Source organism: Actinomadura violacea (assembly GCF_017573465.1).
Lineage (GTDB): Bacteria > Actinomycetota > Actinomycetes > Streptosporangiales > Streptosporangiaceae > Spirillospora > Spirillospora violacea.
Window position 1 is genome coordinate 1 of record NZ_JAGEPF010000036.1, and the last position, 56,563, is coordinate 56,563.

At 73.2% G+C, this 56,563-nt stretch carries 55 protein-coding genes and 1 pseudogene (1 of these 56 cut by a window edge); 33 read left to right on the forward strand and 23 right to left on the reverse strand.

Features of this window, described 5'->3' with window-relative positions:
- Positions 1–360: 360 nt before the first annotated feature.
- Together J4709_RS43730 and J4709_RS43735 are read right to left on the reverse strand one after the other, a co-directional pair.
- Entirely contained in the window at positions 361–1,245 is an 885-nt protein-coding gene (locus J4709_RS43730) for a hypothetical protein (protein ID WP_232384953.1), read from the reverse strand.
- Positions 1,246–1,334: 89 nt separating this feature from the next.
- Positions 1,335–3,848: a SpoIIE family protein phosphatase gene (locus tag J4709_RS43735; RefSeq protein ID WP_208251066.1), complete on the reverse strand. Its 2,514-nt coding sequence runs from the start codon at positions 3,846–3,848 to the stop codon at positions 1,335–1,337.
- Positions 3,849–4,042: 194 nt separating this feature from the next.
- Between J4709_RS43735 and J4709_RS43740 the strand changes: the two genes are divergently transcribed.
- The 7 genes from J4709_RS43740 (at position 4,043) to J4709_RS43780 (ending at position 10,783) form a co-directional block, all read left to right on the forward strand.
- Positions 4,043–4,828 (forward strand): TetR/AcrR family transcriptional regulator, encoded by a 786-nt coding sequence (locus J4709_RS43740; RefSeq protein ID WP_208251068.1) that lies wholly within the window; start codon positions 4,043–4,045, stop codon positions 4,826–4,828.
- 457 nt (positions 4,829–5,285) lie between these two features.
- Positions 5,286–5,966: a sigma-70 family RNA polymerase sigma factor gene (locus tag J4709_RS43745; RefSeq protein WP_232384954.1), complete on the forward strand. Its 681-nt coding sequence runs from the start codon at positions 5,286–5,288 to the stop codon at positions 5,964–5,966.
- A 134-nt stretch (positions 5,967–6,100) separates the two neighbouring features.
- Positions 6,101–6,484, forward strand: coding sequence for an SSI family serine proteinase inhibitor (locus J4709_RS43750; protein WP_208251070.1), 384 nt, complete (start codon positions 6,101–6,103; stop codon positions 6,482–6,484).
- A gap of 108 nt (positions 6,485–6,592) precedes the next feature.
- A complete protein-coding gene (locus J4709_RS43755; protein WP_208251072.1) occupies positions 6,593–7,015 on the forward strand; it encodes a CBS domain-containing protein in 423 nt (140 codons plus the stop codon).
- Positions 7,016–7,088: 73 nt separating this feature from the next.
- Positions 7,089–8,000: an ANTAR domain-containing protein gene (locus J4709_RS43765; RefSeq protein ID WP_307802056.1), complete on the forward strand. Its 912-nt coding sequence runs from the start codon at positions 7,089–7,091 to the stop codon at positions 7,998–8,000.
- Between the two features lie 130 nt (positions 8,001–8,130).
- Positions 8,131–10,203: a SpoIIE family protein phosphatase gene (locus J4709_RS43775; protein WP_307802057.1), complete on the forward strand. Its 2,073-nt coding sequence runs from the start codon at positions 8,131–8,133 to the stop codon at positions 10,201–10,203.
- A gap of 76 nt (positions 10,204–10,279) precedes the next feature.
- A complete protein-coding gene (locus J4709_RS43780; RefSeq protein ID WP_173096584.1) occupies positions 10,280–10,783 on the forward strand; it encodes a DUF6328 family protein in 504 nt (167 codons plus the stop codon).
- Positions 10,784–10,804: 21 nt separating this feature from the next.
- Here J4709_RS43780 and proS read toward each other — a convergent pair whose 3' ends face one another.
- Complete coding sequence (proS, locus tag J4709_RS43785; protein WP_307802058.1) at positions 10,805–12,253, reverse strand: proline--tRNA ligase; 1,449 nt, start codon at positions 12,251–12,253, stop codon at positions 10,805–10,807.
- A 58-nt stretch (positions 12,254–12,311) separates the two neighbouring features.
- Between proS and J4709_RS43790 the strand changes: the two genes are divergently transcribed.
- The 3 genes from J4709_RS43790 (at position 12,312) to J4709_RS43800 (ending at position 16,315) form a co-directional block, all read left to right on the forward strand.
- Positions 12,312–14,096 carry a proline--tRNA ligase gene (locus J4709_RS43790; protein ID WP_208251076.1) on the forward strand — a complete coding sequence of 595 codons (1,785 nt, stop codon included), beginning with the start codon at positions 12,312–12,314 and terminating at the stop codon, positions 14,094–14,096.
- A gap of 64 nt (positions 14,097–14,160) precedes the next feature.
- A complete protein-coding gene (locus J4709_RS43795) occupies positions 14,161–14,586 on the forward strand; it encodes a VOC family protein (protein ID WP_208251246.1) in 426 nt (141 codons plus the stop codon).
- 85 nt (positions 14,587–14,671) lie between these two features.
- On the forward strand, positions 14,672–16,315 hold the full coding sequence (locus J4709_RS43800) for an ABC-F family ATP-binding cassette domain-containing protein (protein ID WP_208251077.1): 1,644 nt from the start codon (positions 14,672–14,674) through the stop codon (positions 16,313–16,315).
- A 30-nt stretch (positions 16,316–16,345) separates the two neighbouring features.
- Here J4709_RS43800 and J4709_RS43805 read toward each other — a convergent pair whose 3' ends face one another.
- Together J4709_RS43805 and J4709_RS43810 are read right to left on the reverse strand one after the other, a co-directional pair.
- A complete protein-coding gene (locus J4709_RS43805) occupies positions 16,346–17,308 on the reverse strand; it encodes a CU044_5270 family protein (RefSeq protein ID WP_208251078.1) in 963 nt (320 codons plus the stop codon).
- On the reverse strand, positions 17,305–17,865 hold the full coding sequence (locus J4709_RS43810; RefSeq protein WP_208251079.1) for an RNA polymerase sigma factor: 561 nt from the start codon (positions 17,863–17,865) through the stop codon (positions 17,305–17,307). The genes J4709_RS43805 and J4709_RS43810 overlap by 4 nt, the downstream gene beginning before the upstream one ends.
- Before the next feature lie 139 nt (positions 17,866–18,004).
- On the opposite strand from J4709_RS43810, the gene J4709_RS43815 reads away from it, so the two are divergent.
- The 6 genes from J4709_RS43815 to J4709_RS43840 are packed head-to-tail and all read left to right on the forward strand — an operon-like array spanning position 18,005 to position 23,146.
- A complete protein-coding gene (locus tag J4709_RS43815) occupies positions 18,005–18,970 on the forward strand; it encodes an NAD-dependent epimerase/dehydratase family protein (RefSeq protein WP_307802059.1) in 966 nt (321 codons plus the stop codon).
- Positions 18,967–20,130 (forward strand): glycosyltransferase family 4 protein, encoded by a 1,164-nt coding sequence (locus J4709_RS43820; protein ID WP_208251081.1) that lies wholly within the window; start codon positions 18,967–18,969, stop codon positions 20,128–20,130. The genes J4709_RS43815 and J4709_RS43820 overlap by 4 nt, the downstream gene beginning before the upstream one ends.
- A 13-nt stretch (positions 20,131–20,143) precedes the next feature.
- The gene (locus J4709_RS43825) at positions 20,144–20,884 is read left to right on the forward strand and encodes a hypothetical protein (protein ID WP_208251082.1); all 741 of its coding nucleotides are present in this window, start codon (positions 20,144–20,146) and stop codon (positions 20,882–20,884) included.
- On the forward strand, positions 20,881–21,234 hold the full coding sequence (locus tag J4709_RS43830; RefSeq protein ID WP_208251083.1) for a hypothetical protein: 354 nt from the start codon (positions 20,881–20,883) through the stop codon (positions 21,232–21,234). The genes J4709_RS43825 and J4709_RS43830 overlap by 4 nt, the downstream gene beginning before the upstream one ends.
- Before the next feature lie 11 nt (positions 21,235–21,245).
- On the forward strand, positions 21,246–22,370 hold the full coding sequence (locus J4709_RS43835) for a glycosyltransferase family 4 protein (protein WP_208251084.1): 1,125 nt from the start codon (positions 21,246–21,248) through the stop codon (positions 22,368–22,370).
- A complete protein-coding gene (locus tag J4709_RS43840) occupies positions 22,367–23,146 on the forward strand; it encodes a hypothetical protein (protein ID WP_208251085.1) in 780 nt (259 codons plus the stop codon). The genes J4709_RS43835 and J4709_RS43840 overlap by 4 nt, the downstream gene beginning before the upstream one ends.
- On the opposite strand, the gene J4709_RS43845 is transcribed toward J4709_RS43840, so the two are convergent.
- The 4 genes from J4709_RS43845 to J4709_RS43860 form a co-directional block, all read right to left on the reverse strand.
- Positions 23,127–24,422 (reverse strand): serine hydrolase domain-containing protein, encoded by a 1,296-nt coding sequence (locus J4709_RS43845; protein ID WP_208251088.1) that lies wholly within the window; start codon positions 24,420–24,422, stop codon positions 23,127–23,129. The genes J4709_RS43840 and J4709_RS43845 overlap by 20 nt on opposite strands.
- Positions 24,423–24,555: 133 nt before the next feature.
- Positions 24,556–25,098, reverse strand: coding sequence for a YceI family protein (locus J4709_RS43850; RefSeq protein ID WP_208251090.1), 543 nt, complete (start codon positions 25,096–25,098; stop codon positions 24,556–24,558).
- A 22-nt stretch (positions 25,099–25,120) separates the two neighbouring features.
- On the reverse strand, positions 25,121–25,921 hold the full coding sequence (locus tag J4709_RS43855; protein WP_208251092.1) for a VanW family protein: 801 nt from the start codon (positions 25,919–25,921) through the stop codon (positions 25,121–25,123).
- 286 nt (positions 25,922–26,207) lie between these two features.
- Complete coding sequence (locus J4709_RS43860) at positions 26,208–26,429, reverse strand: DUF6158 family protein (protein ID WP_173096599.1); 222 nt, start codon at positions 26,427–26,429, stop codon at positions 26,208–26,210.
- Between the two features lie 106 nt (positions 26,430–26,535).
- Here J4709_RS43860 and J4709_RS43865 point away from each other — a divergent pair, with 106 nt between their 5' ends.
- Together J4709_RS43865 and J4709_RS55965 are read left to right on the forward strand one after the other, a co-directional pair.
- Entirely contained in the window at positions 26,536–26,979 is a 444-nt protein-coding gene (locus J4709_RS43865) for a 2,4'-dihydroxyacetophenone dioxygenase family protein (protein ID WP_208251094.1), read from the forward strand.
- On the forward strand, positions 26,976–28,145 hold the full coding sequence (locus tag J4709_RS55965; protein WP_208251096.1) for a cytochrome P450: 1,170 nt from the start codon (positions 26,976–26,978) through the stop codon (positions 28,143–28,145). The genes J4709_RS43865 and J4709_RS55965 overlap by 4 nt, the downstream gene beginning before the upstream one ends.
- Positions 28,146–28,211: 66 nt before the next feature.
- Here the strand turns inward: J4709_RS55965 and J4709_RS43875 are convergent, their stop codons facing one another.
- Positions 28,212–29,840 carry a bifunctional phosphatase PAP2/diacylglycerol kinase family protein gene (locus J4709_RS43875; RefSeq protein ID WP_307802060.1) on the reverse strand — a complete coding sequence of 543 codons (1,629 nt, stop codon included), beginning with the start codon at positions 29,838–29,840 and terminating at the stop codon, positions 28,212–28,214.
- 209 nt (positions 29,841–30,049) lie between these two features.
- Here J4709_RS43875 and J4709_RS43880 point away from each other — a divergent pair, with 209 nt between their 5' ends.
- The 7 genes from J4709_RS43880 (at position 30,050) to J4709_RS43910 (ending at position 36,810) form a co-directional block, all read left to right on the forward strand.
- Positions 30,050–30,949 (forward strand): ABC transporter permease, encoded by a 900-nt coding sequence (locus J4709_RS43880; RefSeq protein WP_307802061.1) that lies wholly within the window; start codon positions 30,050–30,052, stop codon positions 30,947–30,949.
- Positions 30,942–31,739 (forward strand): ABC transporter ATP-binding protein, encoded by a 798-nt coding sequence (locus J4709_RS43885; protein WP_307802062.1) that lies wholly within the window; start codon positions 30,942–30,944, stop codon positions 31,737–31,739. The genes J4709_RS43880 and J4709_RS43885 overlap by 8 nt, the downstream gene beginning before the upstream one ends.
- Positions 31,740–31,870: 131 nt before the next feature.
- Positions 31,871–33,331 (forward strand): ABC transporter substrate-binding protein, encoded by a 1,461-nt coding sequence (locus J4709_RS43890; RefSeq protein WP_208251107.1) that lies wholly within the window; start codon positions 31,871–31,873, stop codon positions 33,329–33,331.
- Between the two features lie 7 nt (positions 33,332–33,338).
- Complete coding sequence (locus tag J4709_RS43895; RefSeq protein WP_208251109.1) at positions 33,339–34,415, forward strand: ABC transporter ATP-binding protein; 1,077 nt, start codon at positions 33,339–33,341, stop codon at positions 34,413–34,415.
- A complete protein-coding gene (locus J4709_RS43900; RefSeq protein WP_208251110.1) occupies positions 34,412–35,335 on the forward strand; it encodes a carbohydrate ABC transporter permease in 924 nt (307 codons plus the stop codon). Before J4709_RS43895 ends, J4709_RS43900 begins: the two co-directional genes overlap by 4 nt.
- On the forward strand, positions 35,332–36,237 hold the full coding sequence (locus tag J4709_RS55970) for a carbohydrate ABC transporter permease (RefSeq protein ID WP_208251112.1): 906 nt from the start codon (positions 35,332–35,334) through the stop codon (positions 36,235–36,237). Before J4709_RS43900 ends, J4709_RS55970 begins: the two co-directional genes overlap by 4 nt.
- Before the next feature lie 51 nt (positions 36,238–36,288).
- A complete protein-coding gene (locus J4709_RS43910) occupies positions 36,289–36,810 on the forward strand; it encodes a YbhB/YbcL family Raf kinase inhibitor-like protein (protein WP_208251121.1) in 522 nt (173 codons plus the stop codon).
- 54 nt (positions 36,811–36,864) lie between these two features.
- Here J4709_RS43910 and J4709_RS43915 read toward each other — a convergent pair whose 3' ends face one another.
- Positions 36,865–37,839 (reverse strand): ArsR/SmtB family transcription factor, encoded by a 975-nt coding sequence (locus J4709_RS43915; protein WP_208251123.1) that lies wholly within the window; start codon positions 37,837–37,839, stop codon positions 36,865–36,867.
- A 59-nt stretch (positions 37,840–37,898) separates the two neighbouring features.
- On the opposite strand from J4709_RS43915, the gene J4709_RS43920 reads away from it, so the two are divergent.
- Complete coding sequence (locus tag J4709_RS43920; protein WP_208251125.1) at positions 37,899–39,104, forward strand: MFS transporter; 1,206 nt, start codon at positions 37,899–37,901, stop codon at positions 39,102–39,104.
- A gap of 9 nt (positions 39,105–39,113) precedes the next feature.
- Here the strand turns inward: J4709_RS43920 and J4709_RS43925 are convergent, their stop codons facing one another.
- Together J4709_RS43925 and J4709_RS43930 are read right to left on the reverse strand one after the other, a co-directional pair.
- Positions 39,114–39,476 carry an SCO4225 family membrane protein gene (locus tag J4709_RS43925; RefSeq protein ID WP_208251127.1) on the reverse strand — a complete coding sequence of 121 codons (363 nt, stop codon included), beginning with the start codon at positions 39,474–39,476 and terminating at the stop codon, positions 39,114–39,116.
- A gap of 70 nt (positions 39,477–39,546) precedes the next feature.
- Positions 39,547–40,863 carry a KamA family radical SAM protein gene (locus J4709_RS43930; protein ID WP_208251130.1) on the reverse strand — a complete coding sequence of 439 codons (1,317 nt, stop codon included), beginning with the start codon at positions 40,861–40,863 and terminating at the stop codon, positions 39,547–39,549.
- A gap of 510 nt (positions 40,864–41,373) precedes the next feature.
- Here J4709_RS43930 and J4709_RS54145 point away from each other — a divergent pair.
- Genes J4709_RS54145 through J4709_RS43945 form a run of 3 tightly spaced genes read left to right on the forward strand, consistent with a single transcriptional unit; the run spans position 41,374 to position 43,309 of the window.
- Positions 41,374–42,054 carry a DUF998 domain-containing protein gene (locus J4709_RS54145; protein ID WP_307802063.1) on the forward strand — a complete coding sequence of 227 codons (681 nt, stop codon included), beginning with the start codon at positions 41,374–41,376 and terminating at the stop codon, positions 42,052–42,054.
- The gene (locus J4709_RS43940; protein WP_232384957.1) at positions 42,051–42,959 is read left to right on the forward strand and encodes an alpha/beta fold hydrolase; all 909 of its coding nucleotides are present in this window, start codon (positions 42,051–42,053) and stop codon (positions 42,957–42,959) included. The genes J4709_RS54145 and J4709_RS43940 overlap by 4 nt, the downstream gene beginning before the upstream one ends.
- Positions 42,956–43,309 carry a hypothetical protein gene (locus tag J4709_RS43945; RefSeq protein ID WP_208251134.1) on the forward strand — a complete coding sequence of 118 codons (354 nt, stop codon included), beginning with the start codon at positions 42,956–42,958 and terminating at the stop codon, positions 43,307–43,309. The genes J4709_RS43940 and J4709_RS43945 overlap by 4 nt, the downstream gene beginning before the upstream one ends.
- 31 nt (positions 43,310–43,340) lie before the next feature.
- On the opposite strand, the gene J4709_RS43950 is transcribed toward J4709_RS43945, so the two are convergent.
- Positions 43,341–43,739, reverse strand: coding sequence for a flagellar basal body-associated FliL family protein (locus J4709_RS43950; protein WP_232384958.1), 399 nt, complete (start codon positions 43,737–43,739; stop codon positions 43,341–43,343).
- A gap of 243 nt (positions 43,740–43,982) precedes the next feature.
- Here J4709_RS43950 and plsX point away from each other — a divergent pair.
- From plsX to argS, 4 genes and pseudogenes are all read left to right on the forward strand, one after another.
- Positions 43,983–45,068: pseudogene (plsX, locus tag J4709_RS43955) on the forward strand (phosphate acyltransferase PlsX); the annotation flags it as partial.
- A gap of 232 nt (positions 45,069–45,300) precedes the next feature.
- Positions 45,301–46,269: a P-type ATPase actuator domain-containing protein gene (locus J4709_RS55975; RefSeq protein WP_307802064.1), complete on the forward strand. Its 969-nt coding sequence runs from the start codon at positions 45,301–45,303 to the stop codon at positions 46,267–46,269.
- Entirely contained in the window at positions 46,197–46,748 is a 552-nt protein-coding gene (locus tag J4709_RS54155) for a hypothetical protein (RefSeq protein WP_232384959.1), read from the forward strand. The genes J4709_RS55975 and J4709_RS54155 overlap by 73 nt, the downstream gene beginning before the upstream one ends.
- Positions 46,749–46,812: 64 nt before the next feature.
- A complete protein-coding gene (argS, locus tag J4709_RS43965; RefSeq protein ID WP_208251148.1) occupies positions 46,813–48,558 on the forward strand; it encodes an arginine--tRNA ligase in 1,746 nt (581 codons plus the stop codon).
- A 4-nt stretch (positions 48,559–48,562) separates the two neighbouring features.
- Here the strand turns inward: argS and J4709_RS43970 are convergent, their stop codons facing one another.
- The 9 genes from J4709_RS43970 to J4709_RS44010 all read right to left on the reverse strand — a co-directional run.
- Positions 48,563–49,510, reverse strand: a complete 948-nt coding sequence (locus tag J4709_RS43970) for an LLM class flavin-dependent oxidoreductase (RefSeq protein ID WP_208251149.1) — start codon at positions 49,508–49,510, stop codon at positions 48,563–48,565.
- Positions 49,507–49,758, reverse strand: coding sequence for a DUF2630 family protein (locus J4709_RS43975; RefSeq protein ID WP_232384960.1), 252 nt, complete (start codon positions 49,756–49,758; stop codon positions 49,507–49,509). Before J4709_RS43975 ends, J4709_RS43970 begins: the two co-directional genes overlap by 4 nt.
- Before the next feature lie 147 nt (positions 49,759–49,905).
- Positions 49,906–50,820, reverse strand: a complete 915-nt coding sequence (locus J4709_RS43980; RefSeq protein WP_208251151.1) for a hypothetical protein — start codon at positions 50,818–50,820, stop codon at positions 49,906–49,908.
- A gap of 84 nt (positions 50,821–50,904) precedes the next feature.
- Positions 50,905–51,756: an aldehyde dehydrogenase family protein gene (locus J4709_RS43985; protein ID WP_208251155.1), complete on the reverse strand. Its 852-nt coding sequence runs from the start codon at positions 51,754–51,756 to the stop codon at positions 50,905–50,907.
- A gap of 16 nt (positions 51,757–51,772) precedes the next feature.
- The gene (locus J4709_RS43990) at positions 51,773–53,203 is read right to left on the reverse strand and encodes an aldehyde dehydrogenase family protein (protein ID WP_208251156.1); all 1,431 of its coding nucleotides are present in this window, start codon (positions 53,201–53,203) and stop codon (positions 51,773–51,775) included.
- Between the two features lie 2 nt (positions 53,204–53,205).
- A complete protein-coding gene (deoC, locus tag J4709_RS43995; RefSeq protein ID WP_208251157.1) occupies positions 53,206–54,162 on the reverse strand; it encodes a deoxyribose-phosphate aldolase in 957 nt (318 codons plus the stop codon).
- A 24-nt stretch (positions 54,163–54,186) separates the two neighbouring features.
- Positions 54,187–55,236: a hypothetical protein gene (locus J4709_RS44000; RefSeq protein WP_208251158.1), complete on the reverse strand. Its 1,050-nt coding sequence runs from the start codon at positions 55,234–55,236 to the stop codon at positions 54,187–54,189.
- A complete protein-coding gene (locus tag J4709_RS44005) occupies positions 55,233–55,745 on the reverse strand; it encodes a SigE family RNA polymerase sigma factor (RefSeq protein WP_208251159.1) in 513 nt (170 codons plus the stop codon). The genes J4709_RS44000 and J4709_RS44005 overlap by 4 nt, the downstream gene beginning before the upstream one ends.
- A gap of 110 nt (positions 55,746–55,855) precedes the next feature.
- Positions 55,856–56,563: the 3' portion of a WD40 repeat domain-containing serine/threonine protein kinase gene (locus J4709_RS44010; RefSeq protein WP_208251160.1), read on the reverse strand. Its footprint extends 1,227 nt past the window's final position; only the last 708 of its 1,935 coding nucleotides appear in the window; the start codon falls outside the window, past its right edge; it ends in the stop codon at positions 55,856–55,858.

A 56,563-nucleotide genomic window follows, 5' to 3' on the forward strand; every position in this document is an offset into this window, starting at 1 on the left:
GGGTGGGGCGTCCAAGCGGTCTGGCCGGGCGGGGGCGGCTCCGGTGCGGGGCCCTGTGGCGGCTTGGGGGGATCGTCCGGCGGGCGAGGCGTGCGGGCGAGGGCGCCGCGGGGGGTCCATTGGGGGTCCGGTGGTGCGGGGGGTTCCGAAGGTGGGACGGGGACCCAGTCGGCGGGCTCCTCCGGGCGGGACCTGCTGCGGCCCGCGACATGGACGTCGCCCGGGTGGGGCGGGGGCGCCGGTGTGCCGGCGTCCGGGGGGCCGGAGTCGTCGGGATCGGGGCCGGAGCGCGCGCGTGGGCCGAATCTCACGGTGTCGATCCTGCGCTCTGGACGCGGCGGACGGCAAGCCGGGCGGGGGTCAACGGCGGCCGTCCCGGGCGCCGAAGAGGGCGGCGCAGAGGGATTCGAGGCGGTCGGGGCCGTCGTCGGCGGGCAGGACGGTGAGGACGGGGTCGTCGGGGGCGTCGAGGCGGAGCCGGACGGCCGCCTCGCGGCGGACGGGCTCGTCGGTGCCCTGGGCCGCGGCGATGTCCTGGAGGCCGACGGTGACGGTCTCGGGGAGGTCGACGACGAGGGGCTGCTCGCCGGCGGGGAGGCGGTCCTGCCAGAGATCGAGGACGCGGCGGGCGAGGCCGTTGAGGACGCGGCCCCACGGGACGACGAGGGCGGGCGGGACGTTCTCGGTCTGCAGTTCGGGGAGCCCGAAGCGGGCGAGGCCCTTGGTGGTGAACCAGAAGCCGTGCGGTCCGGAGGTGTGCGGGAGGAGCATCCAGTCGGTGAGCCGGACGGCGCCGCCGGGGCCGGGCAGGGACCGGGTGAGGTGGTCGTGGGCGAGGATCTGGGGGGTGAAGACGTCGATGACGGGGGCGGTGCGGGCGGCGGCGACGGCTCCGGCGATGGCGCGGGCGGCCCATTCGTGGGCGGGCGGGTGGCCGGGGCGGTAGGCGGCGCGGACGGCGAGGATGTGGGTGGCGGCGTCGAGGGCGGTGAGGGCGGCGGGCGAGGCGCCGTAGGCGGCGAGGAGGTCGGCGGGCAGCGGCGGGAACTCGGCGGCGGGCCGCTGGTCGAGGGTGACCATGGGGCTGCCGAGCATGCCGAGGACGAGGTCGCGCAGCGGCGGTTCGGTCCGTGCGGCGAGCTCGTCGTGCGCGAGTTCGCCGGGGTCGGGGATCGGCGCGGTGAGCGCGACGGCGTAGGTGGCGTAGAGGGTCTCCGGGACCGGCAGGGTCAGGTTCTCGCCCAAATCGTCCCCCGATGGGCCGTTGATGCGCTTCGACACTATCGATCTCAGCGGACCCGGACGTTGGAAACTATCTGTCGCGGAGGGGACAGTTACCTCCCACCGGCGGGAGGCGGGCCGGTGACCTGCGGGAGCCGGTGCTCGAACCAGACGACCTTGCCTCCGTCGGTGCGGTGGGTGCCCCAGGCGGCGGCGAGGTGGCTGACGAGCTGGAGGCCGCGCCCGGATTCGGCGGTGGCGTCGGCGTGGCAGAGGTGCGGCATGTCCTGGCCGTCGTCGTAGACCTCGCAGAGCAGGGCGTCGCCGCGGATGAGCCGCAGCACGATGGATCCGGCGCCGTGCAGCAGGGCGTTGGTGATCAGCTCGCTGACCAGCAGCTGGAAGGTGTCGGCGACGGCGTCGAGGTTCCATTCGGCGAGTTTGAAGGCGACCTGGGCGCGGGTCCGCGGGACCATGCTGGGCTCGGGTTCCAGCTCCCAGACGGCGACGTCGCCGGAGGGGATGCCGTCGAGGCCGACGGCGACGATGGCGATGTCGTCGGCGGGGGCGGTGGTGGCGAGGGCGCCGAGGAGGGCGTCGCAGGTGGCGTCGAGGGGGCGGGCGGGGCCGGCGAGCAGGGCGCGCAGCTCCTCCAGGCCCTCGTCGATGTCGCGGCCGCGGCGTTCGACGAGGCCGTCGGTGCACAGGACGAGCCGGGAGCCGTCCTCGACCGGGATCTCGGTGGTCTCGAACGGTTCGCCGCCGACGCCGATCGGCAGCCCGGCGGGGACGGGCAGCACCCGGCTCTCGCCGCTCTCGGACACCAGGACGGGCGGGACGTGCCCGGCGTTGGCGAAGCTGCAGCACCGGGCGACGGGGTCGTAGACGGCGTACAGGCAGGTGGCGACGTAGCCTTCGCCGAGCCGGCGGGCGAGCGCGTCGAGCTGGCGGAGCAGCAGGTCGGGGCGCATGTCCTCGACGGCGAGGGTGCGCACGGCGGTGCGCATCTGGCCCATGATCGCGGCGGAGGTGAGGCCGTGCCCCATGACGTCGCCGACGACGATGCCGAGCCGGCGGCCGGGCAGCGGGAAGGCGTCGAACCAGTCGCCGCCGACCTGGGCGGCCTGCCCGGCGGGCCGGTAGCGGTAGTGGACGCGGGCGCCGGGGACCTCGGGCGGGTCGGCGGGCAGCATGCTGCGCTGGAGCTCCTGGGCGACCTGGACCTCGCGCCGGTAGAGCCGCCCGTTGTCGACGCAGAGCGCGGCGCGGCGGGCGAGCTCGTCGACCATGGCGAGGTCGAGGTCGTCGAAGCCGGGGCGGTCGGGCTTGCGGAGCAGCTTGAAGGTGCCGAGCACCCGGCCGCGCGCGATCAGCGGGACGACGAGCAGGTCGCGGCCGGTGAACAGGGGGCGCATGTCGCGGCCGCCGAACGAGGCGGACAGCCCGGCCGCGTACTCGGCGTCGACCCGCGGGACGTGCACCGGGCGGCCGGTCCGCATGGCCCGGACGAACGGGGTGCCGTGCGCCGGCAGCAGCACCTCGCCCTCCGGGACGATCCCGTCCCAGCGTCCGGGCTCGTCGTTGTGGGCCACGGCGACGCGCCGCATCGTGACGGTCTCGTCGAGGTCGGCGGCGGGCTGGGCGGAGTCGGCGGCGACGCCTTCGAGGAGTTCGACGGCGGCGAAGTCGGCGATGCGCGGGACGAGGACCTCGGCGAGGGTGCGGGCGGCCTGGAGGTGGTCGAGGGAGCCGCCGATCTGCTGGCCGGCCTCGCTGAGGAAGGTGAGGGTCTCGTTCTCGTCGGTGCCGGGCGCGCCGTGCTCCGGGTCGTCGCGGTCGGCCTCGGGGCGGGACGGCGCGACGGCGCGGGGGCGGATGCGCAGGGCGCGCGGCATGTCGCCGGCGTGCGGGACGACGGGGAGCCGGACGGTGATGCTGAGCGAGACGGCGGGCCGGCCGTGGGCGAGGACGCGGGACACGATCGCGTCGGTGGCGGCGGCGCCGACGGCGGGCAGGAGTTCGGCGAGGCGGCGGTCGAGGGGCCCGTCGGGGTGCCCGTCGCCGGGGGGTTCGGCGGGCGGGGCGAGGACGGGCTCGACGCGCAGCAGCCGGGCTCCGGCGGCGCGCCGGGCGTCGCCGTCGGGCGCGGCGACGAGGACGTCGTCCATGGCGAGGCCGGGGCCGTCCTCGCGGAGCCGGCGCAGGTCCGCGGCGAGCGCGAGGACGCGGACGTTGCGGGCGCCCGGGTCGCCGTCCGGTTCGACGGGGTAGACCCACCAGCCGACTTCGGCGGGGCGGCCGTCGTCGGCGCGGGGGACCATGCAGGCGCCGCACCAGACGTGCCCGAAGACCTCGGGTTCGAAGGCGCCGCGGTGCTCCTGCGGGAGCCGCAGCAGCGAGGCGGGGGAACGGCCGGCGGCCTGGAGGGGGCCGGCGCCGAACAGGTCGGTGGCGGCGTGGTTCCAGTGGTTGATGCGGCCGTGCTCGTTGAGCGTGAAGGCGGCCATGCTCACGACGCCGAGCAGGGGCTGGTCGAGGAACCGGGGCTGCCTGGCCCCGGCCCGCTGGTCGGTCTGGAGCGCGTCGGCCCCGGTGGGCGGTGCCGGCTGTCTTCCGGTGATGGTCACGCGGACCCCTCCCTGGGCGACGATGCTGCCCTGCATCCGCAACCCGCGGTGAAGGGGACGTTACCTGGTGTGAGGGACATTCGCCCGGGTTCTCGCGAACTCGGCAGGGGAGCCCTCCCACGCCGGCACGGGTGAGTGCTCACTCAGTATGCTGGGGGGTGCTACGGTCCGGCGGCGGAAGGAAGGTGGCGCAGGTGGCGGCGGGCAGAACGGCGGGCAAGGCGGCCGGCAAGGCGCAGGGCAGGGCGGCCGGCAAGGCCACTGGCAAGGCGGCCGCGGAGCCGATGCGGGAGCGGATCCTGGCGGCGGCGGTCGAGGTGATCCGGGCGCGCGGGATCACCGCCGCGACGACCAAGGAGATCGCGCGGAGCGCGGGCGTCTCCGAGGGCAGCCTCTACAACCACTTCGCCAACAAGACCGCCCTGTTCGCGGCGGCGCTGGGCGAGGTCACGGCCACCGCGCGGACGGCCATGGCGGCCCTCGCCGGGTCCGCGGGCCAGGGCACGGTGGAGGGCAACCTCACCCGGCTGGCCGCCGGCATGGTCCGCTTCTACGGCGAGCTGCTGCCGATGATCGGGCCGGTGCTGGCGGACCCGGATCTGATCGCCTGGCTGCGCGCCGACGGGCCCGTCCAGGCACAGCAGCAGGCCGCGGGAGGGGCCGCCGACCCGGCGCTTCCGCCCGGCTCCCCCGGCGGGCCGCCGGCCGGTCCGCCCGGGGGTCCGGCGGCCGGGCCGGTCCTCGGGCACGCCGCACTGATCGGGTACCTGGAGGCGGAGCAGCGGGCCGGACGGCTCGACGGCGGGGCGGCGCCGCCGTCCATCGCCGCCGCGCTGCTCGGCGGCTGCCAGCAGCACGCGTTCCTGATCCGGCTCGCGGGGCCGGAGGCGGTGGCGGCGGGCGCCCGGCTCCCGGACGCGCCGGAGGAGTTCGCGGGGCGGCTCGTCCGGACGGTCCTGGCCGGCCATCTTCCGTCCTGAGGCGGCCCACCGCCCTCGCAAACCCGCTTATAGCGCCACATAAGGCCCAGTTCGACCGACACGCCACGGTATGTGACGGACGCCACGCAACCTTCCGACCCCTTTCCGGCGTCTTACTAATCGGGAAGCCACTGAAGCGTGGATGCACCCGGCCGAGCATGACCCGCGACGTCCCGGACCCCCGGGGTCGCCCTGGCACCGCCGGCCCGCGCACCCGCCGCCCGGCCCGCGCCGCCGCGGAGCTGAGCTCCCGACCCTGCCGGACCGTCTCCCCCGGAGACGAGCACGAACCCGCGAGGACCACGTCGCTGGAGCGTGCCAAAGGCCGGCCGAACCCGTCGGGAACGGTGGCGCGTACCACCTGTACGGGGGGCGGTCATTCCGCCCGGCACGCGCGTGCCGCCGAGCACGCGCCAGCAACCGGCCCCTCACGGGGTCATGACCACGGGGAGCGATGATGACCGCTGTCACCATGCCCGTCCGCGACACCGCCGTGCGCACCACCAGCGTGCGCACCGACCGCGTGCGCGTTCCGGCCGCCGCCGCGCACATCGAGACCATCGAGATCGAGAACGCCGACGGCATCGGGAACACCCAGCGCTACGAGCGCGACGTCCTGCCGCTGGCCGACCCGCTGTACGCCAGCGCCGTGCGGATGACCCGCAACAGCGCCGACGCCGAGGACCTCGTCCAGGAGACCCTGGCCAAGGCCTACGTGAACTTCCACCAGTTCCAGGAGGGCACGAACCTCAAGGCCTGGCTGCACCGGATCCTCACCAACAACTTCATCAACACCTACCGCAAGAAGCAGCGCGAGCCGCAGCGCGCCGGCTCCGAGGAGCTGGAGGAGTGGCAGATCGCGCAGGCCGAGGCGCACTCGTCCGGCTTCCGGTCGGCCGAGTCCGAGGCGCTGGACCGCATCCCCGACTCCGAGGTGATCGACGCCCTGCGCGCGCTTCCGAAGGACTTCCGGGACGCGGTGTACCTCGCCGACGTCGAGGGCTACGCCTACAAGGAGATCGCCGAGATGATGGGCACCCCCATCGGCACGGTGATGTCCCGCCTGCACCGCGGCCGCAAGCAGCTCCGCGAGGCCCTCGCGGGCCACAAGCGCGCCGCGCACACCCTCGCCGCCTGACCCGGCGTCCCCCTCTTCACCCTCCGACTCGATCCCGCGGTTACCCCGTGACCGCGGGATCGTCGGTTTCCCTGCACACTTCGTAGCCGCATGGATACATTGAGCGACGGTCCCTCCGACCGTCGGGAGTAGCCATGTCGAACATCACCGCCGTCATCACGGGCGCCGTGATCGCCCTCTCGCCCGCCGTCCCCGCGCACCATTCCGGGAACGGGACGACGTCCCTGCAGCTCACGCTGACCCATCCCGGCCGCACGACGTCCGGGACGCACGCGGTCACGCTGACCTGCGACCCGCCGGGCGGGCGGCATCCCGATCCCGCCCGCGCCTGCTCCGAGCTCGAAGGCTCCGGCGGGAAGTTCGCGCACGCCCCCGACGGCCGGATGTGCACGCAGGTCTATGCGCCCGTCGTCGCGCAGGCCAAAGGCCGCTGGCACGGCAACCCCGTGTCGTTCCACGCCCACTACGCCAACGACTGCGCGATGCACTCCCGCACCGGCAGCGTGTTCGCGTTCTGAAGCGTCACGCCCAGGTAACCAGGACCGTCCGCATAGGCGCCCCGACCGTGGGTAAGGCGCGCACACGGGCCACGCGAGCCGCCGGTTATTCGAGAGGATGTGCGCGCGATGCCACGAAGGGTCAGCGACGTCATGACCCCGGCCCCGCAGGTGCTGCCGCTGGACGCGACGCTGTACGAGGCGGCCCGGCTGATGCGGGACGAGGGGATCGGCGACGTCCTGGTCACCTATGCGGGGCAGCTCTGCGGGATGGTCACCGACCGCGACATCGTGGTGCGGGCCGTCGCGGAGAGCCGCGACACCTCGCTGACGCCGCTCGGCGACGTCTGCACGGCAGAGCTGTGCACCCTGCACCCCGAGGACGACACCGAGACCGCGGAGCGGCTGATGATCGAGCGGTCCGTCCGGCGGCTGCCGGTAGTGGACGGCGGACGGCGTCCGGTCGGCATCGTGTCCATCGGCGATCTCGCGGTGGCCGACGGGCAGCGGGGCGCCCTCCCCGAGATCAGCAAGGCCCCGCCGAACAACTGAACCCCGGCCCCGGCGGCCCCCGGACCAGGGCGGCCATCCCCGGCACGACGTGGCGCAGGATAACGTCATAAGCGTGGCTCCAACCGAAACGGTGCTCACCGACCAGCTCGCCGTGGAGATCGCCCGGCTGGGGATGGTCGGGGAGTCCTCCGACGTCGGCACCCTGCACCGGGTGGCCGAGCTGGCGTCGCGCGCCGTCCCCGGCTGCGCGGGCGCCGCGTGCGTGCGCTGGGCGGTGCCCGCGCCTCCCCTCGGCGACCCGGTCGCGGTCGCCGCGCTCGGCGGCTCGCCCGATCCGGCGGCGCGGCCGCCGGACGTCCCGCGCGTCCCGCGGCAGCAGGACGCCTCCGGGCACGGCGCGGCCGGGCGGGGCGGGCCCGACCTCCCGGACGCGGCCGGGGACGTGGCGCCGGACGAGCTGCCCTCGCCGGACGCGGAGCGGCCCGAGCCTCTGGCCGCCGCGGCCAGCCATCCCGACCTCGCCGAGGTCACCGACCGGCAGCTGTCCCGGGGACGCGGCCCGATCTTCGACGTCGTGCTGGACCGCCGCACGCTGAGCTGCGACGACATCCTCGTCGAGACGCGCTGGCCGGAGGCGGTGTCGGACATGCTGCGCCGCGGGGTGCGGTGCTTCACCACGTCCCCGCACCTGAACCCGCCGGTGCTGGTGACGCTGTCGCTGTACGGGGTGACGCCGAAGGCGCTCGGGCACGACCGGCTCGCGCTCGTCTCGCTGCTGCTGGCGCAGGGCTCGGCGACGATGTCGAACGCGCAGCAGTACGACGACGTGCACCGGACCGCCGCGCAGCTGCAGGAGGCGGTGGAGGCGCGCGCGGTCGTCGACCAGGCCAAGGGCATCCTGATGCACGCACTCAGTTGCAGTGCGGACGAGGCTTTCGCCGAGATGCGCCGCATTTCGCAGACCAGGCATGTGAAACTGACCGCACTGGCCCAGCGGATCGTCGGTGACCAGGGGCTCCGCTAGGTCCCGCGCTAGGAGCACGGAGGTGACCGGCATAGGCTGCGAGATGCAGTCGCCGAGACTGCGGTCCGGATGAGCGGAGCCGCGAAGCCGATCCTGTCCGGCCTCGCCTCGGGGCACAGAGGGAGACCCTTTGCACGATCAGCCCGATCAGCTCGAACCCGAGTCCCTGGTACGGGAGATCTCGGATCTCGAGGGGCGCATCGGTGAGCTGCGCCAGGCCTCGGGCATGCCCGAGGCCGACCTGCGCGCCACCCTGGACGCGGCGCTGGTGGAGCTGGATCTCGCCGTGACGGCGCTGCGCACCATGGGCGCCGACCAGGGCACCGAGCAGGGCGGGTCGAACGCGGCGGAGAACGAGCGGCGGGTGCTGCGGACGGTCTTCCAGGACGCGCCCGTGCCGCTGTTCCTGCTCGACCGCAACACCAGCGTCCGGCGGGTGAACCGCCAGGCGGCGGAGCTGCTCGGCACCTCGTCGGGCTACGTGTCGGGCAAGCAGTTCACCGCGTTCTGCGACCTTGCGACGCGTGCGGCGGTCCGCTCGCAGCTGGCGGCGGTGGTGCGGACGGGCCGGCGGCGGCGGGTGCCGGTGCGGTTCCTCGGCCGGGAGCGTCCAGTGGACGCGGTCGTGACGCTGGCCCGGGTGTGGATCCGCGGGGAGCCGGACCCGATGGTGGTCGTCGCGGCGGGCGCCGCGCGCCCCCCGGCGGACGCGCAGGGCACCGGCGACGAGAGCAAGGGCGCGGGCGCGGCGGGACGCGCCGCACCGGCGAAGCGCGACGGCACGGGGAAGCGCGCGACCGCCCGGCCGGACGGCGGCGCGCCGCGCGTGCCGGAGCCGGCCGCGCCGCCGCAGGGGCGCGCGCCGCAGCCGCAGGCCCGGATCGACGACGAGGCCGTGGCCACGATCGTGCACCGGATGGACGTGCTGGCCACCGCGAGCGAGCTGCTGCTGGACGAGCCCGTCTTCAACGAGACCGTCGCGGTCCGGCGGTGCGCGCGGCTGCTGGCCGCCGAGCTGGCCGACTGGGCGTTCATCGATCTGACCGGCCCGAACGGCGGCGCGTCCGGGCCGGGCGGCGCGGCGGCGGGCACGGCGCCCGCCCTGCACCGCCAGGTGGTGATGGGCCCGGACGACGAGCACTCCGTCGAGGCGGCGCGGACGCTCCAGGAGTTGCACCCGGCCGCCGGAACGCTCCCGCACGACGTGTTCGTGACGCGGCAGAGCGCGCTGCGGCCGCACGTGGAGAGCCTCGACGAGCTGGGCAACGCCGGCGACGGCGTCCCGGTCTGCGCGAAGATCGGCGCGACGTCGCTGCTCAGCGTGCCGGTGGAGGACGGCGACCGGTGCCTCGGCACGATCACGCTCGCGTCCGGCGGCGAGTACGGGCCGTTCGACCTGATGGACCTCGGGGTCGTCCAGCGGCTCGGCCGCTACCTGGCGCTGGTGATCCGGGCGGCGCGGCTGTACCGGCGGCGCGCCGAGGTCGCCGACTCGCTGCAGGCGAGCCTGCTGCCGCGGGCGCTGCCCGCGATCCCGGGGGCGAGCGTCGCGGCGCGGTACCTGACGGCGACGCACGGCGCGGACGTCGGCGGCGACTTCTACGACGTGTTCCGCGTCGGGGACGGCTGGGGCCTGGTCCTCGGCGACGTGTGCGGCAAGGGCGAGGACGCGGCGGCGGTGACGGCGACGGCGCGGCACTGCATGCGGCTCGCGGCGCGGTGGAAGTCGCGGCCGGGCGAGATCCTCGGCGTCGCGAACGAGGCGCTGCTGGACGAGGACCGGTTCGTCACCGCGATCATGGCGGGGCTGGAGATCACCCCGGAGCGGGTCACGGTGTCGCTCGGCACCGCGGGCCATCCGCCGGCGATCGTGGTCCGCGCGGACGGGGTGATCCGGTCGGCGTCGCGGGGCGGCGTGCCGCTCGGCCTGTTCGAGGACTTCGAGGCCGGGTCGGACACCATCGACCTCGGCGTCGGCGACACGCTGATCCTGCACTCCGACGGGGTGCTGGAGGCGTGCGACCACGCGCGGCTGGAGTTCGGGCAGGAGCGGCTGCTGGAGGCGCTGGCCGGGCAGGCCGGCGGCACCCCGGAGGAGATGCTCGGCGCGGTGGAGCAGGCGCTGCTGGAGTTCTGCGACGGCGACCTGCGCGACGACGTGTCGATGGTCGCGCTGCGGGTGGACGCCCCGACGCTCGACTGAGCCCCGGGGAGAACCCGGCCGACGGTCGCACCCGATCTCCGGCACTGATGGGCGTTTTGCCGGGTAAAGGGGGGTCATGACCGACCCCTCGTCCAAGCCGCGCAACGAGACCGAGCACGAGCGGCTCGACCGGCAGCTGATGGAGCTGCTCCAGGGCTTCCGGGTGGCCACGACGGGCGTGCAGGTGCTGTTCGCGTTCCTGCTGACCGTCCCGTTCTCCAAGGGATTCGTGCAGGTCGACGACACCGGGAAGGCGCTGTTCTACGTGGCGCTGTTCGGGGCCGCGCTCGCCTCGGTGTGCTTCATCGCGCCCGTGTTCCAGCACCGGATCCTGTTCCAGCTCAACAAGAAGCCTCTGCTGATCCGGCGCGCGAACCGGTTCGGGATCCTCGGCGCGTTCGCGCTGGCGCTCTCGGTCACCGCGGCCACCACGCTGGTCGTGCAGACGCTCGCGATGGGCACGGCCGCGGTCGGGACGGCGCTGGCCGTGCTCGCGGTGTGCGGGTGGGCGTGGTTCGTCCAGCCGTACCTGACCCGGCTGTCGGCGGGCGGCCGCGCGAAGCAGGAGGAGGACTCCTGACCGCGCGGCCCCCGCCGCCCGTCAGTACGCCTTGCCGAAGATCACGCGCTTGCCGTAGGCGGACGGCTGCCCGCACTTGACGCACACGCCGGTCTCCTCGGGCGCCTCGGCCGGGATGACCCGCGGCGTCGCGGCGGTCTCGGCCTTGATCTCGTCCTCGCAGGCGGTGCTGCCGCAGTGGAACGCGCGGGCCCAGCCCGTGCCGACCTGCGCGGTGAACGCGTCCCAGGCGTCCACGGCGACGGTGTGCTCCTCGCGGAACGCCTCGGCCCGGGCCAGCAGGAACGACTGGAACTCGGCGAGGATCCCGGGCAGCACCTCGGGCACCTTGTCGAGGGGGATCTGCTCCTTGCCCTGCCCCTCGACGGTCGGGAGCCGCCGCACGACGGTCGCGACGCCGCCCTCGATGTCGCGCTTGCCGAGCTCGATGCGGACCGGGACGCCGCGCATCTCCCACTCGTTGAACTTGAACCCGGGCGACAGCTGCGGCCGGTTGTCGTCGACGTGCACGCGGATGCCCATCGACTTGATCGCGGCGCCGAGCCGGCGGGCCTCCGCGGCGGCCTGCTCGCCCTGCTCCTTGCGCCCGATCGGGACGATCACCACCTGGTAGGGGGCGAGGCGCGGCGGCAGCACGAGGCCCTTGTCGTCCCCGTGCGTCATGATCATGCCGCCGATCATCCGAGTGCTCATGCCCCAGGACGTCGTGTGCGCCAGGGTCAGCTTGCCCGCCTCGTCCTGGTACTGGATCTCGAACGCCTTGGCGAAGTTCGTGCCGAGGTAGTGCGAGGTGCCGGCCTGCAGGGCCCGGCCGTCCCGCATCATGCCCTCGATCGTGTAGGTGCGGACGGCGCCGGCGAACCGCTCGCCGGGCGTCTTCTCCCCCGCGATCACCGGGATCGCCGCGAGCTCGCGCGCCACGGCGGCGTAGGTGTCCAGCGCCCACATCGTCTCGCGCATCGCGTCGTCCTCGTCGATGTGCGCGGTGTGGCCCTCCTGCCAGAGGAACTCGGTGGTGCGCAGGAACATCCGCGGCCGCATCTCCCAGCGGACCACGTTCGCCCACTGGTTCAGCAGCAGCGGCAGGTCGCGGTGCGAGTCGATCCACTTGGCCATGTACTCGCCGATGACGGTCTCGGAGGTCGGCCGCATGACCAGCGGCTCCTCCAGGTCCTTGCCGCCGGCGTGCGTCACGACGGCGAGCTCCGGGGAGAAGCCCTCGACGTGCTCGGCCTCGCGCTTGAAGTAGGACTCCGGGATCAGCATCGGGAAGCACGCGTTGTCGTGCCCCGCGTCCTTGATGCGCCGGTCCAGGTCCGCCTGGAGCAGCTCCCACACCCGGTAACCGTACGGGCGGATGACCATCGTGCCGCGAACCGGACCGCGGTCGACGAGCTGGGCCTGCACGACCAGCTCGTTGTACCAGGCGGAGAAATCCTCGCTCTGCGGCGTCACACCTTCTCGACTCACAGCGAACAAGGGTACTGACCGGCGGCGGGGCCCAGGACCGCTTCGCTAGTCTCGCGAGATGCGCTGGTCCCAGATGTTCGTGCCCACGCTCCGCGACGACCCCGCCGAGGCGGACGCGCCGAGCCACCGGCTGCTGCTGCGCGCGGGCTACGTCCGGCAGCTGACGGCCGGGCACTACAGCCTGCTGCCGCTCGCCGTCCGCGTCCGCGCGAAGATCATCGAGATCGTGCGGCAGGAGATGGACGCGATCGGCGCGCAGGAGATGCTGCTGCCCGCGCTGCACCCGGCGGAGCCGTGGCGCCGGTCGGGCCGCTGGGAGCTGATGGGGCAGGAGATGTTCCGCCTCCAGGACCGGCGCGGCGCCGACCTCGCGCTCGGCATGACCCACGAGGAGATCTTCGCGACCGTCGCGCGGGAGCTGAACTCCTACAAGCAGCTGCCGCAGCAGTGGTACCAGTTCCAGACGAAGTTCCGGGACGAGCCGCGCCCCAAGGGCGGCCTCATGCGCACGCGCGAGTTCACCATGAAGGACGCCTACAGCTTCGACATCGACCGCGCCGGGCTGGACGTCTCGTTCGACGCCTACCACGGCGCCTACACGCGGATCTTCGCGCGGCTCGGGATCCCGGCGCTGCCGTGCGACGCGTCCAGCGGGACGATGGGCGGCGCCGGCTCGACCGAGTTCATGTGCCCCGCCGACGTCGGCGAGGACCTGGTCGCGCACTCCCCCGCCTGCGGGTACGCGGCGAACATCGAGCGCGCCACGTCCGCCCTGCCGGAGGCGTCCGACGGCCCGGGCCTGCCCGCGCCCGAGCGGTTCGACACGCCCGGCGTCCGCACCATCGACGATCTGACGCGTTTTCTGGGGGGCGACCCCCAGGCCCCCGACAGCGGCCGGTCGAACGATCCTCGCGCCGCCGGCGCGTCGCTGCGGTCGTCCGACCGGCTCGGCGCGCCCGGCGACCGGCAGATCAAGACGCTCGTCTACGTCCTGGACGGCGCCCTCACGCTCGTGCTGCTGCGCGGCGACCACGCCCTCAACGAGCAGAAGCTCGTGGACGCGACCGGCGCCGCCGAGATCCGCGCCGCCGACCCGGCGGAGATCCGGGACGCCCTCGGCGCGCTGCCCGGCAGCCTCGGCGCGGTCGGCACGGCGCTCCCGGTGATCGCGGACGAGGCGCTGCGCCGCCGCCGCGACATGTTCACCGGCGCGAACATCGACGACATGCACCTGCGCGGCGTCGACGTCGCCCGCGACATCACCGTCGGGACGTGGGCGGACCTGCGCGAGGTCGCCGCCGGCGAGCCGTGCCCGCGCTGCGGCGAGCCGCTGGAGATCGTCCGGGCGATCGAGGTCGGGCACATCTTCAAGCTCGGCGACCGGTACGCCCGCGCGCTCGGCGCCGAGGTCCTCGACCCCGGCGGCAAGCGGGTGCCGGTCGTGATGGGCAGCTACGGCATCGGCGTCGAGCGGGCGATGGCCGCGATCGTGGAGACCCACCATGACGAGCGCGGGATCGTCTGGCCGGTCGCCGTGGCGCCGTTCCAGGTCGCGGTCGTGATCGCGCAGTCCGACGACGCGGACGTGGCGGGCGCCGCCGAGGGGATCTACGGCGCCCTCCGGGACGCCGGCGTCGACGTCGTGATCGACGACCGGGCCGAGCGGGCGGGGGTGAAGTTCCGCGACGTGGAGCTGACCGGGATCCCGTACCGGATCACGGTGGGCCGCCGCGGGCTCGCCGAGGGCGTGGCGGAGGTGACCGCCCGGGCCACCGGCGACACCGAGAAGGTCCCGCTGGACGCGGCCGCAGCGCACGTCCGGGCGCTCCTGGCGTCCGCCTGAGGCCGCCGTTCTCCGGCATGGCCGGACGCCCGCTCCGTATGCTCGGCGAATGACGATCAAGCGGATGGACCACGTCAGTCTCGTCATCGACGACCTCGAGGCCGCGAAGGCGTTCTTCATCGAGCTCGGCATGGAACTGGAGGGCGAGACTCCGGTCGAGGGCCCCTGGGTCGACCAGGTCAACGGGATCGACGGCGTCCGCGTCGAGATCGCCATGATGCGGACCCCGGACGGGCACGGCAAGATCGAGCTGACGAGGTTCCACGCGCCGGCCGCGTTCAGCGCCGAGCCGGCGGTCGCGCCGCCGAACACGCTGGGCCTCCGCAGCATCATGTTCGCCGTCGACGACATCGACGACGTCATCGCGCGGCTGCGCGGCCACGGCGCCGAGCTCGTGCACGAGGTGGCGCAGTACGAGGACATCTACCGGCTCTGCTACGTCCGCGGGCCAGAGGGCGTCATCATCGCCCTGGCCGAAGAACTCCGCTAGGCCCGCCGGCACCGGAAAACGGTTTGACGGGGTAGCCGCGGCTTCCGGAGACTCGGCGGCGGATTCTCAAGGGCGAGGGGTCAGCGTGGGTCACGTGGAGGTCGGGCACGTCAGTCATGCGCTGCCCGATGGGCGGGTGCTGCTGGACGACGCGTCGTTCCGGGTCGGCGACGGCGTGACGGCCGCGCTGGTCGGGCCCAATGGGGCCGGTAAGACGACGCTCCTGCGGCTGGTCTCCGGCGATCTGGCGCCGCAGGACGGGACGGTCGCGCACAGCGGCGGGCTCGGCGTGATGCGGCAGTTCATCGGCAACGTGCGGGACGAGTCGTCCGTGCACGACCTGCTGCTGTCGGTGGCGCCGCCGCGGGTGCGGGAGGCCGCCGCCGTAGTGGAGGCCGCCGAGCTGGCGATGATGGAGCGCGACGACGAGCCGACCCAGCTGAGGTACGCGAACGCGCTGGCCGGGTGGGGCGACGCGGGCGGCTACGAGATCGAGGTGCTGTGGGACGCGTGCTGCGTCGCTGCCCTCGGCGTCCCCTATGACGCGTGCCGGTGGCGGGAGACGCGGACGCTGTCGGGCGGCGAGCAGAAGCGGCTCGCGCTCGAAGCGCTGCTGCGGGGGCCCGACGAGGTCCTGCTGCTGGACGAGCCGGACAACTACCTGGACGTGCCGGGCAAGCAGTGGCTGGAGGAGCGGCTGCGGGAGACGGCCAAGACGGTGCTGGTGGTCTCGCACGACCGGGAGCTGCTCGACCGCTGCGCCGACCGGATCGTGACCGTCGAGGGGGGCCGGGTGTGGATCCACGGCGGCCGGTTCTCGACGTACGCGGCGGCCCGCCGCGACCGCAACGAGCGGCTGGAGGAGCTGCGGCGGCGCTGGGACGAGGAGCACGCGAAGCTCAAGGAGCTGGTCAACACCCTGAAGGTGAAGGCCACGGTCAACGACGGTTTCGCGTCGCGGTACCGGGCGGCGCAGACCCGGCTGCGCAAGTTCGAGGAGGCGGGGCCGCCGGAGACGCCGCCCCGCGACCAGAGCCTGAAGATGCGGCTGCGCGGCGGCCGGACCGGCAAGCGGGCGGTGATCTGCGAGGACCTGGAGCTGACCGGGCTGATGCGCTCGTTCGGCGAGGAGGTGTGGTTCGGGGAGCGGGTCGCGGTGCTCGGCTCGAACGGCTCGGGGAAGTCGCACTTCCTGCGGCTGCTCGCCGCGGTGGCGGAGGTGCTGCCGCGCGGCGCGGTGCCGGTGCGTCCCGTGGCGCACACCGGGGTCGCCCGGCTCGGCGCGCGGGTGGTGCCGGGGCTGTTCGCGCAGACGCACGCGCGTCCCGACCTGGCCGGCCGCACGCCGTGCGAGATCGTCATGACCGAGCACGCGCGGCTGCGCAACGACGCGATGAACGCGCTGGCGCGGTACGAGCTGCAGTTCTGCGCGGAGCAGCCGTTCGAGACGCTGTCGGGCGGGCAGCAGGCGCGGTTGCAGATCCTGCTGCTGGAGCTCGGCGGCGCGACGCTGCTGCTGCTGGACGAGCCGACCGACAACCTCGACCTGGCCAGCGCGGAGGCGCTGCAGGAGGGCCTGGAGTCGTACGAGGGGACGGTCCTCGCGGTGACGCACGACCGCTGGTTCGCCCGTTCCTTCGACCGCTTCCTGGTGTTCGGCGCCGACGGCTCGGTGTACGAGTCCTCGGAGCCGGTCTGGGACGAGGCGAGGGTCGCCCGGCCGCGCTGACCGGACGACCCCCGTCGCGAGGGCGGAAGGTCAGGGGCGCTGGCCGGGACGGTCCACGACGCCCGCGGACAGGCGGACGGAGTAGCTCTCGACGGCGCCCTTCAGGAAGCGCCCGCCGTCCGGCATGGTGTGGTCCTGGGCAACGGTCGTCCGGTGGCCCCGGTAGGCGTAGGTGGACGGGTCCAGGAGGACCTCGTCCTTCGCCCAGCCCTCGATGAGGAACGAGACCGACACCGCCTTGTGCCCGGCCGCGTCCCTGGCGGTCCGGTCCACGGTGACGCCGGGGATCTTCGCCAGCGCGCGGTAGGCGGCGGCGGTCTGCGCGGGCGGCAGCGCGCTGTTGTTCAGCAGCAGCGATCCGAGCAGCCCGAATGCGCCGCCGTTCCCGCCGCCGGGCGTCGGCTGCCTGCGTGCCCAGGCCAGCATCGCGTCCGGGTCGGTGGGCAGCTTGGAGACGGTGGCGTAGTCGGTCGGCGGCAGCCCCCCGCCCGTCGCGGACGTGACGAGCCTGCCGTGGTCGTACGTTGCCATGCGCCTTCCGTCCGCCCGGACCCACTCGCGGTCGACCGTCTTCCTGAGCGGCGAGCCCGGCTTGACGACCGTGCCCTCCCCTGGGACGCCGCTGCGACGGTAGACGGTCTCGGTGTAGACCCACTGGCCGGGACGCGGCGCGGTGAACGGCTGCTTCAGCGCGAACGTCGCGGCGACGTCGAGCACCTGCTGCGTCTCCGTCGCCGCGGCGGGCGCCGGGTGGTGCGGCTTGCCGTCGCTCGTGGCGACGACGGCGCCGGCGATGAGCGCCCCGGCGACGCCGCCGGCGGCGACGAGGCGGAACGTCGTGCGGCGGGACGGCCCCGGGCGGCGGGCCGCGGACGCCGTGATCCGCTCGTAGGCGGCGCGTCCGGCCGGGTCGTGGGCGGCGCCGTCGAAGGCGCCGGGCGGGCAGGGGTCGGCCGGGGCCATGACGCGGCGGACTTCGTGGAGGTCGTTCATGCCTGGGGGCTCCTTTGCAGCGGTGCGGCGGGCGCGGGGCGGCCCGCGTCGGTCTCGGCGCGGGCGTCGATCTCGGCGAGGGCCGCGGTCAGGCGGCGCCGTGCGCGGTGCAGGCGCACGGAGAACGTCTTGACCGAGCAGCCCGCCGCGACGGCCGCGTCCCGCGCGTCGAGGCCGTCCCAGCCGACGAGCTGGAGGACCTCGCGGTCGCGGTCGGACAGGCGGCCGAGCGCGGCGGCGACGCGGCCGCCTTCGGCCAGGCCGGACGCGACGTCGGCGGCGGGGGCGCGCGGGCGGTCGCCGCGCAGCCGGTCCCACAGCCGGGTGCGCCGGCGGCGGCCCCGCATCTCGTTGGCGAGGACGTTGCGGGCGACGTTCAGCAGCCACGGGAACGGGCGGTCGGGCGGGATGTCGCCGCGCCGCCGCCAGGCGACGAGGAACGTCTCCGCGGCGATGTCGCGGGCCGTCTCGTGGTCGATCCGCCGCGCCGCGTACCTGAGCACGTCGTCGTAGTGCGTGTCCCACAACCGGGTGAACTCCCCGTCTGGATCCGGCACGCCGGCTCCCTTCTCTCGGGTCGGTGTCGCTCGGAGATGTCCGGCAGGGCCCCGATGACTACACCCGGAACGATCTTCGCTGGTCAGTGGACTCCGGGGGATCTGTCCAAGAACGCGGCGGGATGGATAGGGTTCCCGCGTGCGGGTGGTGGTGACGGGTGCGGCCGGGTTCATCGGGGGCCATGTGGCCGATGCCCTGGCGGGCGCCGGGCACGAGGTGCTCGCGGTGGACGCGCCCGGGCGGTCGCCCACGCCGGAGCAGGCGCGGCGGGCGTGGGCCGGGGTGGCGGCGCGGCCGGGCGTCACGGCGCTGGAGCGGGACCTGGCGGTGGACGATCTCGACGCGGTCGCGGCCGCCGACGTCGTCGTCCACCTCGCGGGACGGCCGGGGGTGCGCAGCTCGTGGGGCGGCGGGCGCGCGGCGGCGGAGCGCGACAACGTGCTCGCGACGGCGCGGCTGCTGGAGGCGTGCGCGCGGCGGCCGGCGCGGCTGCGCCCGCGGGTGGTGGTGGCGTCGAGTTCGTCGGTGTACGGGTCGGCGGGGAACAGGCCGAACCGGGAGGACGATCCGCTGGACCCGGGGAGCCCCTACGCGGCCAGCAAGGTGGAGGTCGAGCGGCTCGCGGGCCTCGCCGCCGAGAACGGTCTCCGCACGGTGGTGCTGAGGTACTTCTCGGTATACGGCCCCCGGCAGAGGCCCGATATGGCGTTCCACCGTTTCATCGAGGCGGCGTTGGACGGGCGCCCGCTGCCGGTTTTCGGGGACGGGCGGAAATCGCGGTCGTTCACGCATGTGCGGGACGTGGTGGCGGCGACGCTGGCGGCCGCGGCGGAGGACCTGCCACCGGGCGTCGCGCTGAACGTCGGCCATCCGGAGCCGGTGGCGGTGCGGTCGGCGATCGAGCTGCTGACCGGGGTGCTGGGCGTGCGGGCGGAGATCCGGCGGGAGGCGCCGGTGGCCGGTGACGCGGCGCTGACCTGGGCGGACTGCGGTCGGGCGGCGCGGCTGCTCGGCTGGTCGGCCAGCACGCCGCTCGCGGAGGGGCTGGCGGACCAGATCGCCTGGCACCGGTCGTCGCGGGCGCAGGAGGTGGCCGTCGGATGAGGCACCGGGCCGCCTATTTCGCGTTCGACCGCTTCCCTTCCGGTAAAGGGTCGGCAGTGCATATCGCGCAGATGGCCGACGAGCTTTTCGAGCAGTTCGGCGGCGGGCTGCTGGGCGTGCTCGGCGGTGGCGGGCTGCCCGCCTATCAGCGGGAGGGCGCCCGCGAGATCGTCAGGTTCGGGGCACAGATTCCGAATCTGATCGACCGGGCGGAAGCGTATTCGGCATGGGTCGCGGCGGTTCTGAAGGACCATGTGGATTCGCTGGAGGTCGTCCATGTCCGGGACCCGTGGAGCGCGCTGCCCGCGCTGACCGTCGAGGGCCGCGGCTACAAGGTCGTCTTCGAGGTGAACGGACTGCCGTCGATCGAGATGGGCCACACCTGGCCGTGGGCGTCGCCGGCGACGCTCGGCAAGATCCGCGAGCTGGAGCGGTTCTGCCTGGACCGCTGCGACGCGGTCGTGGTGCCGTCGCGGGTGATCGGGGATGCCGTCCGCGGCCTCGGTGTGCCGGAGGAGAAGGTCCACCTCGTGCCGAACGGCGCCGACCTGCCGGGCGAGACGCCGCGTCCGGCAGGGGCACCCGCCCGTTACCTCGTCTACGTCGGGGCGCTCCAGCCGTGGCAGGGCATCGACGTGCTGCTCCGCGCGTTCGCGCGGCTCGGCGACCTCGCCGACCTGCGGCTGGTGATCTGCTCGTCCGTCCCGGAGCGGCGCGCGAAGCCGGTCCGGCGGCTCGCGGAGCGGCTCGGCGTCGCCGGCCGGCTGGACTGGCGGTTCGCGCTGCCGCACCCCGAGGTCGCCGCGTGGCTGGCGCACGCCGAGGTGTCGGTGGCGCCGCTGACCGGCTGCGCCCGCAACCTCGACCAGGGCTGCGCGCCGCTGAAGGTGATCGAGTCGATGGCGGCGGGCGTCCCGGTCGTCGCCTCGGACCTGCCCGCGGTCCGCGAGCTGATGGCGGACGGGGAGCACGGGCGGCTCGTCCCGGCGGACCGTCCGGCGGAGCTGGCGCGGGCCGTCCGGATCCTGCTGGAGTACCCCGGCGAGGCCGCCGCGATGGGCGCGCGGGCCCGCGCGCGCGTCGCCGGCGGCCTGACCTGGACGCGCTCGCGCGCCCGGCTGGCCGGGGTCTACCGTACGATCGCGCCGTCAGACCGATAGGTGGGGTGTCGTCATGTTCTGGCGCAAGCAACGCGCGGCCATCGAGGGGTTCCACCCGCTGCACCGGGCGCTGGTGCTGGAGCAGGGGTTCTCGGTGTCGCTGCCGCGCGACCAGTGGGAGCCGGTGATCCAGAGCCTCGCCGGCCATGAGGCCGCGGTGAAGCGGCGCAGGTGGCGGATCACGCCGCGCACGACGCGGGTGCTCGTGCCGATGCTGCGCGTCCTGGCGGCGGACATGCCGCCGGAGGGCACGCTGTCGGTGGCGCTGGACATGCGGGGCGCGAAGGTCCCGGAGAAGCGCGGGCCGGAGCGTCCGGTGCAGGTGTCCCGGCCGATCCTGTCGATGAAGGAGTGGTTCGTCTTCGACCCGTGGCTGCGGATGCGCGCCGAGCTGCGGGACGGCAGCGTCGTGGAGCTGTCGGTCACCGACCGGATCCGGCACCGCAAGTACAAGAAGCGGAACCCGCGCGGCAAGGTCAAGTACAAGCACAAGACGAAGACGGTGCAGCTGGTCAGCGTGACGCGGCGGCTCGGCAAGGGCGCGTCCCCGCGGCCGCCCGGCACGCCGCCGCCGGGGTGGGTCCAGGTGCGGGTGAAGGACGGGAACCGGTTCACGATCCGCGCGAGCGCCAAGCTGGCCGGGCCGCTGAAGGACGACGAGCTGCGCGAGCGGATCCTGCACGTGTCGACGGAGCCGTTCCGCTGGACGCCGCCCGGCGCGGACGCGGGCGCGCCCGGAAGGAGGACGCAGTGACCCCTTGCACCGTGACCACCGGGTTCTTCCTGCTCGGCCGCTGCGGGCGGCCCGCCGTGGCGGCGTGCCCGGGATGCGGGCGGCCCGTCTGCGCCGAGCACGCCGTGCAGGGCGGGTACTGCCCGGACTGCGCCGCGCAGGCGGGCGGGCAGCCCGACCCGTACGACCCGTCCTATGCGAGCGGTTACCGGCGCAGGTACTACGAGAGCAGTTCGCAGACGTACTACGACAACTACTGGTACTCCTCGTTCGACTCCTACGACCGCGGCGCGTTCAACCCCGGCGACGACTACTCCTACGGGGAAGGCGACTTCGGGCCGGACGACGGCGCCGGATTCGTGGACAGCTGAGCGGACAGCTGATGACCCGTGTCCTCTGGGTGACGGAGCACTATCCGCCGAGCCAGGGCGGGATGGCCAACTCGTGCGACCGGATCGTCCGGGGGCTGCGCGGCGCGGGCGTCGAGGTGGACGTCGCGCACCTGACGCGGCGCGAGCGGCCCTGGGGCGTGGCGCGCGAGCACGGCGGCCGGCTGCTGACCGCCCCGCTCGGCGACGACCCCGAGCACGCGCTGCGCCGGCTGTGGACGACGCTGACCGCGGAGGGCCTCACCGGCGCGTACACGCACGTCGTCGCGTTCGGCGGCACGTACTCGATGCTCGCCGCGCCCGTCCTCGCCCGGCTGGTGGACGCGCCGCTGGTCACGCTGCTGCGCGGCAACGACATCGACGTCGGCGTGTTCTCGATGCGGCGGCGCGGCGTCCTCGCGGACGCGCTGCGCGCCTCGGCGCGGGTCTGCGTCGTCGCGCGCGACCACATGCCGCTGGTGAAGGCGCTGGTCCCGGACGCGGCGGTGACGTTCGTGGCGAACAGCGTCGACACCGCGCAGTGGCGCGTCCTGCCGTCGGAGCGCGAGCGCGGGCGCGCCTGGCGGGCGGAGAACGTCGAGCCGGGACGCCGCACGATCGGGCTCATCGGGCAACTGAAGAACAAGAAGGGCGTCGGGTTCTTCCTGGACGCGCTCGTCGCGTCCGGCCAAGCCGACCGGTTCCACCTGGTGCTCGTCGGCGAGGTCGAGGAGACCGTGACGGCGTGGCTCGCCGAACGCAAGGACACCGTCCCGCACTCGTTCCTGCCGTTCCTGGAGCGCTACGACCTGCCCGCCGTGTACGCGGGCTGCGACTTCGCGGCGCTGCCGTCGTTCTATGACGGGATGCCGAACGTGGCGCTGGAGGCGGCGGCGCTCGGCGTGCCGCTGATCTGCTCGGACGCGGGCGGCCTCGCCGACGTCGCGGACGACGCGATCGGCTTCGCGTTCCCGGCCGGCGACCCGCACGCGTGCCGCGCGGCGATCGGCCGGGCGGCCTCCGCGAGCGATGCGGAGCTGGCGGCGCTCGGCGCGGCGGGCGCCGAGCGGATCGCCCGCGACTTCACCCCGGCCGCCGAGACCGCCGGGTATCTCGCGGTGCTCGGCGAGGTGCGTTGATCGCCTGCTACGCGGCCGGCGGCGGGCTCGGGCACCTCACCCGGCTGCGCGCGTTCCTGCACACCATGGCGGTGGACGACGAGGTCGTCGTCCTGACGGACTCGCCGTTCGCCGCCGACCCGCGCGTGTCGTCCGGCTGGACGGTGCGTCCCGCGTCCACCGGCCTGGCCGCGCTCGCGCCCGACGAGCTGGTCGTGGACGCCTTCCCCGCCGGCCTCAAGGGCGAGCTGACCCGGATACCGGCGGGCATCCGGGTGACGCATCTGGCGCGGCTGCTGCGCTGGGACGCCTACCTGCCGCTTCTCCCCGCCGACCCGCCCCGCTTCGACCGGACATTCGTCCTCGAACCCCTCGACCCCGCCCAGGAGGCGCACCTCCGCGCGGTGTCCGCCGAGGTCGCGCCGCTGGTCCTGGACGACCCGCCGTCCGGGACGCTCGACGTCCACGGCTGGCTGGTCGTCCACAGCGGCCCGGACGCCGAGACGCTCGAACTCGTCGCCTACGCGCGGGACATGGCGGCCATGGAAGGCGCGGGCGCTCCGCTGACGCTCGTCTCGCCGCACCGCCCGGACGGCCTGCCCGCCGAGGTCGCCCACCTGGACGCCTACCCGGCGGGCCCGCCCGGACCGGGCGTCGAGCGGATCGTCACCGCCGCCGGGTTCAACGCCGTCCGGCAGTACGCGCCGTGGCGGGAACGGCACCGGATGCTGCCGTTCCCGCGCACGCTCGACGACCAGTTCGCCCGCGCCGCCCGCGTCAGAAGTACTTCGAGGTGAGGTCGCCCGTCGGCCAGGTCTTCACCGCGTTCGCGGCCTTGTGCAGCGCCGGGTCGATGTCGCCGTAGCTCGGCGCGCCGCCCTCCTGCCGCTGGTCGAACAGCACGGCCCAGGCGAGGCCGTCGTTGCGGCGGACGAGCAGCGTGCTCGTCCCGGCGAGGCTGCCGTCGTGCCAGGTGTTCATGCCGGTGCCGCCGGTGACGGGCCGGACCATCCAGCCGCAGCCGTAGTACCAGCCGTTGGCGTTGATCCCGGTCTCCGGCTTGGTGAACGCCCGCTTGACGGAGGTGGCGTTCAGCACGCTCGTCCCGCCGTCGTAGATGCCGGCGAACCGGGTCAGGTCCATCGCGGTGGCGAGCCAGCCGCCGTGCGAGTCCATGTTCTCCAGGTTGAAGCCGCCGTAGGGGGTGGGCACCGTCTTGCCGCTGTTGTCGAACACGGTCCGGGCCGTGTAGCCGGAGTAGTAGTGGACCTCGCCGCTCGCCGGGGTGAGCGAGTGGCCCAGCTTCATCCGCTTGATGCCGCGCGGCGCCAGCACGGCCTTCTGCACGTAGGACGCGTAGCTCTGCCCGGTGACCTTCTCGATGATGCGGCCGAGCAGCATGAAGCCGTAGTTGGAGTAGGCGTACTTGGTGCCCGGCGCGTGGTCGAGCTTGTGCGCCGACACGTACTTCATGATGTTCGCCTGCTTCACCGGCAGCGGGAGGCCGAGCGCCTTGGCGATCGCCGCGTCCTGGAACATCGGGTCGGGTGTGATGTCGCGGTCCCAACCGCCGAGGTGCTGCAGCAGCCGCAGGACAGTGACGTCCTTCAGCCGCGGATCGGCGGTGGTCGGCAGGCCGAGCAGCGTCGCGGCGCGGTCGGTGAGCTTCAGCTTTCCGTCCTGGACGAGCCGCAGGACCGCCGTCGCGGTCACCGGCTTGCTCAGGCTCGCCATGCGGAACGGCGTCGTCGGCTGCGTGGTGAAGCCGGTGCTGGAACTCCACGTGTACCCGCGCGACAGCACCAGCTTGCCCTTGCGGACGACCGCGAGCTGCCCCGAGGGGACGTTGCGGGCCTGCATGAAGCTCTTCATCGTCGCGTCGAAGCTGCCGAGCCCGGCGAGCGCCGTCCCGGTCACCCGCCAGGACCGCGTCGCCGCGGCCTGTGCGGCGGCGGCCTGCGCGGCGCGCTCGGAACCGCCGGACGAGCAGCCCGTCACCAGCGCGGGCACCGCCGCGCCGAGACCGGCCAGCCCGGCCGCCTTGCCGAAGTCCCGCCTGCTTACCGCCGCCATGCATTCCCCCACAGAGGCCCGATGCCTGAAATGTGCAGCTTCGGACACTAGTGGGGGCAGAACTCCGCCGAGACCGGTCGGCGGCGGCGTTGATCAGTCGTTGACCGGGAGGTTCGGTCGTCGACCGGAAGGCTCAGTCGTCGACCGGAAGGCGCAGGTCGAACTCGATCTCGACCTCGTCGGCGAGGCGCAGCGCGCCGAAGAAGGCCGAGAACGGCTTGACCCCCCAGCGGGTCTGCTGCACGGTCGCCCCGCCGCGCAGCCGGTCCCCGTCGAGCTCGGCGCGGACCCGGACGGGCTTCGTCCGGCCCCTGATGGTCAGGTCGCCCTCGATCTCCCCGGCCTGCGCGCGGACCGCGGCCGCGGTGAAGGTGATCTCCGGGTGGTGGCGGGCCTCCAGCACCTTGCGAAGGTTGTCCGCGATGTCCAGCCGGTCCTTCTCCGACAGCGGCTTCACGCCGCCGGTGCCCTCCCGGACCTCCAGGCCGTCCACCACGACGACCAGCTTGCCGGACGACTCCTCCAGCGGCTCGCGGACCACCGCCTCCGCCGTCCAGTTGGTCGCCTCGATGGTCAGGTCGTGGCCGGCGCGCCGGCCGAGGCCGCTGCGGCTCGTCCGGAGCAGCAGCCGCCCGTCACCGGGGCCCAGCTCGTACGTTCCCTCGCGAACGCTCATGCCCTCACCCTGCCACGCGCCGTCACAGGCACGTCACCTCGGGCTGGGCGCGGTACTCGGTGTGGAACTTCTCCCGGTGGACCCTGTGGCCTGCGGCGAGCAGCGTCCGCCACACGTCGATGCTGAAGCCCTTCCGCCCCGCCATCGGGACGCACTTGTGCCCGCGTCCCACACCGGTCTCGTACGGGGAGAAGCCGTACCGCTTCGACGTCCGCGACCGGACCTCGTACCGGCGGTGCCCCCACAGGCTCACCGTCAGCGAGTCCCCCGTATAGCCGACCTGGATGCGCACCGGCGCGTCCGTGTCGTTCTTCCAGGTGAAGTCGAGGTTCGGGTAGGCCACCGCCGCCTCGCGGCCTTCCGGGTACTCCGGCATCCACATGGTGTGCGCGCGCGCCTTCCGGATGTCCAGGCCCGCCCGGAACACCGCGTTGAACAGCGTCGTGGACACCTGGCAGATGCCGCCGCCCACGTCCTTCACCAGCCGCGACCCCATGATCGCGGGCGCCGGGACGTACCCGCGGCCCCGCGTGCGCGGCCCGACGATCCGGTTGAACGAGAACGTCGCGCCCGGCCGGACGACCTGGCCGTCCAGCATCCGCGCGGCCAACTCGATGTTGCGGACGCGCGGCTGCCCCGGCTGGAACCGGGTCGTGTACGACGCCATCGGACGCGCGGACGTGTCCGGCGGCGCGGAGTCGCGCGGGGCCGGCCCGGCCGCGGCGGCCGACGCGCCGGTCTTGCGCGGAGCCCACAGGTACACGCCGAGCAGCAGGCCCGTCGCCGCGAGCGCGCCGACCGCGAAGGGCCACCAGCGCCGCACGCACTCCCTCAGCCCTGGCTCGTCCGCGGACGCCCGTCCGCGGCGCCCCCGCCGGGTCCGTCCCACCGATCACACCCCCCGAGGATCCCGGGCGTCCTCGCCCGTCAGGATCCTGGCACCGCACCCTCCTCCCCTCTCCGGGCCGACACCCCCGCCTTTGCCGGAAGGAAACGAACATCAGCCCGGGGGACGACGCTGCGCGGCGGGCGCGGGCATGCCGACCGCCCGGCCGGTGGCGCGGCCGGGCGGCGGCGTTCGGTGGTGGGGGCTTCGGTCAGTCGACGGGTCAGCGCAGGCGGGCGCCCTCGCGCAGGCGCTGCGGATCGATCTCGCGGGCCGGGCGCCTTCGCAGGTACTCGGCCTCCAGCTGGGCCGTCCGCTGGGTGTGCTCGCCGTAGGCCTGGTCGGCGGCGTGCCGGAGCGCGTCCATCCGGGTCTCGTACAGGTGGCCCAGCTCCCGGAGCAGGTCGTCGTCGGTGAGCTCGGCGGGGCTGACTCCCATCGCCATGTGGGTACCTCCTCCAGCGGTTCGCGGGCGTCGGTCTTCTACCCGGGCGCGGCGCGGCGAATCGCGGGTCTTGCGCGTCCCCGATTGCCTACCTAGCGTTTGCTTCATGACTGAGACGAGCGGTCCCCTGGTCGGCCACGTCCACTCCGACGACATCCCCTGGGTCACGATCGGCCCGGTCGGCCTCCAGGTCCTGAGGGTCTCCCCGGACACCTGGGTGGTGCGCAACCGGTTCGAGGCCGGGTTCCAGCTGCCCACCCACAAGCACACCGGCAGCGTCCACGCCTACACGTTCTCCGGCCGGTGGCGCTACAAGGAGTACGGCATCGACTACCACGCCGGGACTTTCATCCACGAGCCGCCCGGCTCCGTCCACACCCTCACCATCGAGGAGGACAGCGACATCCTGTTCATCCTCGAAGGCGCGTTCATCGAGTACGACGCCGACGGCAACATCACCGGCGTCACCGACGGCGAGTCCACGCTCAACGCCTACTACGCGATGTGCGACGACGCCGGGATCCCGAGGCCGCAGGGCATCCTGCCGTGATCCCGGGCGGCTTCCCCGACGGGTTCTACGCGCAGGGCCATCCGTACGGGCTGTACGAGGAGGTCCGCGCGGAGGGCGGGCTCGTCCGGCATCCGTCGCTGCCGCTGTGGGTGGCGGCGTCGCACGCGGCGGTGCACGCCGTGGCGAGCGACCCGGCGGCGTACCGGTCGGGCGACGGGATCCTGATCGACGAGATCGGCAAGCCGTTCGACACCCCGCCGACGATCATGCACACGGACCCGCCCGAGCACGGCCGGTACCGGGGGCTGGTCGCGCCCGCGTTCCGGCCGTCGGCGATGCGCCGGCTGGAGGGCGAGGTCCGGGAGCGGATCCGCGCGCTGCTGGAGCCGGTCGAGGCGGGCCGCCCGTTCGACGTCGTCGCGGAGCTGGCCGTCCCGCTGCCGCTCCAGGTGATCTGCCTGCTGCTCGGCATCCCGGAGGACGACTGGCCGCGGTTCTTCCGCTGGTCGGAGTCCATCATCCCGGGGGCGGCGCCGGAGCTGTCGGACGAGGAGCGGGCCGCGCTGCGGATGGAGGCGGGCCTCTACCTGGTCGAGGTCTCCAACGAGCGGCGGGCCGCGCCGCGCGACGACGTGATCTCCCAGCTCGCGCAGGCCGAGGTGGACGGGGACCGGCTCACCGACATCGAGATGGTGATGTTCCTGATCCAGCTGCTCGTCGCCGGCAACGAGACGACCCGGCACGCGATCTCCGGCGGGCTGCTGGCGTTCGCGGAGAACCCGGACCAGTGGGAGGCGATGAAGCGGCCGGAGGCGATGCCGACGGCGATCGAGGAGATCCTGCGCTGGACGTCCCCGGTCGTCTACTTCCTGCGCACCGCGACACGCCCGGCCGTCCTGGCCGGGCGGAAGGTGGAGGCCGGCGATCACGTCATGCTTCTGTACGGGTCGGCGAACCGTGATCCGGAGGCGTTCGGGCCTAATGTTGACCGTTTTGATGTCATGAGACGTCCAGGGGCGCCGGGTCTGGCGTTCGGTTACGGCCCGCACTTCTGCCTCGGCGCCGCGCTCGCCCGGATGGAGATGCGGCTCGTCCTCCAGGAACTGCGCGCCCGCTACGGGACCGTCACGACCACCGGCGAGCCGGTCTACAACGGCTCGCCGGTGGTCGTCGGTCTCCGCTCCCTCGGCCTCGCGTTCGGCTGAGAACCGGCTCCCGCCGTCGCGCCCGGGTTACAGGCCGGGGAAGCTTCACCGAACGTCAGGCCGCGGTCAGGCGTCGGGACGGAAGACGGCGAGGGCCCGCGGGTGCTTGCCGAACCGGATCTGCGGGGGCACCGGTGACACCTCGCCGTCCCGCGCCAGCCGCAGCTCGCCGGCCGCCGCCAGCACCTCCAGGCCGCCGGCGCGCCAGGCCCGGTAGCCGGGCGTGAGGTGCAGGTGCCCGGCGAGGACCGCGGCGACCGCGCGGACGCGGGGCAGGCGCCGGCCGGTCGCGACCATCCGGACGTCGAGGCACCCGTCGTCGAGGCGCTCCCGCCAGGTCGGCGCGGCGCCGTGCGAGCCGAACATGCCGTTGCCGACGAACGCCAGCCACACGTGCCGCCGGTGCCCGTCCACGACGGCGTCAACGGGCTCGGCGTGCCGCAGCGTCCGGACGGCGGCGACGGCCAGCGCGGGCCACTTGCCGAGCCGCTTCTCCAGCCGTTCGCGCCGGTCGACCAGCTCGGTGTAGGCGCCGAAGCTCGCCGTGTTCAGGAACAGCCGCTCGTCACCCTCGCCGGATCCGGGCGCCGCGTGCGCCGCGTAGGCGACGTCCACGCGGCCGAGCCGCCCGGCCCGGTACGCGGCGATCGCCTGCGCCGGCGCCTCGATGCCGAGAGCCCGGGCGAAGTGGTCGAACGTCCCGCCGGGCACGACCAGCAGCGGGACGTCGTGGTCGAGCGCGGCGCGCGCGGCCGCGTTGACGGTGCCGTCGCCGCCGACGACGCCGAGGACGTCCGCCCGCTCGGCGGCCTCCGCGAACGCCTTCCGCAGGTCCTGGCCGGGCTCCAGCACGATGAGCTCCGCCGCGGGGAGCTCGCGCTCCAGCAGCCCGGCCGCCACTTCGGCGCTGCCGGGCAGGATCCCCCGGGTCGCCTCGCCCGCGCCGCCGGAGCCGGGGTTGACGACCGCGACGAGGCCGCGCCCGTCATCGGTGACCTGGACGTCCTCGCCCTCGGCCCGGGTCACGCGGGCCACCGGAGGGCGCGCGGGCCACACCAGCCGCGTGCCCGCTCCGGCCAGCGCGCCGATGCCGAGGCCCGCGAGGACGTCGCCGGGGTAGTGCGCGCCGGTGTAGACGCGGGCGAACGCGACGGCGGCGGCGGTCACCGCGACCGGTGCCGCGACCGCGGCGGGCGCCTCCAGCGCCACCCCGGCCGCGAAGGCGGCGGCGGACGCCGAATGCCCGGACGGGAAGGCGTGCGAGGTCGGCAGCTTCCACCGGATCCGGATGGGCGGCACCAGGTCCACGACCGGGCGCGCCCGCCGGAACGCCTGCTTGCCGAGGATGTTCACCACCGGGCTCGCCACCGCGATCGCGATCGACCCGCGCAGCGCGGCGCGCCGCAGCCGGGGCCGCCGGGTGAGCCCGAGCGCCGCCGCCGTGGTGAACCACAGCACGCCGTGGTCGGCGGTCCGCGACAGCCGGGGCAGGACGTACTCCAGGCCGGGCAGCCGGGCCGCGGCGACCCGGTCGAACGCCCACCGGTCCGCCCGTCCGAGCCGGCCGAGCAGCGCCCGGTACGGGCCGCGCGACCAGGGCGGGGAGCCGGTTCGCGGCCAGGCCCGGGAGGCGTTGCGGGCGCCGGTTCGCGACCAGGGGCGGGCGGACGGAGGGGACCCGGGTGAGCGCAGCACGGGCAGTGACCGAGAATGGTTGGACCGCATGCCCCGGGTATCCCCAGGGGCGACGACAAGATTCCGTAATGATCTCAGTTCGGGGGTCACATGCGGGTGAACGTCACTGACACATCATCGACTGCAATAGGCTTCCCGGCATGAGTCACCCGCAACGGCTCGGTTCATCGGGTGGCGAGTCGGTCGGCACGATCGCGGAGTCTCCTCACGTGAACGAGACGCTGGCCGCCTACGCCGCACGGTACGGATTGAGGCAGAGCGCGGCACGTCCCCCGCTGCGCAAGTACATCCAGAGTGTGTGGGCGAGGCGCAACTTCATCTGGGCGTTCGCCTCGGCCAAGAACATCTCGATGTACACCGACTCGCGACTGGGTCAGGTCTGGCAGCTGCTGACCCCGATCCTGAACGTCTCGGTCTACTACCTGATCTTCGGCGTCCTGCTCAACACCAAGCGGGGCGTCCCGGACTTCATTCCCTTCCTTGTGACGGGCGTGTTCATGTTCGGGTTCACCCAGCGCTCGATCACCTCGGGGTCCAAGTCGGTCGGCGACAACCTGTCGCTGATCAGGGCGCTGCACTTCCCGCGCGCGACGCTGCCGCTCGCCATCGCGACCGTGGAGTTCCAGCAGCTCCTGCTGTCGCTGGTCGTGCTGCTCGGCATCGTGTTCGCGTTCGGTGAGCCGCTCGACGTCCAGATGGTGATGTTCATCCCGGTGCTGCTGCTGCAGCTGATGTTCAACGTCGGGATCAGCATGGTGATGGCGCGGCTCGGCGCCTTCAACCGGGACGTCAGCCAGCTGCTGCCGTTCATCATGCGGACGTGGCTCTACCTGTCCGGCGTGATCTTCAGCCTCCCGGACCTGCTGCACCGCAGCCACGCGCTCAAGGCGCATCCGTGGATCGGCGACATCCTCAAGGCCAACCCCGCCTACGTCTACGTGGAGCTGAGCCGGCACCAGCTGCTCGGCCAGTACCGCCACTTCGTGCACCACAAACTGACCGAGTCCACGACCCAGCTGTGGATCTACGCGGGTGCGTGGTCGGCGGTCGCGCTGATCGGCGGGTTCCTGTTCTTCTTCACCGCCGAGGAGCGTTACGGCCGTGGCTGACACCAAGGTGCGCGGCGGGACGGTCGTCGACGTCGACCCCACGCGCGAGCCGATCGTCGTCGTCGACGACCTGCACATCATCTACCGCGTGTACGGCGCGGGCGGGAAGGGCAACGCCGCCAGCGCGTTCTCCCGGGTGCTGCGCCGCAAGAACCGTCCTTCGATGAAGGAGGTCCACGCGATCAAGGGGCTGTCGTTCGTCGCGTACCGCGGCGAGGCGGTCGGGATCATCGGCACCAACGGCTCCGGCAAGTCGACGCTGCTGAAGGCGATCGCGGGGCTGCTGCCGCCGCACAGCGGCGCGGTGTACACCGACGGCCAGCCGTCCCTGCTCGGCGTGAACGCGGCCCTGATGAAGGACCTGACGGGCGAGCGCAACATCGTCCTCGGCTGCCTGGCGATGGGGATGACCCCGTCGCAGACGAAGGCCCAGTACCAGAAGATCGTGGACTTCGCGGGCCTCAAGGAGGGGTTCATCCAGTACCCGATGCGGACGTACTCGTCCGGCATGGGGGCGCGGCTCCGGTTCGCGATCGCCGCGGCGAAGACCCACGACGTGCTGCTGATCGACGAGGCGCTCGCCACCGGCGACGCCAAGTTCAAGCGCAAGAGCAAGAAGCGGATCGAGGAGCTGCGCAAGGAGGCCGGCGCGGTCTTCCTCGTCGCGCACCAGCTGGACACGGTCAAGGAGATGTGCGACCGGGTCATCTGGATCGACGAGGGCCGGATGCGGATGGACGGCGACCCGGAAGAGGTCATCGAGGCCTACAGCGAGGCCGCCGGGAAGTGATCCGCGTCACAGCGGATGCGGCTGTGACGGGCGCGGCCAGAGTTACGGGGAGTTACCGGATCGTCTCTGGATGAGACGCCCCGGCGGATCTACCGTCGAGGGGAGACCTCCAGCGGCGAGGGAGACTCCCCATGGCCGACCCGCTCGACATCCCCGACCCCAGCCGGCACGGACTCGGCGCGCACCCGCCCACCGGGCACGGGCTCAGCAGACGCGGCTTCCTGTCCTCCACGGCGCTCGCCGCGGGCGGCTACGGCGTGCTGGCGGCTTGCGCCAGCGAGAGCAGCGGGCCGGAGGCGAAGGCCACCGGCAAGGCGCCGAAGGAGGTGTTCAGCTCCCCCGCGTCGAAGCTGGGCGGTTCCCTCAGCATCCTGATGTGGAGCCACTTCATCCCGCGGCACGACAAGTGGTTCGACAGGTTCCTCGCCGACTGGGGGAAGCGGGTCGGCGTCAAGGTCCGCGTCGACCACATCAACACGGTGGACGTGCCGCGCCGCGCCGCGTCGGAGATCCAGGCGGGCAAGGGCCACGACCTGATCCAGCACATCGCGCCCTTCTCGCAGTACGAGCCGTCCGTGCTGGACATGGCGGACGTGGTGCAGGAGGCGAACCGGCGCTGGGGCCAGCAGCTCGAACTGTGCCGCAAGTCCAGCTACAACCCCAACACCAAGCACTTCTACGCCTACTGCCCCGGCTGGTCGCCCGACCCCGGCGACTACCGCAAGTCGATGTGGCAGAAGGCGGGCATGCCGAACGGCCCCGCCAGCTGGGACGACCTGCTCCGCGGCGCCACCGAGATCAAGAAGACGACCGGGGTGCCGTGCGGGATCGGGCTGTCCCCCGAGACCGACTCGAACATGGCGGCGCGGGCGCTGCTGTGGTCGTTCGGCGGGTCCGTCCAGGACGAGAACGAGCGGGTCGCGATCAACTCCGACGCGACCGTCGCGGCCGTGGAGTACATGGCCCACCTGTTCAAGCAGGCGGAGACCAGCGAGGTGTTCTCGTGGGTGCCGGCGTCCAACAACCAGGCGCTGATCGCGGGCAAGTCGTCCTACATCCTGAACTCGATCTCCGCGTGGCGGACCGCGATGGGCACCAACCGGACGATCGGCGACGACATCTTCTTCACCCCGGCGCTGCGCGGTCCTAAGGCGGCGCTGGCGGCGCAGCACGTCATCCAGCAGTGGATCGTCCCGAAGTACTCGCCGAACGCGGCGGCGGCCAAGGAGTTCCTGCTGCACTACACGGCGAACTTCCCGGCCGTCACCTACAACTCGGAGCTGTACGACCTGCCGGGGTGGCCGTCGCTGGTCCCGCAGCTGAACGGCTGGCTCGACGCCGACCCGTACGGGGCGAAGCCGGCGAACAAGCTGAGCCTGCTGAAGAGCGCGACGTCGTGGAGCGCGAACATCGGCTATCCGGGCCCGTCGAACCCGGCGATCGGCGAGATCTTCAACACCAACCTGCTGCCCACCATGTTCGGCCGCGCCGCGCGCGGCCAGGCGTCCCCGCGGCGGGCCGTCGCGGACGCCGAGCGCCAGATCGACGCGATCTTCAAGAACTGGCGCGGCCGCGGCCTCGTGGGCGGCTGAACGCCCTATGAACACGGTCGAGGTCAAGGGCCTGGTGAAGACGTTCGACGGGCATGTGCGGGCGCGGCGGCGCCGGCGCGGGGACGCGGTGCGGGCGCTGGACGGGGTGGACCTCGCGGCGGAGCCCGGCGAGTACCTGGTGCTGCTCGGGCCGTCGGGGTGCGGGAAGACGACGCTGCTGCGCACGATCGCGGGCCTGGAGCAGCCGACGGAGGGCGAGGTGCTGATCGGCGGGAACGTGGTGAACGGGCTGCCGCCGCGGGTCCGGCAGATCGCGATGGTGTTCCAGTCGTACGCCCTGTACCCGCACAAGACGGTGCGGGACAACATCGTCTTCCCGCTGCGGGCCGAGCGGATGGACAAGGCGGAGCGGGCGGAGAAGGCGCGCTGGGCGGCGGAGCTGCTGGAGATCGAGCCGCTGCTGCGCCGCAAGCCGCGGCAGCTGTCGGGCGGTGAGCGGCAGCGGGTCGCGCTGGCGCGGGCGCTGGTCCGGGACCCGGCGGTGTTCCTGTTGGACGAGCCGCTGTCGAACCTGGACGCGAAGATGCGGGCGACGGCGCGCGACGAGCTGAAGCGGTTCCAGGAGCGGGTCGGCACGACGACGATCTACGTGACGCACGACCAGGCCGAGGCGATGGGCCTCGGCGACCGGATCGCGGTGCTGGAGCACGGCCGGGTGCGGCAGGCCGGGACGCCGCAGGAGGTGTACGACGACCCGGCCGACACGTTCGTCGCGACGTTCATCGGGTCGCCGCCGATGAACCTGGTGAAGCGCGGTGACCGGCTGGTCGGTTTCCGGCCGGAGCACCTGCTGCCCGCGGAGGTCGTCCCGGCGGGCCGGCGGGTGACGATGCCGCTGAGCGTCGAGCGGATGGAGTACCTGTCCGGCGACCGGCACGTGTACGGGACGGTGACGGGCCTCGGCGAGGACACCCGGGTGATCGCTCGGCTGCCCGCGACGGTGGTCACGCCGATCGCGGCGGGCGAGACGCACGCGTTCGCGGTGGAGGCGGAGCGGCTGCGGTTCTTCGACGCGGCGGAGGGCGTGCGGGCGGAGCCGGAGACGATCGGGGGCGCGCGGTGACGGCCGCGCCCGCCGTCCGGCGCCGGGCGCGGACCCGGGCGGGCCTCGCCGACCGGGACGGGTTCCTGGCGTGGGCGCTGCTGCTGCCGTCGGTCGTCTACATCGTCGCGCTGGTCGGCGTGCCGTTCCTGCTGGCCGTCGCGTTCGCGTTCTCCGACGTGACGACCGGCGACCCGTCGTTCGATTTCGTCGGGTTCCGCAACTTCACCGAGATCTTCCACGACGGGGTGTTCTGGCGGGCGCTGGTGAACACCCTGGTGTTCACCGGGGCCAGCATGGTGCTGATCGTGGTGTTCGGGAAGATCCTCGCGAACGTCCTGGTCGCCGACTTCCACGGCAAGTGGTTCGTCCGGTTCCTGGTGCTGCTGCCGTGGACGACGCCGGTCGCGCTGTCGACGATCTCGTGGCTGTGGTTCCTGGACTCGATCTACTCCCCCGTCGACTGGGTGCTCCGGCACGCGGGGCTGATCAGCGGGAACGTGGTGTGGCTCGGCCGGCCGTGGACGGCGATGGGCTCGGTGGTCGCGGTGCAGGCGTGGCGGCTGACCCCGCTCGCCGCGGTGATCATGATGGCGGGGCTGGTGGCGATCCCGCGCGACATCGACGAGGCGGCCCGGATCGACGGCGCCGGGTTCTGGCGGCGGATGTTCGAGGTGACGATCCCGCTGACGCTGCCGGTGATCGCGGTCGCCGGGCTGTTCGGCGCGATCATGACGTTCACCGACATGACCGTCCCGTACGTGCTGACGCGCGGCGGGCCGACGCACTCCACGGACGTGCTGGCGTCGTGGGCGTACTTCCGGGGCATCGAGGGCGGCGACGTCGGGCAGGGCGCGGCGATCGCGCTGTTCCTGTTCCCGCTGCTGCTCGCGGGCGCGGTCGCGATCCTGCGCGCCGTCCGAAGGCTGGAGCCGCAGTGACCGCCGCGGCGGGGCCCGCGCGGCGGGGCGCCCGGGAGGTCGAGCGGCTGCGGCGGCACTATGCGCTGCGGCACGTGGCGGCGCGGTGCGGCGTGTACGGGGCGGCGGTCCTGGCGGCGCTGGTGTGCGCGCTGCCGTTCCTGTGGAGCCTCGTCAGCGCGTTCAAGCAGAACCAGGACCTGTACGACCCGGACAGCAATCCGTTCTTCTTCAACAAGCCGGCGACGCCCGACCATGTGACGTTCCTGTTCACCGACACCCCGTTCCTGACGTTCGTGGCGAACACGCTGATCGTCGGGGCGCTCGTCGTGGTGATCACGCTGCTGCTCGCGCTGCCCGCCGCGTACTCGCTGGCGCGGCTGGACCGGCCGTGGGGCACCCCGATGGGCATCGGGATCTTCATGGTCTACCTGGTGCCGCCGTCGCTGCTGTTCCTGTCGCTGACCCGTGTCGTGGTGTGGCTGCACCTGGAGGACAGCCTCTGGTCGATGATCGTCGTGTATCCGACGATCACCGTGCCGGTGTCGGTGTGGCTGCTGATCGGGTTCCTGCGGGCCGTCCCGAAGGACGTCGAGGAGCAGGCGATGGTGGACGGCTACAGCAGGCTCGGCGCGTTCCTGCGCGCCGTGCTGCCGCTGGTGTTCCCCGGGATCGTCGCGGTAGTGGTGTTCAGCTTCACGCTCACGGCCAGCGAGTTCGTGTACGCGCTGGCGTTCGTGTCGGCGAGCCCGCAGATGGTCGTCAGCACCGGCGTCCCGACGCAGCTGGTGCGCGGGGACGTGTTCTTCTGGCAGTCGCTGCAGGCCGCCACGGTGATCACCGCGGTGCCGATCGCGTTCCTGTTCAACCTGTTCCTGGACCGGTTCGTCACCGGGTTCACCATGGGCGCCGTCAAGACCTGACCCGCCTGATAGAGATGGAGTGACAACTGATCCTTTGACGAGGAGGTCGCCATGGCCGGCCGGGCACCACTTCCGCACGAGCACCTGCCCGAGGTGCCGTCGTTCACCGTGACCAGCGACGACGTCACCGACGGCGAGCGGTTCGGCGACAAGCACGTCTACAACGGCTGGGGATTCGACGGCGCGAACCTGTCGCCGCACCTGAGCTGGTCGGGTTTCCCGGCGGAGACCAGGAGCTTCGCCGTGACCTGCTACGACCCCGACGCCCCCACCGGCAGCGGATTCTGGCACTGGACGCTGTTCGACATCCCGGCGGACGTCACCGAGCTGCCGGCGGGCGCGGGCACCGCCGACTCCAAGATCGGGATCCACGCCCGCAACGACTTCGGCAGCAAGGACTTCGGCGGCGCCGCGCCGCCGCCCGGCGACCCGCACCGGTACGTGTTCACGGTGCACGCGCTGGACGTGGAGTCGCTCGGGATCGACTCCGACGTCTCCCCGGCCGTCGCGGGCTTCAACATCACCGCGCACACGCTGGCCCGCGCCACGGTCGTCCCCGAGTTCGGCATCTGACGCCGCCGCGCCGGTCCGCCCCGTGCGGCCGTCCCGGCGATCACCGGGGCGGCCTCACGAGGCGCCGACCAGCACGTCCCCCACGGCCGTCCGCCGGTACAGCACGGACCTGCCGCTGCGCTCGCGGGTGACGAGCCCGGACGCGCGCAGCACCGCGAGGTGGTCGCCGACGCCGCCGAGGCTCAGCCGCAGCCGGGCGCCGAGCCAGGTCGTCGTGGCGGGCTCGGCCAGGGCGCGCAGCAGGTCGGCGCGGGTGCGGCCGAGCAGCCGGGCGAGCGCGTCGTCCTCGCGCGGCTCCCGGCCCTCCCACAGCGCCGCCACTCCCCTGGCCCGGTACATCAGCGTGTACGGCCAGGCCCGCTCCAGCGCGACGCCCAGCTCGGAGAACACGGTCGGGACGAACATCAGCCCGGCGCCGTCCAGCCGGTACGCGCCCTCATCCGGGATGTCGACCTCGATCGCGCCGCCGCGCCACCGGACCTGCCGGGACAGGCCGTCGAGGGCCTCCGCCCAGCCGTAGGCGGCGAGCCGTCCGGCGCGGTGCACGATGTCCTGCTCCAGGATCGAGCGCAGCACCGGCCAGTCCGGCTCGACGAGGGTGCCCCACGCGGCCTCCAGCGCGTCGCTGAGGCGCCGCACGACGTCGGGGGCGTCCAGGACATCCCGGACGTCTTCCTCGGGCGCTGGGAGGCCGTCGAGGTTGCGTGCGATCTCCTCGCGGGCCTGTTCGAGGGGTGTGGCGCGGGCGACGGCGAGCTGCTCGGCGACGGTGAGGTTCGGGCGCGCGGGCGGCGGCTGGATGAAGTCGGCCATGTAGCCGTGGCGGCGCCGCAGGAAGGCCAGCGCCCGGACGGCGGGGTCGGCGGCGATCGCCGCGTACCTGGGGCGCGCCAGCTCCACCCAGGGGCGGACGGGGCCGGCGGGCGTGCGGCCGGCGGCGAGGCCGATCGCGGTGATCGCCTCGTGCAGCGGCGCGATCCCGAAGCGGCCGGCCGCGAGGTCGCCCTGCCCCACCTCGATCCGGTACATGTTTCGTTCCTCCCCGAAACATTGTCCCCCGGCGGGGCGCGCGGCGGAGCCTGGTCGCCATGACGGCACCCTCCGCCTCCGCCGGGCGGGCCGCGTCCGCGCGGTACCGCGACGTCTTCGGCGTCCCCGAGTTCCGCACCCTGTTCGGCCTGCAGACGCTGCTGGTGGCCGGCGACTCGATCCGGACGATCGCGCTGTCGGTGCAGGCGTTCGAGCAGACCGGGTCCACGCTCGCCGCCGCGCTGGTGTTCTGCGCGGGCATGCTCCCGTACGTCGTCGGCGGCGCGCTGCTGCTGTCGCTGGCCGACCGGGTCCCGATGCGGCGGCTGCTCACCGGCTACCACCTGCTGCGCCTCGCGGTCACGGCCGTGCTGGCGTGCGGCGTCGTCCCGCTCCCGGCGACGATCGCGCTGATCACGCTGCTGGGGCTGTTCGCGCCGGTCGGCGGCGCGACCGTGCAGGGCCGGCTGCCCGCCCTGCTGCCGGGCGACGGGTTCGTGCTGGGCCGGTCGCTGTTCACGATGACGTCCGCCGGGGCGCAGATCGCCGGGCAGGCGGCCGGCGGGCTGATGCTGGCGGCGCTGTCCCCGGCGGGGACGCTCTGGCTGGCCGCGGGCAGCGCCGCCGTCGCCGCGGCGCTCGCCCGGTCCGGCCTGCCGGACGTGCCGGCGCCGAACCGCGGGGGCTCCGGGGTGGCCCGCGAGACCTGGCGGGTGAACCGGCGCCTGCTCGGCGACCGCACGACGCGCGGCCTGCTGCTGGCGTTCTGGGTGCCGCTGTCGCTGTCCGTCGGGTCGGAGGGGATGGCGATCCCGTATGCGGGCGAGCTGGGCGATCCGGCGGCGGCGGGGCTGATGCTGTCGTCGGCCGCGGCCGGGATGTTCGCGGGCAACCTGCTGATCGGCCGCTGGATCCGGCCGGACCTGCGCGACCGGCTGACCTTCCCGCTGGCGCTGCTGACGGGCGCGCCGCTGCTGCTGTTCGTCCTGCACCCGCCGCTGCCGGCGGCCTGCGCGCTGATGCTGGCCGGGACGGTGGGGCTCGGCTACGACCTGCCGCTCCAGCGCCGGCTGGTGGACGCGGCGCCGGAGGAGGTCCGCGGCCAGGCGATCGGGCTGGCGAACACGGGGATCATGACCGGCCAGGCCGCGGCGATCGGCGGCGCCGGCGCGCTCGGCGGCCTGCTGGCCCCGTCGCAGGTCATCGCCCTGTGCGGGGCCGCCGCCGTGCTGGCCGCGCTCACCCTCCACCGCCACCTGCGCTGACGGCGCCGGCTACGCGGGCGGAGCCTCCGCCTCGCGGCGGCGGGGCCTGCGCGGGGGCCACAGCAGCCAGGTCTGCAGGGCGCCGGACACGGTCGTCACGGCGTAGAGCATGAAGGTGCCGAGGGCGTCCGGCATGTTCCCGAGATAATCCAGGAGGTACATGCCCACCATCGACAGCGGCGCGGTGATCAGGAGGAGCCAGATGCCGATGAAGCCCGGGTCGTCGGCGAACAGGTCGTATCCGAGGACGATCGCGGTCGTCACGAGGACGGCGGTGCCGTAAGAAGCGGCCACGGCGAGCCGCACCCACTCGGCCGGGGTGCGGCCCGGGCGTCCGGGCCGGCCGGCGCGGGCGGTGAAGGAGGAGGACATGCCGCCATCCTCACCGCGCGCCCCGGGGAGCCGCCTGAGTACGGGTACTCAGGCGGCGTCCGGAATCTACCTACTTCTCCCAGGGGAACCGGTCGGCGAAGGCGGGCTTGAGGTCGTCCAGCCAGGCCGCGTCCGGGTCGTACTTGGCGAAGAAGGGCTTGCCCACCAGGTCCGCGTCACGGCACTGGATGAAGTGCAGGGCGAACACCTTCTCGCCCATCAGGTCGATGACGCCGTCCACGCACACCTTGCCGGGCGTCGCGGACATCGACGGGCCCCGGACCGTCCGGGAGAGCCCCGAGACGTTGCTGTAGGCGTCCCGGAAGATCTCGTACGCGCGCGCCAGCGGGACGGCGAAGTAGTCCTGCGGCCCGGTGTCGCGCTCGACGAACATGTAGTACGGGATCAGGCCCATCCGGGTCTGAGTCCGCCACATGTCCTCCCAGACGGCGGCGTCGTCGTTGATCGTCCTGATGAGCGGGGCCTGGGTGCGGATGACCGCACCGGTGTCGCGGATGCGGCGGCAGGCCTCGGCGACCATGAGCGGCTCGAGCTCGCGCGGGTGCGAGAAGTGCGCCATGAAGGCGAGGTTCTTGCCGGACTCGACGACCTCCTCGAACAGCCGGAGCATGTCGTCGGCGTCGGGGTCGGTGACGAACTTCTGCGGCCAGTACGCCAGCGACTTGGTGCCGATCCGGATGGCCTCCAGCTGCTCGAGCTCCAGCAGCGGCTCGATGTAGCGGCGCAGCACCGGCTCGCCCATGATCATGGCGTCGCCGCCGGTGAACAGGACGTTGGTCACCTCGGGGTGCGCGAGCAGGTAGTCGCGCAGCGCGGTGGGCTCGTCGCCGGCCATCTTCAGGTCGGGCTCACCGATGAACTGGGCCCAGCGGAAGCAGTACGTGCAGTACGCGTGGCAGGTCTGCCCCTGCTTGGGGAAGTACAGGACCGTCTCGCCGTACTTGTGCTGCATCCCGGGGATCTTGCCGTCCCCGAAGCTCGGGATGTTGAGCTCCATCTGCCCCGCGGGGTGCGGGTTCAGTTTCATCCGCACCGCGTGCGCGGCGGCCTCGACCTCGGCCTTGGGGGCCTCCCTGCGCAGCAGGTCGGACAGCCGTGCGACGTCCTCGGCGGGGAGCATGTCCTCCTGCGGGAAGACGAGCCGGTAGATCGGGTCATCCGGAGCGGCCGACCAGTCGATGAGCTCCTCAATGACGTAGGCGTTGGTCCGGAAGGGCAGGACCGTCGCGACCGCGCGGGTCGCGAGCCGCTGTTCGGGCGACAGTCCGGCGCGAGCGGTGAGCTCGTCCAGGTGCTTCGCCGTGAAGGCGCGGAACTTGCGACCTGTGGATCGCACTGCGGGAGCCGCGTCGTTCACCAGTGTCACGTGTTGGTACTCCTTATGTCAGCGGGGAAGCGCGCCCCTGGCGCGCCGTCACGGACGGTGATCAGCCTGAAGCAGAAGACCCCCGTTCATTCGCTTGGCACCGGTTCGTACCGAATCAGTACCCCCAACAGAGTAGGGAAAAAGCTGGTCAAGTGCGCACCATCGCGGACGTTCTGGGTCACATTCAACGACTACACCACGTCAGGTCAACGCAGGACCAACGGTGACGGGCGATCCGTCCCCGCCGCCATCCGCGAACCACGCTTCGGCCAGCGGATACTCCGGAAACCACACCCCAGGTCACACGCTGACACGGTTTCGGAAATACTGGCGGGGGCGGCACGGACGGGCGAAGGGGCTGGTGTGCACTCCCATGACGCAGACGGCGCGGCCGGGCGGGCAGGCGGATCCGACCCCGGCACAGGTCCCGACCCTGGCACAGGCCTTTCCGCGGGCGCAGAGCCCGACCGCGGGCCGGGCGGCTCCGGGCCGGGGGTCGCCCCACGCTATGTGATCGTCCTGGCGTTCCTGGCGGCGCTGTTCTACGCGTCGTTCTTCCTGGAGAACTGGCTGAGCCCCGACCTGGACGTCGTCAACGGCTACGTCAGCGAGCTGTCGGCCATCGACCAGCCCTTCCACCTCGTCTACAGCGGCGGCGACCTGGTCACCGGGGTCCTGTCGATCATCGTGGCGCTCGGGGCGCTGCGGAAGCTGTCGCGCCGGCCGCTCGCCGTCGCCGGCTGGGCGTTCCTCGCCCTGTTCGGCGGCTGGGCGATCGGCGACGCCTCGTTCCCGCTGGACTGCGCGCCGAACCTGGAGACCTGGTGCGCCCTGCGGGAGCGCTCCGGGCACGTCTCGTTCTCGCACGAGTTCCACTCCGTCACCAGCACCGTCGTGATCACCTGCGGGGTGATCGCGCTGTTCCTGCTGTCGCTGGCCGCGCGCCGCTACGGGTGGTGGCCCCTGCTCGCCCGCTGGGGCTGGGTGGTCGCCGCGGCCGAGAGCGTGTTCGCGCTGAGCACGCTGCTCGCGATGTACCTGGGCCGCTGGCTCGGCATCATCCAGCGCGTGCAGATCTCCGTCCTGTGCGCGGGGCTGCTGCTGATCGCCTTCGCGCTCTACGCCGACCGCCGTAACGCCGGGCGCGTCCCGGCGTCCCCGCCACCGCTACGGGAGAAGACGCCCCTATGAGCGAGCCCATGAGCGCCCCCGCCAGCGCCGGCGGAGACGCCGCCGGCGAGATCGTGAACGCCGGCCGCGAGCAGGTCCACGTGGTCGAGGAGGGGCCAGCGGACGGCCCGCCGCTGCTGCTCAGCTCCGGCCTCGGCGGCGCCTGGTTCGACTGGCGGCCCAGCGTCGACCTGCTGCGCGACCGCAACCGGGTGATCGCCTTCGACCGTCCCGGGCTCGGCCTCAGCCCCGCCGCGATCGCCGCGCCGACGCTGCGCCGCGAGGCCGCGATCCTCGCGGCGCTCGCCGAACGGGCCGGCCGGCCGGTGATCGCCGTCGGGCACTCCATGGCCGGGTTCCACGTCGAGGCGCTCGCCCGGCTCCGCCCGGACCTCGTGCGCGGCCTCGTCCTGGTCGATCCGAGCTACGAGCCGGACCCGCACGCGTTCGTCCGGTTCGCGGCGCTCGCGACGCCGCTGGCGACCGCGGCCGGGGCCGTCCTCGCCGCGACGCGGCTGGCGAAGGTGCTCGGGCCGCTCGGCCGCCGCGAGGTCCTGAAGCGCACCAGCCGCCGCGACGAACCCGTCCCGGACCCGGTCGTCCGGTCGGTGTACGGGCGCGGGACCGTCCTCGGGACGGTCATCGCCGAGGACGCCGCGTACCGCGAGCAGGCCGCCGACCTGCTGCGGCTCCGCGAGCGCCGCCCGTTCCCGGCCGTCCCGCTGGTCGTGCTGACCGCGCTCGGCGACGTCAGGGGCGAGGACAAGAAGCGCGCCTGGTCCGAAGGGCACGCACGGCTGGCGAAGATGACGCCGTACGGCGGCCAGGTCGATCTGCCGGACTCGCGGCACATGGTCCAGCTCGACCGGCCGGACGCCGTCGCCGACGCGGTCGCGGAGGTGCTGCGGGCGGAGGAGACGGTATGAGGTTCGTGCAGGCCCTGGTCCTGGCGGTGGTGCTGGCCGCGGGCGTGTCCGGGTGCAAGGTGATGCAGCGGATCTCCGAGGAGTCCTACCGCAACGCCGTCACCGACGGCGTCTCGGCGGAACTGAAGAAGCGCGGCATCCGGCTGAAGGCCCGCCCGTCCTGCAAGACGCCGAAGACGGGCGGCACCGTGCGGGTGTCGTGCACCGCGCGGACGAAGGACGGCCGGCCCGTCGTGGTGGCCGGCACCGCCCGCAACGCCGACGGCGCCCGCCCGGTCGAGGACTACACCGTCACCGTCGCGGGGCGCCGCGTCCTGGAGCAGGGCTGCCTCGGCCTCGGCTGCTCCTGACCGCGCGGCGGCGCAGCCCTACGGCGCCGTCCTAGCCGGTCTTCTTGTGGCAGGACGCGCCCAGGCACTGCGCGTTCTCCACGACGGGGCGGCCGTCCACGAGGATCGTGAAGTAGTTCCTCTTCGACGACTCCTCGCCGCTGCCGAGCACCCTGACCTGCTTGTTGTCGGCGGTCGTGCCACTGCAGGACACTCGCATCCGCTGCTTGGTCCAGCCGGGCAGGTCCTCGCACTTCAGCGGCGACTGCAGGGACAGCCCGCGGACGGTCAGCTCGTCGGCGGCCTTCGCCGGCAGCGCCTTGCGCAGCGCCGCCTGCGTCTTGTAGCTCAGGTCGCCGCCCGAGGTCACCAGCAGCCACGCGGCGCCGCCCGCGACCACCAGGACGAGGAGCACGGCGGAGCCGAGAAGCAGGGCCTTCTTGCGATTCATCACCATTTCCACGTCCGGTACATCACCGTCCGTACTGGATCACATGCACTGAGTGCCGGACTTTTCCCTGATCATGCGGATTCGTTGCCCGGCTGCGCGGGCCGCCGGCCCACCCGGACGCCCGGCCCGCGCGGGCACGTGAGGCTCGCCACCTCCCGGCCGGCACCGCCAAGGCATCCGAACCGAGGACTTACCATGCGATGAGCTGCGCGTCTCGCGGGCGCCTCATCTCCCTCACCCCTCCTGGAGCGACCCATGACCGGTCAAGGCGAGCCGCCGCGCCCGCCCCGCCGGCCGGCGACGGTGCGGCCGCTGCCGATCGCGGTCGACACGATGGGCGGCGACCACGCGCCCGGGGAGATCATCGAGGGCGCGGTGGACGCGGTCCGCGACCACGGCGTGCGGGTGGTGCTGGTCGGGCAGGCGCCGCGGATCCAGCGCGAGCTGGACCGGCACGGCTTCGCCGGGAAGATCCCGATCGTGCACGCCGACGAGGCCCTCGACATGGGCGAGGGCGCGCTCGCGAGCTGGCGCAAGCCGAAGTCCTCGATCGCGATCGCCTGCCACCTGATCAAGCAAGGCCGGGCGTCGGCGCTGGTGTCGGCGGGCAGCACCGCCGGGGTCGTCGCGACGGCCCGGCTGCGGCTGAAGGGCCAGCAGGGCGTGATGCGGCCCGCGATCGCGGTGGCGCTGCCGACGACGCCGCGTCCGACGATCCTGCTGGACGCGGGCGCGACGGTGGACGTCAAGCCGGAGGGGCTCGTGCAGTTCGCCGCGCTCGGCACCGCGTACGCGCAGATCCTGCTGGGCGTCGAGCGGCCGAGCGTCGGGCTGCTGACGATCGGGTCCGAGCCGGGCAAGGGCAACAAGGTCACCAAGCGGGCCCACGAGCTGCTGTCGGGCGGCAGCCACGGCATCGAGTTCGCCGGGAACGTGGAGGGCCACGACCTGCTGCGCGGCGCGGTGAACGTGGTCGTGACCGACGGCTTCACCGGCAACGTCGCGCTCAAGACCATGGAGGGGACGATCCGGACCGCGTTCGCGGAGATCCGGACCGCGATGACCGCGAGCGCGCCCGCGCGGGTCGGCGCGCTGCTGCAGCGGCGGCGGCTGCTGGAGCTGCGCGAGCGCCTCGACCCCGACACCTACGGCGGGGGCGTGCTGCTCGGCCTGAACGGGACGGTCGTGATCGCGCACGGGGCGTCGCACGCCCGCGCGATCGCCTCGGCGTGCGAGCTGGCGCACCGGCTGGCGGCCGGGCGGATCGTGGAGCGGATCCGCGAGCAGGTCGCGGCGACGCGGACGTCCCGGTTCGGCCGGTGGACGCACGGCGAGCGCGACTCCCAGGACAAGGCGGACAGGGCCCCGCGGCCGCACGAGCGGCCCGCGGAGGCACCGAAGCCCGCGGAACCGGCCCCGGACGCCCCGGCGCCCGCCGCGGAGCGCAACACGGAACGCGCTGCGGAGCGCACCGCCGAACGCACCGCGGAGCACGCCGCGCCGGAGCGGACCGAGCCGCCCGCCCCGACATAGTCCCGGACGGTCCGGGGAGATCGCCCGTGTGAACGGGGTGCCGGCGCCGGCCGGGCGGGGCCTCACGGACGCCGAGGTGCGCGACCGCGTCGCGGCGGGCCGCACCAACGACGTCCCGCGCCGCTCCAGCCGGTCCGTGCCGGAGATCGTCCGCGCGAACGTGCTGACCCGGTTCAACGCGCTGATCGGCTCGCTGCTGGTGCTCGTGCTGGTCTTCGGGCAGTGGCAGGACGGGCTGTTCGGGCTGATCATCGTGGCGAACTCGGCGATCGGGGTCGTGCGGGAGCTGCGCGCCAAGCGGACCCTGGACCGGCTCGCGGTGGTCGGCGAGACGCCCGTGCGGGGGCGGCGGGACGGCGCCGTCCGCGAGGTCGCGCAGCAGGACGTCGTGCTGGACGACCTGATCGTGCTCAGGTCCGGGGACCGGATCGTCGTGGACCGCGGCGTGGTGTCCTCCGACGGCCTGGAGGTCGACGAGTCGCTGCTGACCGGGGAGGCCGACGCGGTCCGCAAGGCGGCCGGGGCGAACGTGCGGTCGGGCGGCTTCGTGGTGGCGGGCGGCGGCGCGTTCACCGCCGCGAAGGTCGGCCGGGACGCCTACGCGGCGCGGCTGGTGGAGGAGGCGAGCCGGTTCTCGCTGGCGCGCTCGGAGCTGATGGCGGGCATCAACGCGTTCCTCAAGTACGTGACCTGGCTGATCGTCCCGGCCGCGGTCCTGCTGTTCGTCAGCCAGTTCTCCGCCGCCCGGAGCGCCTCCGAGGCGGTGGTCGGCGCGGTCGCGGGCGTCGTGACGATGATCCCCGAGGGACTCGTGCTGATGACCAGCATCGCGTTCGCGGTCGGGGTCGTCCGGCTCGGGCGGCGGCGCTGCCTGGTCCAGGAGCTGCCCGCGATCGAGGGCCTGGCCAGGGTGGCACCAAGACCGTGTGCTCGATCATCCTGGTGGTGCTCGTCGGGCTCGCGCACGTCCGGTTCCCGTTCCTGCCCCGGCACCTGACGCTGATCAGCTCGCTGACCATCGGCGTCCCCGCGTTCTTCCTCGCGCTCGCGCCGAACACCGAGCGGGCCCGCCCCGGCTTCGTGCCGCGCGTCCTCCGGTTCGCGATACCGGCCGGGATCGCCTGCGGCGGCACCACCTTCGCCGGCTACTACCTGGCGACCGAGCGGCCGACCGGCGGGTTCGCCGACGACAGCACGACCGCCTCCCTTGCGCTGTTCGTCCTCACTTTGTGGGTGCTGGTGCTGATCGCGCGGCCGTGGAACTGGTGGCGGCTCGGCCTCGTCGCGGCGATGGGCGCCGCGTTCGCCATCGTCCTCGGCGTCCCGCCGCTGCGCCGGTTCTTCGCGCTGCGGACCGCCGACACGCGCAACGACGCCGTCGCGCTGGCGATCGCCGTCGCCGCCGCAGCGCTGCTCACCGTCGTCCTCCGGTACGTCCCCGCCGTCACCGCGAAACTCGGCCGCGGCAAGGCGTGACGCGCCGTCCCGCACCGCCGGAAACCCGTGCCATGCGGTGCGCGCGCGCCGATAACCTTGGAACATGCCCGATCCGCAACTCGTACTCGCCGCCCGGGTCCAGGACGCCTTGAGCGCCGCCTTCGGACCGTCGTACGCGGACGCCGACCCGGTCATCCGGCCGTCGCAGTTCGCCGACCTTCAGGCCAACGTGGCGCTGCCGCTGGCCAAGAAGCTGGGCCGCAAGCCGCGAGACGTGGCCGACGAGATCGTCAAGCACCTCGACACCGCCGGCGTCGTGGCGGACGTGCAGGTCAGCGGCCCGGGCTTCATCAACCTGACGCTCAGCGACGACTGGATCGCCGGCGAGGCCCAGCGGGCCCTGCGGGACGACCGGCTCGGCGTCCCCGCCACCGGCGCGCCGCAGAAGGTCGTCGTCGAGTACTCCTCGCCGAACGTGGCGAAGGAGATGCACGTCGGGCACCTGCGGACCACGATCGTCGGCGACGCGATCGCCCGCATCCTGGAGTTCCTCGGCCACCACGTCGTCCGCGACAACCACGTCGGCGACTGGGGCACCCCGTTCGGCATGCTGATCGAGCACCTGCTCGACCTCGGCGAGGACGCCGCCGCCCGTGGCGACTCCTCCGTCAGCGACCTCACCGCCTTCTACCAGGCCGCCCGCGCGAAGTTCGACGGCGACGAGGAGTTCGCCGACCGGTCCCGGCGGCGCGTCGTCGCCCTCCAGGCGGGCGACCCCGAGACGCTGCGGCTCTGGAACGTCCTCGTGGACGTGTCCAAGAAGTACTTCAACCACGTCTACGGGCTGCTCGGCGTCACCCTCACCGACGACGACATCAAGGGCGAGAGCTTCTACAACGACCTGCTCGCCCCCACCGTCCAGGAGCTGGAGGACAAGGGCATCGCGGTGATCAGCGACGGGGCGCTGTGCGCGTTCCCGCCCGGCTTCACCGGCCGCGAGGGCGAGCCCCTCCCGGTGATCATCCGCAAGAGCGACGGCGGCTACAACTACTCCACCACCGACCTCGCCACGATCCGGTACCGGGTCGACACCGAGCACGTCGACCGGATGGTCTACATCGTCGGCACGCCGCAGTCGCTGCACTTCCAGATGGTCTTCGCGGTCGCGCGGATGGCCGGCTGGCTGGGCGACGAGGTGAGCGCCGAGCACGCGCAGATCGGCAACGTCCTCGGCACCGACGGCAAGATCCTGCGGACCCGCGCCGGCGGCACCGTCAAGCTCGCCGAACTCCTCGACGAGGCCGTCGAGCGCGCCGGCGCCGTCTACGACGAGGTCCAGCACGACGAGTCGTTCGACGACGCCACCCGCGCCGCGATCGTCCGCGACGTCGGCATCGGCGCGGTCAAGTACGCCGACCTGTCCGTCGCGCGCGACAGCGAGTACGTCTTCGACTTCGACCGGATGATCTCGTTCAACGGCAAGACCGGCCCGTACCTGCAGTACGCCGCCGCGCGGATCCGGTCGATCTTCCGCAAGGGCGGCCTCGCCCCGGACGAGGCGGCCGGCCCGATCGTCCTCACCGAACCGGCCGAACGCGCCCTCGCCCTGCAGCTCCTCGGCTTCGGCGCCGCCCTGGAGCAGGCCGGCGCGACCGCCGAACCGCACCGGCTGGCGAGCTACGTCTACGCCGTCGCCGACGCCTACACGACCTTCCACGAGAACTGCCCGGTCCTGAAGGCCCCCGACGAGGCGACCAAGGCGTCCCGCCTGGCCCTGTGCGCCGTCACGCTGCGCACCCTCACCACCGGCCTCCACCTCCTCGGCGTCCCCACCCCGGAACGCATGTAGGAGGTCAGCCCGCCGGGGCGGCCTCCGCCGGAGCCGCGTGCCCCGCCGGACCGGCCGGCCCGGCGGCGAGGCCCCGCCTCTCGCGGGCGGCCTGCTCGCGGACGGCGGGCACGACCTCCAGCGCGAACACCGGAAGCTGCTCCGGGGCGCCGCCGAACAGGAACGTGTCGACGCCGTGGCCCACGGCCAGCTCGGTCATCTCGTAGACCCACTGGCGCGGCGGGCCGTGCAGGAAGCCGCGCGAGTCCCGCGCGTCGATGGAGCCTTCGAGCAGGTACACGCGGCGGAGCTCGGACGGGCTGCGGCCCGAGCGGGCGGCGGCGTCGTCGAGGCGGCGCTGCCCGTCGGCGAGCCGCTTCGGCGGGACGAGCGACGACGGCGCGATCCAGCCGTCGGCGACGCGTCCCGCGAGGTCGAGGGCGCGCGGCCCCGTCACGCCGAACCAGATCGCGATCTGGTGCGCGGGCACCGGACCGGCCTGCGCGGCCGCGAACCGGTGGTGCTCGCCCTGGAAGCGCAGCCCGTTCTGGTCGCTCCAGTGCAGCCGGATGATCTGCACCGCCTCCTCCAGGGAGCGGCGCGCGGCGGCGCCGTCGAGGCGGGGCCCGCCGTAGGCCTCGACGCCGTCCCAGGACGTGCCGGCGCCGAGTCCGAGCTCGACGCGGCCGCCACTCAAGGCGTCCATCGTCGCGAGCGCCTTGGCCAGCAGCGCGGGCGGCCGGAGCGGCAGGCACGCCACCGCGGGCAGCACCCGGATCCGGGTGGTGACGGCGAGCGCCGTCGCCATCAGCGTCAGCGCGTCGGCGGTGTCGCGCAGGTAAGGGCGGTCGCGGACGCCGAGCAGGTCGAGCCCGTACCGGTCCGCGTCCTGCGCGATGCGGACCAGCGGCGCGGACGCGTCCGGTGCCAGCGACAGGCCGAAGCGCAGCGCCCGCCGGGTCGGCTGGGTCACTGCAGGTACCCCTCGACCTCGTCCGGCGGGCGGACATGGGAGTCCGCTTCGCCGGGGCCCTCGCCCGCGTCGATCCGGGCGCGGCGGCGGCGCAGCAGGTCCCAGCACTGGTCGAGGGCGACCTCGAGGTCCTCCAGCCGCCGGTGCTCCTCGTCGCGGTCCAGGTCGCCGTGCTGGTAGCGGTCGCGCAGCCGCTGCTCCTCACCGACGTACTCGTCGATGCGCGCCAGGATGTCCTTCTCGTCCAATGGGCCCTCCCGTGAGGCCGCCGTGCTGGTCCACCGGCCGCCGGCTCCGCCCGCGCCCGTGCTCCGACGGCCCCGCCCGCCGGCCGCCGCCGTCATCATCGGGCTGCCGCCGTCACCGGGCAGGGCGCCGTGCCGGGCGCCGGCGGGTCAGCGCCGGCCGGCGTTGGTCAGGCCGGTCAGGAAGCCGCCGTCGGAGCTGGTCGAATGCTGCAGACCGCTGCTGGTCTTCGGCTCGACCATCGGCCCGGCGGACGGCGCCGCGGCGGTCGACTCGGCGGTCCGGCGGGCCGTGGCGCCGCCCGCTCGCGGGCGCGTCGAGGCGGTCTTGCCCGCCCCCGACGCGCTCGACTTGCGGGCGGTGCCGGACGCGCGGGACGTGCCGCTCTTGCGGGCCGTCCCGCTCTTGGTGCTCGCGGTCGTCCGGGACGCGGTGGTCTTGCGCGCGGCGCTGGTCCGCGGCTTGGCCGCCGTCGTCTTCTTCGCCGCCGGCCGGGTCTTGGACGCCGTGCTCTTGCGCGCCGTCGACTTCGGCGAGGTCACCCGCGCCGACGTCGTGGACCGCGAACGGGCCGCCGCCGAAGTGGTCTTGCGGGCCGTCCCCGACGACGTGCTCTTGCGCGCCGTCGTGCCGGTCTTGCTCTTGGCCGCGGCCTGCTGCTTCCCCATGTCCTTGGCCGCGGTGTTCATCGCCTTGGCGGCGTCGGTCATCGCCTTCGTGGCGGTGGTCATGGCCTTGGTCATCGCGGTCATGGCCTTGGCCGACGAGGACGCCTTGGTCGCCACCGACTTCATCTGCTTGGCGGCGGCCTTGGCCTGGTCGGCGGCCTTGGTGACGCGCTGCGACGCCTGTGTGGACGTCCGGCTCGACGCGGCGCTGGTCCGCTTCGCCGGAGTCTTCTTCGCGGTCGAGCGGCTGGTCGTGGACCTCGACGGCGACTTCGCGGCCGAGGTGCTCTTGGAGGCCGTCTTCTTGGCGGCCGTGGACTTGTTCGCCGTGGTGCTCTTCGTACGAGCGGCCGTACCTCGGCTCGTGGTCGTACGCGGTGCGGTCTTGGTAGGCACTGATCTACCCCCCGTGATGATCAGATACGGGGGGTTCTATTCCACCGTTCGTGACGCTCTACACACTCCGCGCCATTTCCACTTTCAGACGCCCACGGGGTGCCACACCGTCTTGACCTCCAGAAACGCCGTCATACGCGCGGTTCCGGGGTCGTCGGCCCAGTCCTCGGAAGCGCGGAAGACGCGCTTCAGGTTGCCGGCCGCCGCGTCCTCCAGCGAGGGCACGTCGGCGTCGGGGACCCCGGTGAGGTCGATGGCGTTGACGTCCATGTGGGAGGCGAGCCAGGGGGCGAGTTCGGTGCGGTGTCCGGTGAGGATGTTGATGACGCCGCCGGGCAGGTCGGAGGTGGCGAGCACTTCGGCGAGGGTGATCGCGGGGAGTGGTGCGGGCTCGGAGGCGATGACGACGGTGGTGTTGCCGGTGACGATCGCGGGCGCGACCACCGACACCAGGCCCAGCAGCGGCGAGTCGGGCGCGATGATGCCGACGACGCCGGTGGGTTCGGGGGTGGAGAAGTTGAAGAACGGCCCGGAGACAGGGTTGGCGGCACCGGCAACAGTGCTGATCTTGTCGGCCCAGCCCGCGTACCAGACCCACCGGTCGATGGCGGCGTCGACCTCGTTGGCGGCCTGTGTCTTGGATGCGCCGGTGTGGCGGAGTTCGGTGATGAACTGGTCGCGGCGGCCTTCCAGCATTTCGGCGATGCGGTAGAGGATCTGCGCGCGGTTGTAGGCGGTGCGCCCCGACCAGCCGCCGAAGGCTTTGCGGGCGGCGGACACCGCGTCGCGGACGTCCTTGCGGGAGGCGTGGGAGGCGTTGGCGACGAACCGGTCTTTGGTGTCGGTCACGGGGTAGGACCTGCCTGACTCCGACCGCGGGAACGCGCCGCCGATGTAGAGCTTGTAGGTCTTGCGGACGGCCAGCCGGTCAGACATTCGCTTAGTCATTCGCTCAGACATTGAGGTAGGCCTCCAGCCCGTGGCGTCCGCCTTCGCGGCCGAATCCCGATTCCTTGTAGCCACCGAACGGGGAGGCGGGGTCGAACTTGTTGAAGGTGTTGGCCCACACCACCCCGGCGCGCAGCCGCTGCGCGGTCCACAGGATCTGCGAGCCCTTCTCGGTCCAGATCCCCGCCGACAACCCGTAAGGGGTGTTGTTGGCCTTGGTCACGGCCTCCTCAGGGGTGCGGAACGTCAACACCGACAAAACGGGCCCGAAGATCTCCTCACGCGCGATCCGATGCGACTGGGCCACGCCGGTGAACAGGGTCGGCGCGAACCAGAACCCGCGATCGGGCAGCTGACACGGCGGCGACCACCGGCCCGCGCCCTCCTGTTCGCCTGCCGCCGACAGCTCACGGATCTTGTCGAGTTGCGCGGCGGAGTTGATCGCGCCGATGTCGGTGTTCTTGTCCAGAGGGTCACCGACCCGCAGCGTCGCCATCCGCGCCTTCAACCGCTCCAGGACCTCCTCGGCCACCGACTCCTGCACCAGCAGCCGGGACCCGGCGCAGCACACGTGCCCCTGGTTGAAGAAGATCCCGTTGACGATGCCTTCGACGGCCTGATCGAGCGCCGCGTCGGCGTAGACGATGTTGGCGGCCTTACCACCCAGCTCCAGCGTCAGCTTCTTCGACGTCCCCGCGAGGGTGCGGGCGATCTGGCGTCCGACGTCGGTGGAGCCGGTGAAGGCGACCTTGTCGACCCCCTCATGGGCGACCAGGGCGCGGCCGGTGTCGCCCGCGCCGGTGATGATGTTGACGACGCCGGGCGGCAGGTCGGCCTGGCGGCAGATGTCGGCGAACAGCAGAGCGGTCAGCGGCGTGGTCTCCGCAGGCTTCAACACCACGGTGTTCCCGCAGGCCAGCGCCGGGGCGATCTTCCAGGCCAGCATCAGCAGCGGGAAGTTCCACGGGATCACCTGGCCCGCGACACCGACCGGTTTCGGGTCCGGGCCGAACCCGGCGTGGCCGAGTTTGTCGGCCCAGCCGGCGTAGTAGAAGAACCACGCCGCCACCAGCGGGACGTCCACGTCGCGGGACTCGCGGATCGGTTTGCCGTTGTCGATCGACTCCAGCACCGCCAGCTCACGCGAGCGTTCCTGAATGATCCGCGCGATCCGGTACAGGTACTTGGCGCGCTCGGCGCCCGGCATCGGCCCCCACACCCGCTCAAAGGCGATCCGGGCGGCCTTCACGGCGCGGTCCACGTCCGCCTCGTCAGCGCACGCCACATCGGCCAGCACGGCTTCATCGGCGGGGTTGATCGTCTTGAACGGCTCACCATGCCCGTCGACGAACTCACCGTCGATGAACAACCCGTAAGAGCCGCGGATGTCAACGACCGACCGGGACTCGGGCGCGGGCGCGTACTCGAACACCATGATCAGTCCAGGGTGAAGTAGTCGGGACCGGAGTACACCCCGGTGGACAGCTTGCGGCGCTGCATCAGCAGATCGTTCAACACCGAGGAGGCGCCGAGCCGGAACCAGTGCGGCGTCAGCCAGTCCGGGCCGGCGGTCTCGTTCACCAGCACCAGATACTTGATCGCATCCTTGGTGGTGCGGATCCCACCGGCGGGCTTCACCCCGACCTGACGTCCGGTCGCGGCGCGGTAGTCGCGGACGGCCTCCAGCATCACCAGCGTCACCGGCAACGTCGCCGCCGGCGACACCTTCCCGGTCGAGGTCTTGATGAAGTCCGCGCCCGCCCGCATCGCCAACCACGACGCACGCCGCACATTGTCGTAAGTGGACAACTCACCCGTCTCCAGGATCACCTTCAGGTGCGCCTGGCCGCATGCCTGCTTGACCGCGGTGATCTCCTCGAACACCTTCAGGAAGTCACCGGACAGGAACGCGCCCCGGTCGATCACCATGTCGATCTCCGCGGCACCCGCCGCGACCGCGGCCCGGGTGTCGGCGAGCTTGGCCTCCAGCGGAGCCCGCCCCGACGGGAACGCCGTCGCCACCGACGCCACCCCGATACCCGTTCCCTCAAGGGAGCGGACGGCGACCTCGACCATGTCGGGGTAGACGCACACCGCTGCGACCTTCGGCACCGAGGGATCGGACGGGTCGGGATGGGCGGCCTTGGCGCACAGCGCAGCCACCTTCCCCGCCGTGTCCGCGCCCTCCAGCGTGGTCAGGTCCACCATCGAAATGGCCAGGTCGATCGCCTCGGCCTTCGCGGACGTCTTGATCGACCGGGTGGCGAGCCGGGCCGCCCGCTCCTCCGCGCCGACCTGGTCCACACCCGGCAGACCGTGCAGGAACGCGCGCAGCTCGGCGGCGCCGATGAGAGTCTCCGTTGACACGCCCCAAGCATCGCCGAAGACCCTCATCGGCACAAACGGCCCATGTCCCGGTCAGCCGAGCGGCGCCGTCCAGCGCACCGGCTCGTCGCCGAGCAGCGTCACGCGGCGGTAGAGGCCGGTCAGTCCGCCGGACGCCTGCAGCCGCCGCAGCGGCCCGCCCGTCGCCTGCACGGTGACGTCGAAGCCCCGCACGTTGTAGACGACCAGCCGCTGCGCCTGCGACGGGTCCCGGTCCACCTTCGGGCCGCCGTGCGGCAGCCGGGAGTCGAAGGCGGGATGCCCGTCGATCTTCGTGTTCACCGGGGCGCGGGTCCGCCTCGCGGGCGCGACCTCGATCCCCAGGTCACCGCCCGGCGAGCCGGACGAGGTCAGCCGGACGGACGCCCGGGGCCCGGTGCCGACGCTGACCTGCACCGGCTTCAGCCCGGAAGGGACGCCCCGGGCCCGGAACGGGAATGGCGCCGGCCCGCGGGAACCGAACGCCACGCCCTTCGCGATGCGCAGCACGGTCGGCTCCTGCGCGATCGCCCGGTCGGTCACCGACAGCAGCGCCCAGTGGTGCGGCTGGTACTCCCACCGCAGCTCGGCGGGCACCTGGTCGGAGCCCGGGCCGCCCGGCTCGATCGTCCAGTGCCCGATGCGCCCGTTGATGAGCGCCGTCTTCGTCCAGCCGCCCTTCTTCCCGCCGGACAGGTTGGCGATCGGCGGTTCGGTGCGGGACTCCAGGACGGTCAGCTCCAGCGCCGGGCGGTCGCCCTTCCCCGCCGCCAGCGTGTAGCTGGTCCCGTCCTCTTCGGAGCGCGTGACCTCCGTCTGCGCGTACCCCTTCGGCAGCCAGCCGAACGCGGCCGGCGGGACCAGCAGGGCCGGGTATCCCGCCCGCTCGGCGGGCCGGACGGTGCGGTGCGGATCCTCCGGCGAGCCGGGCAGCACCGCGACCGCCGCGACGGCCGCCGCGAGCCCGGCCAGCGCCGTCCCGGCGGCGGCGCGCCGGCCGCGCCTGATCCGGCGCCCCTTCCTGATCGCCGCCGCCGGGTCCACGGACGTCGCCGGTCCGGGCGCCGCGGCGATCCGCTCCAGCCGCTCCTTCAGGTCGTTCATGCCGGGTTCTCCCCATCCGTGAGGCTCTGCACCGGTTGCAGGACGCGGCGCAGCGCGTCCAGCCCGCGCGCCGTCTGGCTCTTGACGGTCCCTGCCGAGCAGTCGAGGACGGCGGCGGTCTGCTCGACCGACAGATCGCAGTAGAAGCGCAGTACGACGGCGGCCCGCTGCCTCGGCGGCAGCGCGGCGAGCGCGTCCCGCAGGTCCAGACGGCCGTCGAGGTCGGGCGGGCCGCCCGACTCATCGGGCGGTTCCGGGACGAGCCGGACGCGTCGCCGCCAGCCGCCGCGCTGCTCGGCGAGGAACACCCGGACCAGCACCGTCCGCGCGTAGCCGTCGACGTTGTCGGCCGCCGACGCGCGCCGCCAGTGCAGGTAGAGGCGGGTGATCGCGGTCTGCACGAGGTCGTCCGCCCGGTGCCAGTCCTGGCACAGCAGGTAGGCGACCCGCCGTAACCAGGGCGTTCTCGCCGTCACGTAGGCGGTGAACTCGTCGTCCCGTCCCGGCATGCGCATGCTCCTCGGCCGTTCCACACCCCCTTGATGCGGCCGGGGCGCCGGAAGGTTGCACGGCCCGTGTCAGCAGATCGAAAGGACGGCCCGGGGCACGACCGCGCCTGTCAGGTCGGCGTGGGCAGGCCCATGGCGGTCAAGTCCCACAGCCGCAGGGTGTAGTCGTCGCTCGCGCTGGCCAGGGTGCTGCCGTCGGGGCTGAACGCCACCGCGGCGATGGTGTTCGCATGGCCCGTGAGGGGCGGCCTGAGGAGTTTGCGGGTGGCCACGTCCCACAACCGCACCATCTGGTCGAGGCCGCCGGTGGCCAGGATCTTGCCGTCGGGACTGAACGCCACCCCGTCGATGCCGCGGTCACCGTCGGTGAAGGACTTGCCGATGGGCCTGCGGGTGGCCGCCTTCCACAACTGCACCTCGCCGTCGCCCGCGCTCGCGGTGACAAGGGTCTTCCCGTCGGGGGTGAACGCCACCCCGCCGACCCCGCCGGCGCGCTCCTTGAGGTTCCGCCAGCGGGCGTGCCCGGGGTCGTCGCCCAGGTCCCACAGGTACACGTTGTCGCCGCACGTGGTGACCAGGGTCCTCCCGTCCGGGCTGAACACCATCGCGTTGACGGTGTTGAGGTGCACGGCGGGCTCGCCGAAGGCTTTGCGGGTGCTCGCGCGCCGCAGCAGCACCTCGCCGCCGCCCGAAGTGGCGAGGATCCTGCCGTCGGGGCTGAACGCGACCGCCCAGACGGCTTCGTACTGGCCGGTGAGGGGCTTGCCGACCGGCAGGCGGGTGGTCGCGTCCCACACGCGCGCCGTCTTGTCCTTGCT

Excerpts from the sequence above, each read along its gene's own strand:
- J4709_RS43910 (WP_208251121.1), top strand. The coding sequence starts at position 36,289 with ATGGCCGGCCGGGCACCACTTCCGCACGAGCACCTGCCCGAGGTGCCG.
- J4709_RS44000 (WP_208251158.1), bottom strand. The coding sequence starts at position 55,236 with ATGAACGACCTGAAGGAGCGGCTGGAGCGGATCGCCGCGGCGCCCGGA.
- J4709_RS43925 (WP_208251127.1), bottom strand. The coding sequence starts at position 39,476 with ATGTCCTCCTCCTTCACCGCCCGCGCCGGCCGGCCCGGACGCCCGGGC.
- J4709_RS43920 (WP_208251125.1), top strand. The coding sequence starts at position 37,899 with ATGACGGCACCCTCCGCCTCCGCCGGGCGGGCCGCGTCCGCGCGGTAC.
- J4709_RS43990 (WP_208251156.1), bottom strand. The coding sequence starts at position 53,203 with ATGGTGTTCGAGTACGCGCCCGCGCCCGAGTCCCGGTCGGTCGTTGAC.
- J4709_RS43780 (WP_173096584.1), top strand. The coding sequence starts at position 10,280 with ATGACCGACCCCTCGTCCAAGCCGCGCAACGAGACCGAGCACGAGCGG.
- argS (WP_208251148.1), top strand. The coding sequence starts at position 46,813 with ATGCCCGATCCGCAACTCGTACTCGCCGCCCGGGTCCAGGACGCCTTG.
- J4709_RS43835 (WP_208251084.1), top strand. The coding sequence starts at position 21,246 with ATGACCCGTGTCCTCTGGGTGACGGAGCACTATCCGCCGAGCCAGGGC.
- J4709_RS43850 (WP_208251090.1), bottom strand. The coding sequence starts at position 25,098 with ATGAGCGTTCGCGAGGGAACGTACGAGCTGGGCCCCGGTGACGGGCGG.
- J4709_RS43950 (WP_232384958.1), bottom strand. The coding sequence starts at position 43,739 with ATGAATCGCAAGAAGGCCCTGCTTCTCGGCTCCGCCGTGCTCCTCGTC.
- J4709_RS43795 (WP_208251246.1), top strand. The coding sequence starts at position 14,161 with ATGGACCACGTCAGTCTCGTCATCGACGACCTCGAGGCCGCGAAGGCG.
- J4709_RS43895 (WP_208251109.1), top strand. The coding sequence starts at position 33,339 with ATGAACACGGTCGAGGTCAAGGGCCTGGTGAAGACGTTCGACGGGCAT.
- J4709_RS43865 (WP_208251094.1), top strand. The coding sequence starts at position 26,536 with ATGACTGAGACGAGCGGTCCCCTGGTCGGCCACGTCCACTCCGACGAC.
- J4709_RS43825 (WP_208251082.1), top strand. The coding sequence starts at position 20,144 with ATGTTCTGGCGCAAGCAACGCGCGGCCATCGAGGGGTTCCACCCGCTG.
- J4709_RS43890 (WP_208251107.1), top strand. The coding sequence starts at position 31,871 with ATGGCCGACCCGCTCGACATCCCCGACCCCAGCCGGCACGGACTCGGC.
- J4709_RS44005 (WP_208251159.1), bottom strand. The coding sequence starts at position 55,745 with ATGCCGGGACGGGACGACGAGTTCACCGCCTACGTGACGGCGAGAACG.
- J4709_RS43755 (WP_208251072.1), top strand. The coding sequence starts at position 6,593 with ATGCCACGAAGGGTCAGCGACGTCATGACCCCGGCCCCGCAGGTGCTG.
- J4709_RS43915 (WP_208251123.1), bottom strand. The coding sequence starts at position 37,839 with ATGTACCGGATCGAGGTGGGGCAGGGCGACCTCGCGGCCGGCCGCTTC.
- J4709_RS43745 (WP_232384954.1), top strand. The coding sequence starts at position 5,286 with ATGACCGCTGTCACCATGCCCGTCCGCGACACCGCCGTGCGCACCACC.
- J4709_RS43790 (WP_208251076.1), top strand. The coding sequence starts at position 12,312 with ATGCGCTGGTCCCAGATGTTCGTGCCCACGCTCCGCGACGACCCCGCC.
- J4709_RS43860 (WP_173096599.1), bottom strand. The coding sequence starts at position 26,429 with ATGGCGATGGGAGTCAGCCCCGCCGAGCTCACCGACGACGACCTGCTC.
- J4709_RS43945 (WP_208251134.1), top strand. The coding sequence starts at position 42,956 with ATGAGGTTCGTGCAGGCCCTGGTCCTGGCGGTGGTGCTGGCCGCGGGC.
- J4709_RS43805 (WP_208251078.1), bottom strand. The coding sequence starts at position 17,308 with ATGAACGACCTCCACGAAGTCCGCCGCGTCATGGCCCCGGCCGACCCC.
- J4709_RS43750 (WP_208251070.1), top strand. The coding sequence starts at position 6,101 with ATGTCGAACATCACCGCCGTCATCACGGGCGCCGTGATCGCCCTCTCG.
- deoC (WP_208251157.1), bottom strand. The coding sequence starts at position 54,162 with ATGAGGGTCTTCGGCGATGCTTGGGGCGTGTCAACGGAGACTCTCATC.
- J4709_RS43940 (WP_232384957.1), top strand. The coding sequence starts at position 42,051 with ATGAGCGAGCCCATGAGCGCCCCCGCCAGCGCCGGCGGAGACGCCGCC.
- J4709_RS43845 (WP_208251088.1), bottom strand. The coding sequence starts at position 24,422 with ATGGCGGCGGTAAGCAGGCGGGACTTCGGCAAGGCGGCCGGGCTGGCC.
- J4709_RS43820 (WP_208251081.1), top strand. The coding sequence starts at position 18,967 with ATGAGGCACCGGGCCGCCTATTTCGCGTTCGACCGCTTCCCTTCCGGT.
- J4709_RS43985 (WP_208251155.1), bottom strand. The coding sequence starts at position 51,756 with ATGTCTGACCGGCTGGCCGTCCGCAAGACCTACAAGCTCTACATCGGC.